Origin of the sequence: Nocardioides panacihumi (assembly GCF_039530925.1) — a bacterium.
Taxonomy (GTDB): domain Bacteria; phylum Actinomycetota; class Actinomycetes; order Propionibacteriales; family Nocardioidaceae; genus Nocardioides; species Nocardioides panacihumi.
The window spans coordinates 1714368-1769353 of the sequence record NZ_BAAAPB010000001.1 but is presented as its reverse complement, the minus strand read 5'-3'; the positions used below and the strand labels follow the sequence as shown (position 1 = coordinate 1769353).

Sequence of the window (54986 nt, the reverse complement as noted above, 5' to 3'; positions counted from 1 at the left end):
ATCAAGGACCTGCTCGAGGGACTGCTCGGCCGCGACGTGACGCTGACCCCGTCGGCGCCGTTCGCGCCCGGGCCGAACGCCCCGGCCAGCATCGCCGTGTACGTCGACGACTCGCTGCGCATCACGAGCCTCGTCGCGTGCGACCTCAAGCTGTCGTCGTACGCCGGCGCCGCGCTCGGCCTGGTGCCGCCCGGCGGTGCCGAGGCGGCCGTCGAGGCGGGCGGGCTGACCGACACGCTCGCGGAGAACCTCTACGAGGTGCTGAACATCGCCGCGTCGATGTTCAACGCTCCCGGCGCCGAGCACCTGCGGCTGCACGAGCTGCACCCGGCGGGCGCCCCGATGCCCCCGATGGTGCGCGCGCAGGCGCTGACCCTCGGCCGACGCGAGGACGTCACCCTCGAGATCGCCGGCTACGGCGCCGGCCGGCTGTCGATCGTGATGGTGGCCTGACCACTCGGCACGTCCCCCCGGCGGGACGTCATACGCCCTGGTCGCCTCGGCAGCCACCGCGTATGACGTCCCGTCGGGCATTTCCCTCAGGTCACATCAGGGGCCGCCGAAGGTCCCTGTGAGCAAGGACCGCTCGACAACTTCAGCCGATGGACCGGCATCCACCCAGCCCCACCCCCGAGGGGAAGGAACCGCCGTGTCTTTCGCCGTGTCCGATGCGGTCAGCCTCGCGCTGCACACCGCGCTCAACGGCCTCTCGCAGCGCCAGCAGGTCATCGCGGACAACATCGCCAACGTCGACACCCCGGGCTTCCGGGCGCAGTCCGTCGGCTTCGAGGACTCGCTGCGTGCCGCGATCGACAGCGGCTCCTTCGACCCCGACAACGGCCGGGTCGCGCGCGTCGTCGCCACCGAGACGCCGACCGACACCCCGGTGGGCGCCAACGGCAACAACGTCGACCTGCGCAAGGAGACGATCGCCGCGATGCAGGCCCAGTACAGCTACCAGATCCTGGGCCGGGCGATGACCGACCACCTGGGTCTGCTCAAGACCGCGGCAGGTGCGTGATGGGCGACGCGTTCGAGATGCTCCGCATCGCCAACACCGGGCTCGGAGCCCACCAGACCTGGCTCGACTCCCTCGGCGGCAACATCGCCAACGTCAACACCGTGCGCTCGACGAGCCAGAGCGCCTTCCAGGCGAGCTTCGTCGTGTTCGCACCTCGCGCCGACGGCGGCGTCGACGTCGCCGGCGTCGCGCACAGCAGCGCGCAGGGTCGGCTCGTCTCGATGCCGGACAGCCCGCTGGCCGACGCCAACGGCTACGTCCGCGCCCCCGACATCGACATGGCGAGCGAGATGAGCCAGCTGATCATGGCTCAGCGCGGCTACCAGTCCTCGGTGCAGGTCACCAAGACCGCCCAGGACACCTACAACTCCGCCCTCAGCATCGGGGAGGGCCGATGAGCTCCATGGGGATCGAGGCGATCGGGGCCGCGACGTCGGGCCTGTCGAGCCTGCAGCTGCCCGGCGCGCCCACCGTCGGCGCCACCGACACGGCGCTGACCGCCGGCCAGGCCCAGGCGCCCACCGGTCCGCAGGGCCCGAGCGGCGACTTCGGCAACCTCCTGATCAAGAGCCTCGACTCGGTCGAGGCGATGGGCGACAAGGCCTCCAACCTGTCCGTCCAGGCCGCGACCGGCGACCTGAACGCGATCCACGACTACACCATCGCCGCGACCGAGGCGCAGGTCGCCACGCAGCTGACGGTCGCCGTACGCAACAAGGCGGTCGACGCCTTCAACGAGATCATGCGGATGAGCGTCTGACATGCGCGACAACCTCTCTCGGACCCTCACCCGCTACACGCGGACCTTCGCCGACTTCACCACCGGCCAGAAGGCTGTCGCCCTCGTCGGCACGGCGGCGCTGCTGCTCGGCGGCTTCCTCGTCTTCCGCTGGGCCGCGGCGCCGACGTACGCCCCGCTCTACTCGAACCTCTCCGGCCAGGACGCCTCGGCCGTCGTCGACGAGCTGAACAAGGAGGGCGTGAAGTACGAGCTGGCCAACGGCGGCAACACCGTGATGGTGCCGCAGGGCCAGGTCTACGCCGCACGGATCGCGCTGTCCGGCAAGGGGCTGCCCTCCGACACCGGGAGCGGCGGCTACTCGATCCTGGACAACACCTCGCTGTCGACCTCGGAGTTCCAGGAGCAGACCGACTTCAAGCGCGCCATGGAGGGCGAGCTCTCCAAGACGATCGAGGCGATCGACGGGGTCGACACCGCCGTCGTCCACCTCGCGCTGCCGCAGAAGCAGGTCTTCTCCGACCAGCAGGACCCGGCCACCGCGTCGGTGCTCGTCAAGACCAAGATCGGCACGACGCTCTCCGACGACCAGGTGCAGGCGATCGTCCACCTCGTCGCCTCCAGCATCGACGGGCTCGACCCCAAGAACGTCACCGTCGCCGACGCCACCGGCAAGGTGCTGACCGTCCAGGACGACACCGTCGCCGGCGCCGCCAGCACGCGGCTGCAGCAAGTCGACGCGTTCCAGAACCAGATGAAGAGCAACATCCAGGCCGTCCTCGACAAGGTCGTCGGTCCGGGCCACTCGACCGTCAACATGACGGCCGACCTCGACTTCGACCAGACGACGACCAAGACGAAGAAGTACAGCTACAACCCGAAGGTCGTGCCGCTCTCCCAGACGGTCCAGACCGAGAAGTACCAGGGCCCCGGCACCTCCGCGGGCAACGCCGCGGGCGGCGTGGTCGGCCCCGACGGGCAGATGGGCAGCTCCTCGACCACGACGAGCGGCCCGTCGACGTACGCGAACGGCAGCAAGACGCAGGACAACGCGGTCGACACGACCGAGGAGGAGCGGATCGCTGCTCCCGGCGGCGTGAAGTCGCTGCACGTCGGCGTCGTGCTCGACGCGGCCACGATCGGCACGATCCAGCCGCAGGACATCCGCAACGTGATCGCCGCCGCCACCGGCATCAACACCACCCGCGGCGACACCATCGACGTCAGCAGCATGCCGTTCGACCACACCGCCGACGCCGCGGCCGCCAAGGAGCTGGCCCAGGCCGACGCGGCCAAGGCCAGCGCGCAACGGATGACGCTCTACCGCAACTTCGGGCTCGGCGCCGTCGTCGCCCTGATGGTGCTGCTCGCCTGGATGCGGGCCCGCCGGCGCAACAAGGCCCGTGAGGAGGCGACGTCGTACGTCGTCGAGCAGCTGCGCGCCGAGGCGGCCGCCCGGGCCGGCGCCCAGGAGCTCGCCGCGGCCCAGCTGCTGAGCGAGCTCGAGCCCCCGGCCGGCCCCAACCCGGCGGACGAGATCCGTGAGGAGCTCAACGCGCTCGTCGAGCGTCAGCCCGACGACGTCGCCGCCCTGCTGCGCGGCTGGCTCGTGGAGCACAAGTCGTGACCGTCATGACCCCCGCGCTCGCCGTCATGGCGGCGAACGGCAACCACGCCCTGGCCAACTCGCTGGGGCTGCGCAAGGCCGCCATCCTGCTGATCCAGCTCGGCCAGGAGCGCGCGTCGGCGGTGCTGCGGCACATGTCCGACGCCGAGGTCGAGGCGATCACCGCGGAGATCTCACGCCTGGACGCGATCTCGTCGATCGAGACCGACCAGGTACTGGGCGAGTTCCGCGAGCTCATGGTGGCGCGCGCCCACATCGCCCAGGGCGGCTTCAGCTTCGCCCAGCAGCTCCTGCAGAGCTCCATCGGCGAGGAGCGCGCGGCGGAGATCATGGACCGGCTGCACGCGGCCGCCGTCCAGATGCCCTTCCAGTTCCTGCACCGGGCCGACCCGGCCCAGCTGCGCGGCTTCATCGCCGAGGAGCACCCGCAGGTGATCGCGCTCGTGCTGGCGCACATGACCCCGGACAAGGCGTCGCTGCTGCTGTCGGGCCTGCCGAACTACCTCCAGGCGGTCGTCGCCCACCGCATCGCGGTGATGGACCGGACCTCGCCCGAGATCATCCGCGCGGTCGAGGCCGTGCTCGAGCGCAAGCTGTCGTCGATGCTGCAGCCGACCGAGGTCTCCCGCGTGGGCGGCGTCGACCCGCTCGTCAACATCATCAACCGCTCCGACCGGCCGACCGAGCGCCTCATCGTGGAGGGCCTCGAGGGGCTCGACCCGGCGCTGGCCGACGAGGTCAAGAGCCGGATGTTCATGTTCGAGGACATCGTCGGGCTCGACGACCGGTCGGTGCAGCAGGTGCTGCGCCAGGTCGACACCGGCGAGCTCGCGCTGGCGCTCAAGGGCGTCAGCTCGCAGGTCAAGAACAAGATCACGGGCAACCTCTCCGAGCGCGCCGCCGAGAACCTCCTCGACGAGGTCGAGCTGCTGGGCGCCGTACGCCTCGTGCAGGTGGAGGAGGCGCAGCAGAGCGTCATCCGCACCATCCGCCAACTGGAGGAGCAGGGCCAGATCACCGTGCGTCGCGGCAACGACGAGGAGTTCGTGGTCTGATGACGGTCACCCCGCTCTCGCTGCCCGACCTCCCGGCGGCTAACTGGACCGACGCCAACGAGCTGGCCCGCACCGTGCTCGGCGAGCTCGCCGAGAGCGCGCGTGCCGACGCGCACGCCCAGGGGTACGCCGTCGGCTGGGCCCGCGGCCGCCGCGACGCCCTGTCGGCCGCCGCCGCCGCGACCGAGCAGGCCGAGCACGCCCGACGCGAGGCCGAGGCCCGCCGTGAGGACGAGCACCGGGCCGCCGTGACGGCCCTGCGCCAGTCGGCGCAGCAGGTGCGCGCGCTCCTGACGGAGCTGTGCAGCAGCATCGAGGAGCAGGGCACCGACCTCGCCTGGGCGATCACCGAGACCCTGCTCGCACGTGAGATGACGGTCGTGACCGACGCCGACGTCGTACGCCGGGTGCTGACCGTCCTCCCCTCGGCGCCGACCGCGACCGTCCGCCTGCACCCGTCCGTCGCGGCCTCCGCGGCCGCCGAGGAGCTCACCGAGGCCGGTCTGGTCGTCGCCGCGGACGCGACGCTCGACCGTGCGGACGCCGTCGTCGAGTGCGACGGCGCGGTGACCGACCTGCGCATCGCGACCGCCATGGACCGGCTCAGGGACGTGCTCCGATGAGCGCTCTCACCACGGCCGTGATGGACCGCGCGGTCGAGGCCGCCCGCCCGCTCGCACTCGGCACCGTCACCGAGCTGGTCGGCCTGCACCTGGTCGTCACGGGGCTGCCCCTGGCTGTCGGGGACCTGGTCGAGGTCGCGACGGGCTCGGGCGACGCCTGCCTGCTCGCCGAGGTGGCCGCGCTGCGTCCGCGGGCGGCCGTCTGCCTCCCGCTCGGCCCGATCACCGGCGTGCGCGTCGGCGACCTGGTGCGTCACACGGGCGGCCCGCTGCGGGTCCGCATCGGAGACGCCCTGCTCGGCCGCGTCCTCGACGGCCTCGGCCGACCCGTCGACGGCGGCCCCACGATCGACCACCTGCCCCAGGTCGGCGTCGACCTGGCGGCCCCGTCGGCGTACACCCGCCCGCGGATCACCGCCCCGCTCCCCCTCGGCGTGCGCGCACTCGACGCGCTGGTGCCCTGCGGGCGCGGCCAGCGGATCGGCATCATGGCGGGCTCCGGCGTCGGCAAGTCGTCGCTGCTGTCGATGATCGCCCGCAGCGGCGACGCCGATGTGAACGTCATCGCGCTCGTGGGCGAGCGTGGCCGCGAGGTGCGCGAGTTCCTCGACAACGACCTCGGCCCCGAAGGTCTGGCCCGCTCCGTCGTCGTCGTGGCGACCTCCGACGCACCCGCGGTCGAGCGGATGCGCGCGGCCTTCGTCGCGACGCGGATCGCGGAGTCGTTCCGCGACTCCGGCCGCGACGTGGTGCTGATGATGGACAGCCTCACCCGGGTCGCCATGGCGCAGCGCGAGATCGGCCTCTCGGCCGGCGAGCCGCCCGCGACCCGCGGCTACCCGCCCTCGGTCTTCGGCCTGCTGCCGCGGCTCCTCGAGCGCGCCGGGACCTCTCCGGAGGGCTCCATCACGGGGCTCTACACGGTGCTCGTCGAGGGCGACGACCTGCAGGACCCGATCGGCGACACCGCCCGGTCGATCCTCGACGGCCACGTCGTCCTGTCGCGCACGCTCGCGACCAGCGGCCACTTCCCCGCGGTCGACGTGCTCGAGTCGATCTCGCGGCTCACCGGCGCCGTCACCACCCCCGACCAGCAGCGCGACGCGACCCGGCTGCGCCGCCTGCTCGCCGCCCACCGCAACGTCAAGGAGCTCGTCGAGATCGGGGCGTACGCCGCCGGGTCCGACGCCGACGCCGACGCCGCCCTGGCGCTGCTCCCCCGCATCGACGGGTTCCTCCGGCAGCGGATGGACGAGCCGTCCGGGGACACCTGGGCACTGCTCGAGGAGCTGGTGTCGTGACCGTCGTCCACGACCCCGGCCTGCACGCCGTCGGCCGCGTCCGCGGCGTCCGCGAGCGGGACAGCCTGCTCGCGCTGCAGCAGGCCCTGGCGACCCAGCGGGAGCGCGAGGAGCGGCTCGCCGAGCTGCGCGCCCAGCTGGCCAGCGCCGCGGCGCTCGAGGCGGACATCCTCGGGAGCGGTACGCCGGGCGCCCTCCTCACCCTTCGCATGACGCTCGGCCACCTGGCCGAGTCGACGCGCCTGGCCCGCGAGGAGCTCGCGGCCGCCGAGGTGCTGGCCGACGCCGCCCGCGACCGCTGGGAGCAGGACAAGAGCCGGCTGGCCGCCGTGGAGCAGCTGCTCGAGCGGCGTACCGCCGAGCGCCGGCACGAAGCCCGCCGCGCCGAGGACCGACAGACCGACGAGACCGCCGCGCAGGGCTGGCTGCGGCGCACCACCGGAGAGCACTGATGAGCATCGCGTCCGTGACGGACCGCATCCAGCAGATCGAGTCGCAGATCTCGCAGCTGCAGAGCACCCAGACCTCCGACGCCGCGACGAGCGCGGCGTTCGCGACCACCCTCGACAAGGTGTCGGCGACCACCGCGGCCACGTCCGCCGACCCCGCCACAGGGGTGAGCTCGGACCTGGGCACGGACCTGGGCACGGCGGCTCCGACGACGTCCCAGAAGGCCGTGGTCGACGAGGCGAAGAAGTATCTCGGCCTCCCCTACGTCTGGGGCGGCACCTCGATCAGCAGCGGCGTCGACTGCTCGGGGCTCGTGCAGTCGGTCTACAAGAGCCTGGGCTACGACCTGCCGCGGCTCTCGGCCGACCAGGCCAGGTCCGGCCGGCCGATCGCCGGCATGGCCGACGCCCAGCCCGGCGACCTGATCGCCTGGAACAACAGCTCCCGCAACAACGGCGCCGACCACATCGCCATCTACGTCGGCAACGGCAAGATGATCGAGGCGCCGCACACCGGCGCCCAGGTGCGGCTCGTCGACGTCCCGTCGACGCCCGACTACATCCGGCGCATCCTGCCCGACTCGGCCAACGGCTCGGCAGCACGCTCCGTCGCGCCCACCAGCAGCGACCTCGCCGCGTCCCGCGCGTCGTTCGACCTGCAGTCGCTCCTGTCCACGACCGGCTTGACGGCCCAGGAGGGCGCAGCATGACCGTGACATCGTTCGTCCCCACGCTCTCGACCGGCCCGGCGCCGACGGGCAAGACACCCGCCGGCAAGGCCGAGGCCGCCGGCAAGCACGCGCCGGACGACGCCGACGCGTCCGCCCCGGGCCTCGACGACTTCCTGGCGACCCTGAGCACGGCGCTGGCCGCCGTCGCCCAGGCCACTCCCGCGACCGACGGCTCCGCCACACCGGCAGGCGCCGGGCCGTCACTCGCGGCGACAGCCACGTCTGCCACCACGGTGTCCGGGGCGGTGCCGAGCGCGGCGCTGCCGAGCGCGGTGCCGCTCAGCGCGGCGCTGCCGGGCGCGGTGCCGACGGGGGCGATGCCGACGGGCGCCGCGCCGACCAGCGCCGCGCCGGCGCTCCCGGTCGGCCAGGCATCGCTGCCCGTCGCCACCGGCCTCGGTGGTGAGCTGCCGACCGGGTCGCCGAGGCCCGCGGACGGCGAGCAGGCGCCCGCGACGGCACTGCCGGCGGTCGGCGCCCCGCTGGCCCGGCCGGCGACCGGTGAAGCGAGCCGCTCGGCCTCCGCCGCCACGCCGGCCACCTCCCCCGACGGTGAGCAGTCGACGGTCCAGGCGGCGCCGACGGTCGACGCCACGTCGCTCCCTGTCACGGCCGTCGACGGGTCGGGGGCCGCGTCGGTCACCGTCACCGGCGGCGCGCCCATCGACCCGAGCGCGGGCTCGTCCGGCGACAGGACCACGGCCGTGCTGCGGCAGGTCTTCCCGGAGGTGACCCGGGTCGCGACCCAGGCCGGCACCGGCACGCACCGGCTCTCGATCACGCTGCACCCCGAGGACCTCGGTGAGGTGAAGGTGACCCTCGTCGTCCGTGCCGGCTCCGTCCACGTCAGCATGACCGCGCAGAGCGGCGCCGCCCACGACGCCCTGCTGCAGGGCGCGCCCGAGCTGCACCGGCTCCTGGAGGTCACCGGCGGCGACGCCCGCGTCGTCGTCCGCGACACCGCCGCGGCCACCACGACCACGACCGACCAGCGGGGCGGGGAGGGCCGCGGTCAGCAGTCGTCGTACGCCGCCCAGGCCGACGGCGGCGGCGACCCGCGCAACCCCGACCGCAACCCCGACCGCGACCCGAGCCGTACGACGTCCGGCGCACCAACCGACGAGCCCGCCAGCCCCCGGGGCACCCGCCCCGGCAGCCCTACCGGTGCCAGCCGGACCGGCACCCCCGTCCACCCCGGTCGCCTCGACCGGCTGATGTGAGGAGGACAGATGTCCGTCTCTGCCACCGAAGGGGCGACCTCGGGCCTGCTGGCCCTGGCCGGCTCCTCGTCCGCCGACTCCGCGAAGGCGACCAGCGACCATGACACGTTCCTGCAGCTGCTGGTCGCGCAGCTGAAGTACCAGGACCCGATGAACCCGACCGACTCCAGCCAGTTCATGGCGCAGAACGCCCAGTTCACCGCGCTGGAGAAGATGCAGAGCGTCGCCGACGGCATGGACAAGCTCCTGTCCGCACAGATGTCCTTCGGCGCCGCCGGCATGATCGGCCGCCAGGTCAGCTGGGTCGACGCCAGCGGTGCGACCCAGACCGGCGTCGCGAGCGGCGTCAGCTTCCCGGCCACCGGGCCGGTCCTGACCGTGGGCGGCGTCAGCGTCCCGGTCACCTCGGTCACCGCCGTGGCCACCCCCTCCAGCTCCCCCTCCGCCTGACCCACCCCCGAACTAGGAGATCCCATGCTTCGCTCGCTCTTCTCCGGCATCAGCGGCCTGCGCGTCAACCAGACGATGCTCGACGTGACCGGCAACAACATCGCCAACGCCAACACGACGGGCTTCAAGAGCAGCAGCACCGTCTTCCAGGACACGCTCAGCCAGATGCTCACCGCCGGCGCCGCCCCGAACGGCGTCCGCGGCGGCACGAACCCGATCCAGATCGGCCTCGGCGTCCAGGTCGCCGGCACCTCGGGCAACTTCACCCAGGGCTCCAACCAGACGACCGGTCGCCCGACCGACATGATGATCAACGGTGACGGCTTCTTCGTCGTGCAGGACGGCAACAACCTCACCTACACGCGCGCCGGCTCGTTCTCCTGGGACCCGCAGGGCAACCTGGTCGCCCCCGACGGCAAGTTCGTGATGGGCTACGCCGCCGACGCGACCACCGGCCTCGTCGACACCACCGTCGCACCGCAACACGTCAACCAGTTCATGAACGGCATCGGCACCGGCACGCCGAAGCTCGTCTCCTACGAGATCAGCAGCGACGGCATGGTCCGCGGCGTCTACGACGACAACTCCCAGCACAACATCGGCCAGATCTCGATCGCCGACTTCGTCAACCCGCAGGGACTGAACAAGGTCGGCGACACGCAGTTCGCCGAGTCGGCCAGCTCCGGCACCCCGACGTACGGCGTCCCCGGCGTCGGCGGCAACGGCACCCTGACTGTCGGCAGCCTGGAGATGTCCAACGTCGACCTCGCCCAGGAGTTCACCAACCTGATCCTCGCCCAGCGCGGCTTCGAGGCCAGCTCGAAGGTCATCACCACCTCCGACCAGGTGCTCGAGGACCTGGTCAACATCAAGCGCTGAAATCTGGGCTTCTCCCAATGTGGGGCGGCCAGACAACCCAACGCCCGGCGATCGCGCTGCGATTGCCGGGCGTTCGGGCGTTCTCTGCACGAGAGGAGCGCAGCGTGCCCAACGGCCCCCGGGCCTTCTCTCCAGAGAGCCGCGTCCTGGTCTCATACACGGCGTGGCCCGGGGGCCGCCGCCCCAAGGCTCCGGCGCCCCAGAAGCGCGTGTCAGGGACCGCTTGGCAACCGGAGGACCTTGCCCGAGTGCTCAGCAACGCCCGGGTCCTCGAACGCGTTGGAGGAGCCCAGGTCTGCGCGACATCGGTCCCAGTCTGACCAGTCAACGACCGCGACCCACTTCCGCGTGAAGTCGAGGACGGACACGAGCGGGGTCACACCGTTGCCGGCGGTCGCACCGGTGAGAGCGGCGAGGTAGTTGTTGCGGTAGCTGGTCGCGATGACGATGCGATGCTGCCCGCGCGCAACGAGCTCGGCGTTCGTCAGAATGCGAGCCACGCGCCCGTTCCCGTCGTCGAACGGATGGCACTCGCTGACGAGGAACATCATCATGACGGCGCGGTGGAATGGGTCGACAAGTCCGTTCAGGAGCTCCCAGCCGGCACGCAGGGTGCCCTCAGTCTGGAGCGGTGCAACGAAAGATGTGGCTCCCGCGTAGTTGGGAAGATCCTTGAACTGGCCGGGCCGCTTCTCCGGTCTGGCCGCCATGAGCACCCGATGGCGGTCCTTCAAGATCTCCACGAGGTCGTCTCCGTCGCGCGGTACCACCTGCATCAACGCGTGGTCGCTGACGATCCGGAACGTCGCAGACACGTCGTGCGCGTCCTTGGGCCGCGCGGCAGGGACCTCGTTGTTGATCGCAATGTCGAACGCTTCCTCGACCGAGAACCGCGTGCCTTCGATGTAGTTCGAGAAGTACGCCTCGAAGAACGGCAGCCACTGGCGAGACTCAGGGCCGGCGTTGTCAGGTCGCACGATCGGCGCGAGACTTTCGAGCTCTGCCACCGCCTTGCGGAACAGCTCGACGCGGGCGGCGTCATACGGGGTGCCACTAACACGAGCGGCGAGACGCTCGGAGGCGATCTCCCCACCGGAGTAGGTTCCGCTCGCAGCGGCCAGGAGGGCTCGAACCCGGGTCACCGTGGCTTGGTTGAAGTAGCCCTGGATCTGGTCGAAGACGTGGAACACGGTCTTGAGTCGGCTGTGATCGCCAGAGGATGCGAGGGCGTCGATCTGGTCACCGACGGCCTTGAGACCAGCTGCCCGCGAAGGGCGGTTCTCGGCGGGCCGGCCGACCTCCTCAGCGTTCTCAAGGAGCGCGCGGGCGGTGCTCGACAGGTACAGGACGTCCATCCACCGGCTATCCCCGGGCAGCGGCCCCGGGCCGATGCGGCACTTCACGGTCACGCCCGGCATCAAGAGGTCTCTGACCCGCGGCGGGTCTGGGTGGCAGATGAAGATCCAGTCAGTTCTGCCGCCGTCGAACGCGGTCCTGTCGCACACGACAGCATCCGGCCAGAAGTGTGCGATGACGTTCCACAGGTGTTCACGAACGACCGTCTCGACGGGAAGGGACGCCCCGACGACGTACACGCCCGTCGTCAGGCGGACAGCCTTGCCTGCACGGCGCATCCGCGACAGGTGCGCCTTGTTGGCCGCGGTCGAGAAGACCAGCTCGCCGGCTGGGTTGCCGCTAGGCGCGGACGGAGTCTCGGACATGACCACCTCATCTCGAACGTCGCGCAAGTCGAGCCTGCGGGCAACCTTCCGTACAAAAGTACCAGTTGCGACAATCCGTTCTGGCAACTTTTTGCAATAAAGTCTGAGGCAGGCAGAACGTCAAGCAACTTTCTTCATTGAACTCTACGAACTTGGGCAACAATTCGTCTCTAAGTCAGGTTGCCTCCGGAGCCAGGGCAATTCTGGGCGGTGCTGAACAGCGGTCCCCGAGAGCCTTGGGCGTGTGTTCAGGCTCGGCGTGACCATGGAGGGCAGCATCGGCCGAGCCCTGGCGACGTCTGCCAGCTCGCTGGCGCCGGTCGAAGTGGCGCTACAGGCCGAAGGTGCATCGTCCCCGGGCCTGGCGAAGGTCATGCTGGCCGAGACCGCGGTCAAGCGCCTCGTCGAGCCCGAGAAGGTGGCCTCCCTGGACGGCCCGATGAGTGACCCCGATCGTCGGTCGCCTCACCGGGCGCGCAGCGCCGTGCTCAGGTCGTGAGCCTCCTGGAGGAGCCGCTCACCCATGGCCTGACGTCGCTCGTCGTCGAACCGCTGCTCGATCCCGGTCAGGCTCAGGGCCCAGCGGGGCTCACCGGCGTGGTCGAACACGGCAGCCCCGAGCCCCCAGCTGCCCTCGACGATGAGGCCGGGGTTGACGGCGTACCCGAGACGCTGGGTCTGGGCGATCCGGGCGCGGATCGCCTCGGGCGTGTGGGCGGCGCCGTAGGCGCCGGTCAGGTCGGTGGACAGCAGGTGCTCGACCTCGCGTGGAGGCAGGAACGACGCGATGGCGAGGCCGGCCGAGGCGACGCCGAGCGGGAAGCGGATCCCCTCGTACAGGACGTGCGAACGGATCGGGAAGCTGCCGTCCTCGCGCAGCAGGCAGACGGTCTCGTCGCCGCGGCGGGTCGAGAAGAACGCGCTCTCACCCGTCGCGACAGCCAGGCGCCGCACGAACGGTTGGGCGACCTGCGTGACGTCGTAGCGAGGTGCCGCCGTCTCGCCCATCAGGTAGAGCTCCGGCCCGAGCAGCCACCCTCCGTTCCGGTCGCGGTCGACGAACCCGATGTCGAGGAGCGAGGTCAGCAGGCGATGGGTCGTCGGCCGCGGCAGACCGGCGAGGTGGGCGACAGCACTCGTCGTCGCCCCCGTCGGCTCGAAGGAGGAGACGGCTCGCAGCACTGTCCCGACGCGGCCGACCACATCCACAGGCGCGTCCACTCAATGAACGCTAACAGGTGCAGGGATCCGCTGCCCGATCGATTCTCGTCCGACCAGTGAGCGACCGTTGACGGCGCCGGCCGTGCTCGGTCGAATGGTCGCCATGGACAAGACGGTGACTTCGGCCGCCCAGGCGGTGGCGGACATTCGCGATGGCGCCCGGTTGGCGGTGGGTGGCTTCGGGCTGTGCGGCATCCCGTCGGTGCTGATCGGGGCCGTGCTGGAGTCCGGTGTCGCCGACCTCGAGGCGGTCTCGAACAACGCCGGGGTGGACGACTGGGGTCTGGGTCTGCTCCTGGCGGCGGGGCGGCTGCGCCGGATGGTGGCCTCCTACGTCGGGGAGAACCGGGAGTTCGCCCGCCAGTACCTCGCCGGCGAGCTGGAGGTCGAGCTGACCCCGCAGGGCACGTTGGCCGAGCGGATGCGGGCCGGCGGGTCGGGGATCGCGGCGTTCTTCACCGCGACCGGCGTCGGCACGCAGGTCGCCGAGGGCGGCCTGCCGTGGAAGTACGACGGGGTCGGGACCGGGCCGGAGAACGTGCAGGTCGCCAGTCCGGCCAAGCAGACCCAGACGTTCGAGACGGCGGAGGGTCCGAAGGAGTTCGTGCTCGAGCACGCGATCGTGGCCGACTTCGCGCTGGTGCGTGCCTGGAAGGGCGACCGGCACGGGAACCTGGTGTTCCGGGAGTCGGCGCGCAACTTCAACCCGCTGGCCGCGATGTGCGGTCGGGTCACGATCGCGGAGGTCGAGGAGCTGGTCGAGCCGGGTGAGCTGGACCCGGACCAGGTCCACACGCCGGGGGTGTTCGTGCAGCGCGTCGTCGCGTTGAGCCCGGAGCAGGCGGCGGAGAAGCGGATCGAGAAGCGCACCGTGCGTGCGCAGGGGGAGTCGGCATGAGCTGGTCGCGGGAGCAGATGGCGGCGAGGGCGGCGGCTGAGCTGGCCGACGGCGACTACGTCAACCTGGGGATCGGGCTGCCGACCCTGGTGCCCAACTACGTGCCCGACGAGGTCGAGCTGGTGCTCCAGTCGGAGAACGGGATCCTGGGGGTGGGCGCGTACCCGAGCGAGGACGCCGTCGACGCGGACCTGATCAACGCGGGCAAGGAGACGGTCACGGTCAGGCGGGGGGCGAGCTTCTTCGACTCCGCGACGAGCTTCGGGATGATCCGGGGCGGCAAGATCGACGCCGCGATCCTGGGCGCGATGCAGGTCAGCGCGAGCGGTGACATCGCGAACTGGATGATCCCCGGCAAGATGGTCAAGGGGATGGGTGGTGCGATGGACCTGGTCCACGGCGCCCGGAAGGTGATCGTGCTGATGGAGCACGTCGCCAAGGACGGCTCCTACAAGATCGTGGACGAGTGCTCGCTGCCCTACACCGGCCGCGGCGTGGTCCAGCGCATCATCACCGACCTGGCCGTCATCGACATCACCCCCGACGGACTGGTGCTGGTCGAGCTCGCCGACGGCGTCACCCTCGACGAGGTCCGAGAGAAGACCGAGCCGGTCCTCATCGACCGTCGCTGAGTCGGGACGGCCAGCCAGACCCGAGCCCTGCTGGCCGAAGTCACCACAGTCCGGCACCAGACCGCTCAGGTGTCGCCGCAACGGGCCGAAGGTTGAGAAGACCCGCCACGGATGGCGCGTCGAGAGCAACGAAGACGGCACAAGGACGGTGCACCCGATGATCACGCTCACCCGACTCTCGGGCTCGGTTTTCCTGCTGAACGCCGACCTGATCGAGCGCGTGGACAGCACGCCCGACACCGTCATCACCCTCGTCGACGGCAAGAAGTACGTCGTCTCGGAGTCGATGGGGCAGGTCATGGACGCGGTCGTCGCCTACCGCGGCGAGATCGTCGCCCTCGGCTCGCTCCTCGACGCGGCGCACGCGGCCCAGCTCGCCGCCCCCGCTCAGCGCCGTGAGCCGCGGACCGGGCCGCACCTGGCCGCCGTCGCACCGCACCCGGCCTCGTACGAGCACGCCCACCACGTCGACCACGGCGTCCCCACCCGAGGAGAAGCCTGATGGATCCGGCACCCGCGATCGGGATCGGCCTCGGCTTCGCCGTCATCGTCGGCTCGAACATCATGGAGGGCGGCAACCCCGCCAGCCTCTTCATCCTGCCCCCGATGATGCTCGTCATCGGCACCACCGTGATGGTGAGCATCGCCGGCGGCACGATGCAGGACGCGAAGAACGTCCTCACCAACCTCAAGCGCGCCTTCACGGCCAAGGTCGAGCCGGCCGGCGCCATGGTGCCGATCGTCGTCTCCCTGGCCGAGCGTGCTCGGCGCGAGGGCCTGCTCGCGCTCGAGGAGGGGCTCAACGACATCGACGAGCCGTTCCTCGTCAAGGGCGTGACGATGGCGATCGACGGCACCGACCCCGAGGAGGTCCGCGACATCCTCGAGGCCGAGGTGCACGCGAAGAAGGCGGAGGACCGCCACGGCGCGAAGTTCTTCTCCGACGCCGGCGCCTACTCCCCGACGATCGGCATCATCGGCACCGTCATGGGCCTGGTGCACGTCCTCGAGCAGCTCGCGGACCCGCAGGCGCTCGGCCCGCTGATCGCGTCGGCGTTCGTGGCCACCCTGTGGGGCGTCATGCTCGCGAACGTCGTGTGGTTCCCGATCGGCAACCGGCTCAAGCGGCTCAGCGCCCTGGAGGCGGCCCGCATGGAGATGGCCATCGAGGGCATTGCCGCGATCCAGGCGGGCTCCAACCCGCGCCTGGTCGCCGAGAAGCTCCGCTCGTTCGTGCCCGCCGACCAGCAGGACCGCGAGGCTGCCTGACATGGCCCGCCGACGCCGGGAGGAGGAAGAGGAGCACGACGAGGGCTCCGAGCGCTGGCTCGTCACGTACGCCGACATGCTGACGCTGCTGATGGTGCTCTTCATCATCCTGTTCTCGATGTCGACGGTCGACTCGAAGAAGTACGAGGAGCTCAAGGCGGGTCTCGCCGACGGCTTCGGCCGCTCCCTGAGCATCCTCGACGGCGCCGACCAGACGATCGAGGACAAGGGCTCGATCGACCAGGCCGCCGCCAGCTACGACCAGCTCGTCGGCGAGATGCCCAAGAACGAGCGCGCCAAGGTGCAGCAGATCGTGGACAAGTCCGCGCAGCAGCGCCTCCAGCGTCAGTACGCCGACGCGAAGAACGAGGTCGACAGCCTGCTCGCGGTCTGGCACCAGATGCAGGCGGCGCTCAAGAAGCAGGGCCTCCAGTCCGACGTCCAGGCCCAGATCGACGAACGCGGCCTCATCGTCAGCCTGGTCTCGCGCCACGTCGTCTTCCAGCCGAACGTCGCCGACCTGACCCGCCGCGGCAAGCGCATCCTCGACACGCTCGCCCCGGTGCTCGCGAAGCTCCCCGAGCCGATCGAGGTCGACGGCCACACCAACCAGGTGAAGGTGCAGCCGAAGTTCTACCCGACCGACTGGGAGCTCTCCTCCGCGCGCGCCGTCACCGCGCTGCGCCACCTCGAGGAGACCGACAAGATCCCGGCCGGGCGTCTCACCGCGTCGGCGTTCGGTCACACGAAGCCGCTCGTCGACCCGCGCACGCCCGGCTCGCAGGCCGTCAACAAGCGCGTCGACATCGTCGTCCTCTCGCAGGCCCCCGCAGAGACGCGGGAGAAGCTCGCCGAGATCGACAACGAGCTGCAGCCGCACACCACCGCCGTCACGACCCAGGGAGGGACCTCATGACCGTCACCGCCATGCCGAAGAGCGACGAGGAGGAGAAGACCAAGAAGCGCAAGCCGGTCAAGCTGATCGCGATCCTGGTCGTCGTGGTCGTGGCCGCGGCCGCCGCCTGGTTCCTGGTGATCGCCCCGAAGCACCACGGGCCGGTCGCACCGAAGCCGGGCGCCGTACTGCCCCTCGACTCCCAGCAGATCAACCTCGCCGCCGGCCACTACCTGCGGCTCGGAATCGCACTGCAGCTCACCGACAAGGCGACCGAGACGGTCGACGGCAGCAAGGCCCTCGACGCCGCGATCGCCGTGTTCAGCGGGCTGTCGGTGGAGCAGGTCACCAAGGCCGGCGCCCGGGACACGCTGAAGAAGCAGCTGCTGACCGATCTCGAGAAGCGCTACAAGGACGAGGTCATGGACGTCTACTTCACGGAGTTCGTCACGCAGTGACCCACTGAGGGGCCACCCCAGGCCCGTTCGGACTACCCAGGACCATCCGTTCGAAGGTCCCGGTTCTGCTCAGGTGCGCCCGCGCAGCGCCGATCTGCGAGGCGTGACAGTCGCCGCCACCCCCGCGCCGCGCCAGCGTCGGCGCAGGGAGCACCCTGAGCCGGTCCCGTACGACTTCCGCCGGCCGATCCAGCTCTCGCGCGAGCACGCCCGCACGCTGCAGCTCGGCTTCGACGGCTTCGCCCGCCAGGCCACGACCGTCTTCACGTCGTCGCTGCGCACGGTCTGCTCGGCGACGCTCACCGACATCGAGCAGCGCACCTACGCCGAGTACGTCGACTCGCTCGGCTCGAGCACGTACATGACCCTGTTCTCCGCCGACCCCATGCCGGGCGTCGGCATGATCGAGATCCCACTCTTCGCGATCTTCTCGTGCGTCGACCACATGCTCGGCGGTCCCGGCTCGGACACCCAGCCCGACCGCCCGCTGACCGAGATCGAGAGCGGCGTCGCCCGTGGCCTCGTCGAGCGGCTCCTCTCGGAGATGCGCTACTACCTCGCGCCGGTCGTGCCGCTGGAGCCGACGATCACGGGCGTCGAGTACAACCCCCAGTTCGCCCAGGTCGCCGGCACCGCCGACGTGATGGTCGTCGTCACCTTCGACCTGCGGATCAACGACCGCGAGCACCGCATGTCCATCTGCCTGCCGTTCAGCGGGCTGGTGCCGCACCTCACCAGCGCCAACCAGGCCGGACCGATGTCGGACCGCGAGCGCGCGCAGCGGGCCATGTCGGCCCAGCTGTTGCAGCAGCAGTTCGCGAAGGTCCCCGTCCAGGTCTCGGTCCGCTTCAAGCCGACCAAGCTCGGACCGGACGCGATCAGCTCGCTCAAGCCGGGCGACGTCGTCCGGCTCTCGCACGGCGCCTCGCTCCCCCTCGACGTGACCGTCGCCGGCGACACGTTCGCCCACGCGACCGCCGGCGCCCGCGGGCAGCGTCTCGCCGCCCTCATCGTGGACACCCCCAAGGAGAACGCATGACCGAGACCGTGTCCGACTTCGCCGCGGCCGCCGCCGAGGCGAACGCGACGGCCGCCGCCGAGGCCGCCGCCCAGGTGCTGCCGGCCGTCGAGCCGCTCACCGCCGGTCCGGCGCAGCCCGGCTCCCCGCACGTCACCGCCGCCTTCGCCGGCGCTGCCGTCGCCGATCTCGAGGCACCGGTGCCCGGCCGGGTCGCGATCCTCGTGGGCCAGGACCTCGTCACCGCGCTCGCGAACAGCCCCCTCGGCGGACTCGACCTGCATGCAGCGATCCACCCGGCTCTCGAGGCCGTCGCCAGCCAGCTGGGCACCCGCGTGCGCGGCGCGCGGACCGTCGAGCTCGAGGCGCTCGTCGGCGAGCTGGCCGGCCCCTTCACCACCGTCCCCCTCATCGGCATCGGCATCGACGCGGCCGTCCTCGTCACCGACGACGCGCTCAGCGGTGCCCGCGAGCCGGTCGCGGAGCCGGGTCTCGACTCCGCTGGTCGTGCAGCGAGCGCCGGCGAGCGTGTCGAGACGACCCAGCCGTTCACGGCGCCGCTGCAGGAGCCGGCCGCCCGCCCGTACGTGATGATCCCGGGCCAGCGCGGCCTGGAGATGCTGCACGGCGTCGACATGGAGGTGACGGTCGAGCTCGGCCGCACCCGGTTGACGGTCCGCGACCTGCTCGCGCTCTCCCCCGGCGCCGTGCTGGAGCTCGACCGCGCCGCCGGCAGCCCGGCGGACCTGCTCGTCAACGGCCGCCTCATCGCCCGCGGCGAGGTCGTCGTGGTGGACGAGGACTTCGGCCTGCGCGTCACCGAGATCCTCGACGACGCAGCAGCGGTCTAGGTCGCGACGATGGACATGCTCGGGCTCGTCGTACGTCTCGTCTGCTCTCTCGCGGTCGTGCTGGGGCTGCTGCTCCTGATCGCCCGGTTCGCCGGCAAGCGCTTCCAGGGCCGCACCGGCGCGCCGGTGCAGATCCTGCACCGGCAGCCGATCAGCCGCGGCAGCTCGGTCGCCGTGGTCTCCGTCGGCACGCGGATCCTCGTGCTCGGCACCACCGAGCAGCAGGTCACCCTCCTCACCGAGCTGGAGCCCGACGAGATCGGCGTCGACGTGACCGAGCCCGTCGCCGTCGAGACGCCGGAGCCCGCACGGCACCGGTCGGGCCCGACCGCCGCCACCACCCCGCTCGCGGGGTCCCTCCTGTCCGGCCAGACCTGGAAGCAGGCGCTCGCCGCCGCGACGCGCGCCCCCGCCCCGAGCGCATCCGTCCCGACGAGCACCATCTCGGAGAAGCAAGCCTCATGACCTCACTGACCCCTCTCGGCCGGCGCCTCTGGCTGGTCGGGGCGACGATCGCTGCCCTGGTGCTCGCGCCGGGGGCGGCGTACGCCGCGCCGAAGGGCCCCAGCGGCCCGGCGAACCCGCACGGCCCGACCGTCTCGGTCAACCTCAACGGGCTGACCGACAAGCCCAGCAACAGCCTGGTCACGATCATCGCGCTGACCCTGCTGTCGGTGGCGCCGGCGATCATCCTGACCTGCACCAGCTTCACCAAGATCATCGTGGTGCTGGGTCTGACCCGCAACGCGCTCGGCCTGCAGCAGAGCCCGCCCAACCAGGTGCTGGCCGGGCTGGCGCTCTTCCTCAGCCTCTTCATCATGGCGCCGGTGCTCTCCCAGGTGAACGACGCCGGGGTGCAGCCCTACCTCAAGGGCGACAAGACCACCGCCCAGGCCTGGGACGCCGGCATCAAGCCGCTGCAGAAGTTCATGCTCGACAACACCGACGACGACGAGCTGACGCTGCTGACCAGCGTCGCGAAGCGCGACCTGCCGAAGAGCCGTGACGACGTGCCGCTCTCGACGCTGGTGCCGGCCTTCGTGCTCTCGGAGCTGAAGGACGCCTTCATCATCGGCTTCATCATCTTCATCCCGTTCCTGGTGATCGACATCGTGGTGAGCGGGGCGCTGATGGCGCTGGGCATGATGATGATGCCGCCGGTGATGGTGTCGCTGCCGTTCAAGCTGCTGCTGTTCGTGCTGGTGGACGGCTGGGCGCTCGTGATCAGAGCGCTGGTCGGGAGCTACGGATGATCCCCGTGCATCTCACCGTGCATCTCACCGGGCTCGAGCTCACCGACACAGCGATCATCGGGCTCGCGCTCAAGACGATGCTGGTCGCCTTCAAGCTCTCGGCGCCGATCCTGGCGACCTCGCTCGTGGTCGGCTTCACGATCTCCCTGTTCCAGTCGATGACCCAGATCCAGGAGGTCACGCTCTCGTTCGTGCCGAAGGTCATCGGCGTCGGGATCGCGCTGCTGATCTGCGGCAACTGGATGCTGCACACGATGGTCTCGTTCACGCAGCACCTGTTCGAGAGCATCCCGTCACTGCTGTCATGACGATCACCGTCCAGGGCGCGCCCCTCATGGCCTACCTGCTCGCCTCGGTCCGGATCGTGGCGTGGCTGGCCGTCGTACCTCCCTTCTCGTCGCGGTCGATCCCGTCGATGGCGAAGGTCGTGCTCGCGCTCGGGCTGTCGTTCGTCGTCGCGCCGTCGCTGGCGCAGGGCCGGCTGCCGTCCTCGACTCCCGAGCTGCTGTTCGTGGTGCTGACGCAGGTGGTGGTCGGCCTCGGGATGGGCTTCGTGACCATGCTGCTCTTCAGCGCGGTCTCGACGGCGGGCACGCTCGTCGACCTGTTCGGCGGCTTCGCGCTGGCGGCGGCGTTCGACCCGCTGTCGATGAACCAGAACACCATCTTCGGCAAGTGGCACCAGTGGCTCGCGACGGCGCTCCTGCTGGTCAGCGGCGGCCACCTGATCGTGATCGCCGGGCTGCTCAAGACGTTCTCCTTCCTGCCGCTGTCCGGGACGCCCGACATCGCCGGCTGGGAGCCGGTGGTCGTGACCGCGTTCGGGATGTTCTTCACCGTCGCCGTGCAGATCGCACTGCCGCTGATCGCCGTGCTCTTCCTCGCCGACCTCGCACTCGCGCTGCTCACCAAGGTGGCGCCGCAGCTGAGCGCGATCAACATCATGTATCCCGCCAAGATCGGGCTCACCCTGTTGCTGGTCGGCCTGTCCTTCCCCGTGCTGCCGCAGGCCGTCGACAAGCTCGTCGGCTACTCGCTGCAGGCGATGTCGACCATGTCCGGAGCGGGGTGACCCATGGCCTCCGGTGAGGAGAGGACGGAGAAGCCCACCGCCAAGCGGCGGCGCGAGGCCCGCAAGGAGGGTCAGATCGCGCGTACGCCGGACCTCGGCGGCTGGCTCTCCCTGCTCGTGCTCGGCCTCGCCGTCGGGCCGCTCCTCGGCCACGAGGTCGACGCGTGGCGCCAGCTCATCACCGCGAGCCTGACCGCGGCCGACCACCCGAGCGTGCCGCTCGCCCTGCAGCTGCTCCGCAACGGCGCGAAGCACACCCTCCTCGCGATCCTGGTGGTCGCCGGGATCGTGCTGCTCGTCTCCGTCGCCGCGGCCGTCGCGCAGGGCGGCATGATCGTCTCCCCCAAGCTGGTCAAGCCGTCGCTGAAGAAGCTCAACCCGGTGCAGGGCTTCAAGAAGATCTTCGGGCCCAGGGCGCTGTGGGAGGGCGCCAAGATGCTCCTCAAGAGCTCTGTCGTCGCGCTGCTCGGCCTCGTCGCGGTCCGGTCCCTGATCCCGCTCGTCGGCGGCCTGGTCCCGATCACCACGACGATCGACATCGTCCACGACAAGGCGCTCGGGCTGATGCGCAACGTGGCGCTCGCGTCGCTGGTGATGGCCGCAGCGGACTACGCCGTCCAGCGCCGGCGGGTCGACAAGCAGATGCGGATGAGCCGCTCCGACATCAAGCAGGAGCACAAGCAGTCGGAGGGCGACCCGCTCGTCAAGAGCGCCATCCGGTCGCGCCAGCTCGCCGCCGCCCGCAACCGGATGATGGCCGACATCCCGCTGGCCGACGTGGTGCTGACGAACCCGACCCACGTCGCGGTCGCGATCCGCTACAGCGGCCAGTCGGCGCCGAGGGTCGTCGCACGGGGCGCGGGCGCGATCGCCGCGAAGATCCGCGCGACGGCGTCCGACGCACGCGTCCCGCTGGTCCAGGACGTCCCGCTCGCCCGGGCGCTCTACCGCTCGTGCGAGGTCGGTCAGGAGATCCCGCCGGAGCTGTGGACCGCCGTCGCGCAGGTGCTCGCGTTCGTGATCAGCCGCCGCCGCTCGGGTCAGTACGGCGGCGACCACCGCAGCCCGCGCGCGGACCAGCCGCTGCCCGTCGTGCCCACGTCCGTCCGGCGGCGCCGCCCGACCCCGGCCGCCGAGACCTCCTGACCCGCGGTCGCCCAGACTCGTCCGCCGATTGCCTCAGGTCGCCCGGGTCGCCTGCCGACGAGACACCTGAGGGACCGCCAGGACGGCGGGCCGTTTTTCGCCCAGCGCCACGGACGGCTCTGACCCAGGAGAGTCGCCCGTCATGAAGTCGCTGACCAAGCTCGGCGTGCCCGTGGGCATCGTGATGATCGTCGTGATGCTCGTCGTGCCGCTGCCGGCGATGCTGCTCGACCTGCTGATCGCGCTCAACATCTCGGGCGCCCTGCTGATCCTGCTGACCGCGATGTTCGTCCCGCGGCCGTTGGACTTCGCGGCGTTCCCGTCCGTGCTGCTGGTGATGACGCTGTTCCGGCTCGCGCTCAACGTCAGCGCCACCCGGCTGGTCCTGCTGCACGGCTTCGCGGGCAAGGTGATCGACACCTTCGGCCACTTCGTGGTCGGCGGCTCGCTGATCGTCGGGCTGATCGTCTTCGCGATCCTGCTGGTCATCCAGTTCGTCGTCATCACGAACGGCGCGGGGCGCGTCGCCGAGGTCGGCGCCCGCTTCACGCTCGACGCGATGCCCGGCAAGCAGATGGCCATCGACGCCGACCTCAACTCCGGCCTCATCGACGAGGACGAGGCCCGTCGTCGCCGCGCCGAGGTGCATGCCGAGGCCGACTTCTACGGCGCGATGGACGGTGCCTCGAAGTTCGTGAAGGGCGACGCCATCGCGGCCATCGTCATCACGCTCGTCAACCTGCTGGGCGGCTTCGCGATCGGCGTCGCGCAGAGCGGGATGAGCTTCTCGGAGGCCGTCAACACCTACTCGCTCCTCAGCGTCGGCGACGGCCTCGTCTCGCAGATCCCCGCGCTGCTCCTGAGCGTCGCGACCGGCCTCGTCGTCACCCGCTCGGTGAGCGACGGCGACATGGGCTCGGACATCCTCGGCCAGCTGCTGCGCCGCAAGATGCCGCTGCGGATCGCCGGCTTCGCCGGGCTGGCGCTCTGCCTCATCCCGGGCCTGCCCAAGATCCCGTTCATCGTCGCCGGCGGCCTGATGCTGCTCGCCTCGAGCCGTGTCGACGAGAGCCAGCCGGCACCCGCCGCCTCGCTCCCCGGCGCCGAGCTGGTGCCGTCCCCCGACTCCCCCGAGATGCTCGCGCAGGAGATCCTGGTCGACCCGCTCGGCCTCGAGCTCGCCGCCGACATCATCGACCTGGTCGACGCGTCCTCCGGCGGCGACCTGCTCGACCGCGTGAAGGCGCTGCGCCGCAAGGTGGCCGGCGACCTCGGCATCGTCATCCCGCCGGTGCGCACCCGCGACAACCTCGAGCTGCCGATGAACACCTACGCGATCACGCTCTTCGGCATCGAGGTCGCCCGCGGCGAGGCGCCGCGCGGCACCGTCCTCGCGATCAGCGACCACCTCGGCGCGCTGCCGGGGACGCCGACCCGCGAGCCGGTCTTCGGCCTCGACGCGAAGTGGATCCCCGCCGAGCTGCGTCACCAGGCGGAGATCTCCGGCGCCACCGTCGTCGACCGGGCGAGCGTCATCACGACCCACCTCGCCGAGGTCGTCAACACGCATGCCGGCCGCCTGCTCGGCCGCGAGGACGTCCGGCTGCTCACCGACGTCGTCAAGCGCAGCCACCCGGTCGTCATCGAGGAGCTCACCCCCGTGCTGCTCTCGCTCGGCGAGATCCAGCGGGTCCTCCGCGGCCTCCTCGACGAGCAGGTCTCGGTCCGCGACCTGGTCCGCATCTTCGAGGCGCTGTCGCTGCGCGCAGCCGTCACGAAGGACACCGACCAGCTCGTCGAGGCCGCCCGCGCCGCGCTCGGCCAGGCGGTCGTGGCGCCGTACCTCACCGACGGCGTCGTCTCGGCGATCAGCTTCGACCCGCGCCTGGAGCAGTCGATGCTCGAGGCGCTGCGCTCCAGCGACAACGGCGCGGTGCTGGCGCTCAACCCCGAGCTCGCGCAGAACATCCTGTTCTCGCTGCACACCCTGGCGACCGACGGCGAGAACACCGGCGCGCGGCCCGTCCTCGTCTGCGCGCCACAGCTGCGGGCCGCCGTACGACGGCTGGTGGCTCCGGCGCTCGACCGGCTGCCGGTCCTGTCCTACAGCGAGATCGCCGGCGCACTCTCCGTGCGCTCACTCGGCACGGTCACCGGCGAGCGGGCCGACGTGCCCGGTGCGGCACTGGCGGTCTCGGCATGACGACGCTGAGCCTCTTCGACGAGCCGTCGCTGCCCCTCGACGCCGGCGACCAGGACCCGCACACCGCCCGCGCCGGAGGTCTCACCCTGCCGGTGCTCGCCTTCGCGGCCCTGGTCGCGTCGCCGGCCATCTGGCAGTGCCTCGTCCGTCACACGGTGCCGATGCACGTCATGCTCGAGCGGTACGTCGTCATCGCGCTCGGCTGCCTGCTCGTCTCCGAGGCCGCCCGGCGACTGCTGCGAGCCGACCCGGAGGAGACCACCGCGGAGGTGTCCGAGGTCACCGCGGAGCCCGTCCCGGAATGACGGTCGGCCCCGCAGGGGGCCGTACCATGCCCTAGTGGCAAGCATCCCTGGCGACGAGCCGACGGCGGTCGTCGACCTCGACCGGCGCGAGCCCGTCGGTGGCGCCGACGAGCCGCAGCGCCACACCTACCTCATCGGGGTGTGGCTGACGGTCCTTGCCTTCGCGATGGTCGCGTTCTTCTGGTCGCACCACGTCGGCGTCGGGTTCAAGGACCCGGGCGGCCGGATGTTCAGCGGCAAGCTGGAGTACTCGCTGAGCGGCCTGGTCATCGCGCTCGTCGCCGACGCCGCCTGGCGGTGGCTGCGGACGCCCGGCGGGCAGCGCAGCGTGCGCCGGACGCTCGGCGCGCGCTGGACGCCGGAGCGGCTGGTGCTCCTGGTGACCGGCCTGACGGCGTACCACCTCGTCTACTTCTGCTACCGCAACCTCAAGAGCTGGGACGCGTTCAACACCCCGCGCGACAGCTGGCTGCTCGACGCCGACCGGCGGATCTTCGGCGACAGCCCGGCGGTGATGCTCCACGACCTGCTCGGGCAGCACACGGCGGCGTACGTGCTGATGGCCGTCTACAAGTCGTTCACCTACCTGACCGCGGCGTCCGTCGTCATCGCGCTCGTCTTCAGCCGCACGATCCAGCGCGGCTACGTCTTCCTGGTCGCCGCGATGTGGACGTGGATCCTCGGCACCGCCAGCTACTACCTCGTCCCGAGCCTGGGGCCGTTCGCCAGCGCGCCGCAGGAGTTCGCCGGGCTGCCGCACACGTCGATCACGAGCACCTGGGCGGAATACCTCAGCCAGCGCCAGGAGTTCCTCGCCGACCCGACCTCGCCGACGACGTTCGTCAGCATCTCGGCGTTCGCGAGTCTGCACACGGGCTTCACGGCGCTGGTCTGCTTCATGGCGTTCTACTACGGCCACAAGTGGCTCGGTGCCGCGATGGCGGTCTACCTCGTCGCGATCATGGTCTCGACCATCTACTGGGGCTGGCACTTCACGCTCGACGACCTGGCCGGCCTCGTCATCGCGGCGGTCGCGGTCGCGATCGGCCATGTGCTCGTGCGGCCACCGCGCACATGAGCTGCGATGAGCACCCGTGAGGGAGCGCGCATGACGGCGCTGGCCGAGCCGGCCCGCCCGACGGTCGAGCTCCGCGGGCCGGCCGCGCACCCGGTCGCCACCTCGTTCGTCGTCGGGGTCGTGCTGCACCTGCTGTGGTGGCTGCTGCTGGCCAACAGCGGCGGCGACATCGCGGCGCAGGACGCGTGGGCCGAGTTCGCGCGGGCGCACCCGGGCAGCGCCTACAACCTCGCCTGGTACGGCGGCATGCACGCCGCGTCGTACAGCCTGATCAGCCCCTTCGTGATGGCCGCGCTCGGCGTGCGCACGACCATGGTGATCGCGGGTGGCGTCTCGTCGGCGCTGCTCGCGCTGCTCATCGTGCGCAGCGGGGTGGTGCGGCGTCCGCTCGTGCCCGCGCTCGTCGGGACCGTGGCGCTCGTCGGCAACGCCGTGTCCGGGCGGGTCACGTTCGGGCTGGGCATGATGTTCGGCCTGGGTGCCCTGGTCCTCGCCCAGGAGATGGGCGCCCGGCCGATCGGCTGGCGCACCGACGGCTGGCGCCGTCAGGTGGCACGTGCCGGGCTGGCGGCGCTCCTGTCGGGCCTGGCCACGGCCGGGTCACCGGTCGCGGGGCTCTTCGTCGGCGTGGCCGCGGCCGGTCTCTGGCTCGCTCGGCGGCGCGCGGCGGCGTACGCGATCGGCATCCCGCCCGTCCTGGTCGTCGGCGCCAGCACCCTCGCCTTCCCGTTCTCCGGACGACAGCCGATGTCCTGGGGGTCGATCATCCTGCCGGTCGCGATGGGCGTCGCGGTGTTCGTCCTCGTGCCCCGCGACTGGCGGGTCGTCCGGCTCGGCACCGCCGTCTACACGCTCGGCGTCCTGCTGTGCTGGGTCATCCCCTCGCCGGTCGGCTCGAACGTCACACGGCTGGCGCTCCTCTTCGGCGGGGTGCTCCTCGCCGTCGCGGCGATGGCGGGCGGCTTCCGGCGGCGGACGGCCGGCCTCCTCGCCGCCGCGCTGCTCACCTCGGGCATCTGGCAGGTCGCCGTCGCCGCGACGGATGTCGTGACCACCGCGCCCGACGCCGCGTGGGCGGCCGACATCCACGCGCTCGTGCGCCAGCTGAACCAGACCGACGCCCACCTCGGCCGGGTCGAGGTCGTGCCGCCGAAGTCGCACCGTGACGCGGCCGCCCTGGCGCCGTACTTCAACCTCGCGCGCGGCTGGAACCGCCAGGCCGACGCCGAGCGCAACCCCCTGTTCTACGACCGCGACGTGCCGCTCACCGCGGCCGCTTACCGCTCGTGGCTCGACCGCTGGGCGGTCCGCTACGTGGTGCTGACACCGGGTCGGGCCGACAACGCCGCCGTGCAGGAGGCGAGTCTCGTCGAGGGCGGGCTGCCCTACCTGCGGCCGGTCTGGTCCAACGCCTCCTGGCGCCTGTACGCCGTCGAGGACCCCCGACCGCTCGTGGACGCGCCCGGTCGGCTGGTCTCGTTCGACCAGGCGGAGGTGACCGTCCGGGTCGCCTACCCCGCCAAGGTGTGGGTGCGCATCCCGACCTCGCCGTGGCTGACCCTCGTGGACGCGTCGGGCCACGTGCTGGCGCCGCCGCGGACGCCTGAGGAGAACGTCGACGGCTGCCTGTCGGTGCTCCGGATCCCCGGCACGCCCGAGGACGACTGGGTCGTCCTCGACGCCCCTCACCGCGGGCTCTACCGGATCACGGCGCCGTACTCGCTGCGCCGGGGCACGGCCTGCCCGACGCCGAAGGAGTAGCGCCGACCGCAGCGATGCCTGGCGGCGCCGGAGAGACGCTTGTAGCGTCGGCTCATGCCGAACCGTCCGCGCTCGCCGATCCTCGTCATGCGCCTGGTGACGTTCGTCGGCCTGATGCTGGTGTTCCTCGTGGTCCTGGGCGGCCTCGGCGTGGGGATGGCCGAGCTGGTCGTCTGGCTCATCGCCGTCGTGGTTGGGTCGCTGGTGATCCTCGCGCGGGAGCCGCGCGGACCTGGTCCGTCCTAGTGCCCGCCATGTCCAGCTTCACGCTGAACGTCGCCGCACCCCCGCAGCGGGTGTTCGACTACCTCTCCGAGCCTCGTCACCGGCCGGAGTGGCAGTCCAGCCTGCGGGCCGTCGAGCTCGACGACGACGGGCCGACCGGGGTCGGCACGCGCTGGATCGACCGCACGGCCGTCGGCGCCCGCCCAAGGATGGAGATCGTGGAGATGCACGCGGCGGGACCGTCCGGAGCGCCGGGCGTCTGGAGCGAGGTCGGCCGGTGGCGCGGCCTGTGCGCCGAGCTCACGCTGCACTTCCACCCGCACCCGAGGGGGACGCGCGTCGAGGGCACCGTCGAGGTCAGCGGCTCGCCCTGGCCGGCCCGACTGGTCCTGCAGGCCCTCGCGCCACCCGCGGTCCGCGCCGACCTGCGCCGCGCGGCGCGCATCCTCGAGCAGCGGTGACTACTCGCCCGCTGCCAGCCGGAGCGCCTCGCCGAGGGACGAGAGCAGATCGGCGGGGTCGGCGTAGACCGCCACGGCGCCGGCGGCCCTGAGCTCTCCCTCGCCGAACCCGCCCGAGAGCAGCCCGATCGTCGGGATGTCGGCCTCGGCCGCCGCGTAGACGTCCCACGTGGCATCGCCGATCATCACCGCGCGCGATCCCTCGACCCGCTCGAGCGCCTTCTCCAGCAGCTCGGGATCGGGCTTGGACTCCGAGGCGTCCTCGCTGGTGGTCCAGGCGTCGGTGCGGTCGCCCGCGTCGAGCAGGTCGAGCGCGTGCTCGGCGTGCTGCGGCTGCGACGAGCTCGCGAGCACGACCCGCAGGCCGGCGGCGCGGAGCCCGTCGAGCAGCTCCCGGGCGCCGGGCAGCAGCCCGGTCTCGCCGATCAGCTCGTCGTACGCCCGGGTGTGCCGCTCGGTCAGCTCGTCCCCGAACCGCTCCGCGATCTCGGCGGAGGAGACCGCAGGGATGAGCCGGTCTCCGCCCATGCCGATGTGGCGGTGCAGCGTCCACACCGGCACCGGGTGCCCGACGCCGGAGAAGGCGCGTGCCCACGCCACGGCGTGGTGGTAGGTCGAGTCCAGCAGCGTCCCGTCGATGTCGAGCAGTGCGACGTCGAACCCCTCGGTCATGTCGCCTCGATACCCGACCCCAGCCCCTCCCATGCCGAGACGTCAATCCCCGCGGCCCGAGACGTCAATCCCGGTGGCCCGAGACGTCAATCCCTGCCGCTCCCCCCGTAGATTGGCGGTCGTGGAGGTCGTCGCCGTCGCCAGTGAGGACCTCGACGACGAGGATCGCCGCTCCTTGCGTGCGCTCTGGGATCGCGCCTTCGGCGACCGCTTCAGCGACGACGACGCCGACCACGCGTACGGCGGCGTGCACGTCCTGGCCCGCGACGGCGGCCGCCTCGTCGGACACGCCAGCGCTGTGCCGAGGCTGATCCGGTTCGGGGACCAGCCCTGGCGGACCGTCGGCTACGTCGAGGCCGTCGCCACCGATCCCGACCGGCAGGGGGAAGGCATCGGCCGGCAGGTGATGGGCATGCTGCGCGACGAGATCTCCTCCCGCTGGCCGGCCGCGCTCCTCTCGACGGGGCGCGCGAGGGGGTTCTACGAGCTCCTCGGCTGGGACCGGTGGCGCGGCCTGTCCTACACACGGACGGCCGAGGGCGTCCTCCCGGACGGCGAGCACGGCGGGCTGATGGTGCTGCGCCTCGACCGCTCGGTCGTCCCTGACCTGGCCGTGCCGGTCACGTGCGAGGACCGGCCGGGTGATGCGTGGTGAGGCGTCGCGTCCTGACGGGTCCACCGGCAGACGAAGAAGTCTGTGCCCAACCTCTTGTGGATCGAATGCGTGTTCGATAATATGGCGACGTGACGATCGCTCCCTCGGACTACACGCCGGCCGACGTGCTGACGCGTGCCGAGTGGGCCGTGGCCGACCGGCGACAGGCGTTCCTCGCCGAGTACGACCTCGTGCTGGCCTGGGCCGACCTGCACTCCGCCGACTTACATCCCGCCGGCCCCGAGGCCGACGTCGAGGGCGGCGAGCGGCTGGTCCGGCTCGGCGGTGAGGGCACCCCGCTGGTGCGTGACCTGTGCCTGGCCGAGCTCGCGGTCGCGCGCTCCGAGCACGTCTACGCGACCCGCGCCCTGGTCGCCGACCTGCTCGACCTGCGCCACCGGCTCCCCCTCGTCTGGGTCCAGGTCCAGCAGCTGCGGCTCGAGGCCTGGGTCGCTCGCAAGGTCGCCCACACGTCGCGCCAGCTCTCCCGTGAAGGCGCCGCACTCCTCGACGCCGCCGTGGCCGAGGCGGTCGGCCTCTCCCCCGGCCGATTGCTCGCCCTGGCCGAGGCCAAGGTCATCGAGGCTGACACCGAGGCCCGTCGTGCCGAGCTCGAGGCCGCCCGCCAGGCCAAGGGGGTCTGGCTCACGTCGAGCCGCGAGGACGACGTGCCCGGGCTCCGATCCGTGTTCGCCCGGGTCGACGCCGCCGACGCAGTCTGGGTCGACGCCACCGTCCAGCTCGTCGCCGACCGGCTCGCCGCCAACCCCGACCTCCGCGCCCAGCACCACCCCGAGCTCGGCGAGGCCCCGACGCCCGACGAGCTGCGCGCCGCCGCGTTCGGCTGGCTCGCCCGACCACACGACCTGGCCGAGCTGCTCGGCGTGCTCGACGCCGCCGGATCCTCGGAGGAGCAGCGCCGGGCGCGCCGCCCCCGAGCAGTGGTCTACGTACACCTCCACCAGGCCGCCCTCGAGGGCACGACCGCGGTGGCCCGGACCGGGTTGGGTCCGCTCCTGGTCGAGCAGCTCGCCTCCGTGGTCGGGCACGCTCACATCACCCTCGCCCCGGTCATCGACCTCAACAGCGGTGCCAGCGTCAACGGCTACGAGCACCCGCAGAGCGTCAAGGCACGCACGATGCTCCGCACCGTCACCTCCGTCTTCCCCCACGCCAGCGGGACCACGACGCGCGTCGACCACGACCACGTCGTCCCCTACGACCCGCTCGGACCACCGGGCCAGACCGGCGACCACAACGACGCGCCTCTGGATCGACACTCGCACCGCGCGAAGACCCACCTCGGCTATCACGTCGAGCAGCTCGGCCTGGGCACCTACCTGTGGACCACACCCCACGGACTCCTCCGCGTCGTCAACAGCACCGGCACCCATCACGTCTCCGTCGACGACGCCGACCTCCTCCGCCGCCTCCACGCGGCGTGACTCGGTCGGCCCTCACCTCGTCGTTCGTACGCCCGCTGACGACCGACCTCGGGTGGTCCTCGGGGTCCCAGCCGTCGACGGCGTGCTCGTCGTGCTTGTGCAGGAGCAACCAGTTCTTCTCGTCGCCGTCGCGTCGGACGAGCACGAGCCGGCCGCGCAGCTTCTCCCCGTACATCTCCGCATGCAGCTCGCCGTCGCGAACGGCGGCCGCCGGATCGTCGGTGTGGATCGGCTCCCACGTGCCGGTGTCCCACACGATCACGTCCCCGTCGCCGTACTTCCCGCGCGGGATGACCCCTTCGAAGGTCAGGTGCTCGATCTGATGGTCGTCGACGTGCACGGCCAGTCGCCGGGCGGCCGGGTCGAGTGTCGGGCCGCGCGGGACCGCCCAGCTGACGAGGACACCGTCGATCTCGAAGCGCAGGTCGTAGTGCAGCCGCCTCGCCCGGTGCCGCTGCACGACGAAGCGGCGCTGGCCATCCAGCGGGTCGGCTGTCATACCCGACAAGTTCCCATGCCTCAGCGCACAGAACCACCCTGGTCAGGCGTTGGGAACGGCCGCGATCGGGGCACTGGGCAACCACCGAGCACTGGGCAATCACAGAGCACTGGGCAACCACCGAGCCAGGACCGACCGGAGGGCAGAGCCATGGCGCACATGCGGGAGAGCGGACCGGCGGCGCGCGGCCCGCTGGTGCGGCTGGCCGAGCAGGTCGAGGGCGCTGCCGCGCTGGACTCGTTCTCGGAGCTGGTGCGTCCCCTCGCGGAGGCGCTGGTCGCCGACCCCAGACGCCGTGACCTGCTGCAGGGGACGTGGCTCGGGCACGCGCTGCACCCGTTGCTGACGGACCTGCCGATCGGGTTCTGGACGTCGGCCAACGTGCTGGACCTCATCGGCGGCCCGTCGGCGCGCCCGGTCGCTCGGCAGCTGGTCGGGCTCGGCATCGCGAGCGCGGTGCCGACGGTCCTCACCGGCTGGGCCGAGTGGGCGGCGCTCGGCACGGCGCGCGACCGGCGTACGGCGGACGTGCACGCCGTCGGCAACGTGATCGCCGTGACCTGCTTCACCGGGTCGTGGCTGGCGCGCCGCCGTGAGCGCTGGACCGCCGGCGTGCTCCTCGGCCTCGCCGGAGCGACGGCGGCGACCGCCGCCGGCTTCCTCGGTGGCCACCTGGCCGCCGGCCGACGGGTCACGACGAGGCACCCCGCCTTCCAGGAGGGGTGAACGCGGCGCGGCTCAGATCCGGGCGCCGTGGGCCGATGCACAGGGCACCACTCCCTGACCGGATGCGAGATCTGCCATGCTCACGCGCGCCCTCCGCCTGCGCAACCACTCCATCGGCGTACGCCTCGGTGCGGTGTTCACACTCTGCGGCGTGCTCCTCGGCTCCGCCATCGCCGTCGACGCCATCGCCCAGCACGACGCCACCGTGAAGAGCCACGAGATCGAGCGCGTCCAGAAGGCCCAGCAGATCTCCGACGACCTGCTCATCCGCATCAATGACATCACCGGGTGGCAGGGTCTCTACATCGCCGACGCCGCCGCCTACGGCGTGGACCGCGGGCTCGCGGACCAGGACTACAACATCAAGGGCTTCGCGACGTCGCGTGCCGGCATCGAGAAGATGTACGCCGACATGGACCGCAGCGTCCTGACGAGCGACGAGCGCACGATCATCGCTCAGACCGAGGCGAACTTCCAGCAGTTCTTCGACGCCGACGCCGTGCTCCGCACCCAGCTGCACCGCGACGGCCTGAAGGCCCTGCCGGGCGTCATGGACAGCATCAACGGCGGACCTGCGGGCGCGGCCTGGTCGGCGGTCTACGACGCCGCCTCCCACTACCGCAAGCTCGTCGACAAGCGTGTCGCCGACCTCAAGGCCCAGCAGAGCGCCGACCTGAGCACCGGCCGCCGCATCGTCGTGCTGACGTTGTTGCTCGCGGCCGCGCTCACGATCGGCCTGCTGGTGCTGGTCACCCGCTCGATCACCGGGCCGGTACGCCGGCTCGTGGACGTGCTCCACGTCGCCGCCACCGGCCGACTCGACACCCGCGCCGAGGCCGACGGCCGCGACGAGCTGTCCCAGATGGGCACGGCGCTCAACGACGTGCTCGGTGGCCTCGCGACCTCGATGTCCGAGCTCGACGCCGAGGCACGCTCGCTGACGTCCGCCTCCGAGCGCCTCACCGGCGTCTCCGGCCAGATGTCGGACTCCGCGGCCGCGTCGGCCGGTCAGGCCAAGCTGGTCGTCGACTCCGCCGACATCGTCTCGAGCAACGTGCAGACCGTCGCTCGCGGCACCGAGGAGATGGCGGCCTCGATCCAGGAGATCGCCCGCAGCGCGGCCGACGCGGCGGGGATCGCCAACCGCGCGGTCGGCGCCGCCCAGGCCACCAGCGAGACGATCGCCCGGCTCGGGTCCTCGTCGGCGCAGATCGGTGACGTCGTCAAGCTCATCACCTCCATCGCGGAGCAGACGAACCTCCTGGCGCTCAACGCCACCATCGAGGCGGCGCGCGCGGGCGAGACCGGCAAGGGCTTCGCGGTCGTCGCCAACGAGGTCAAGGAGCTGGCGTCCAAGACAGCCCAGGCCACGGGCGACATCAGCCGTCAGGTCGAGGCCATCCAGGCGGACACCAGCCAGGCCGTGGCGGCGATCGGGGAGATCAGCCACATCGTCGGCCAGATCAGCGAGAGCCAGACCACGATCGCCTCGGCCGTCGAGCAGCAGACCGCCACGACCAACGAGATGAGCCGCAACGTGGGTCAGGCCGCCGCAGGCTCCAGCAGCATCGCCGAGGCGGTGACCGGGGTCGCCGAGGCGGCCAACGAGAGCCACGCCGCTGCCGGCAGCACGAGCCAGGCCGCCGAGGACCTGGCTCGCACGGCCGGCGTCATGCAGCAGCTGGTCGGGCGCTTCAGCTACTGAGCGGTCGGGACCGTCAGAAGGTGATCCCGCGCGCGGCGAACGCGTCGCGGACCACCTTCGCGGCGGCCTGGCCGTCCCGGCGCAGCGCCGTGGCGTACGTCGTCGCGGCGGCCGCGGAGAAGGACGTGTCCGGCGCGTACCCGAACTGCGACTCGATCAGGGTCGTGTCCCACGCCCGGGCGCCCAGCCCCAGCCGCTGGTAGCCCAGCCGGCTCTCCCACAGCGCCTGGCTCCAGATCTGGCCGTCGAAGTGGACCTCGCCGATCCGGTCGGCGACGGTCAGGTTCTCGTGCAGGGTGCGCAGGCAGTGCGGCGCGCTCGTGTAGGACACCGAGTCCCAGTCGGCCACGCAGGCGGGGTCGGTGCGCACCGGCCAGTTGTGCTGCGCCGCCGCGTCGAGCCCCACGCTGACACCCAGGTAGTCGCCGAACGCCTCGCCGATCGACCCGGCGTCCAGGCTGGAGCCGAAGCCGGGCACCTGGCTCTCGTGCACGGCGTGCCCGTACTCGTGGACGATCACCTCGGCGTCCTCGGCGTCGTCCACGCCGCCCTTGCCCAGCCGGATCCGGTACGGCTTGTCGGTCATGTAGGAGTTGTCGCCGCCGTACTGGTCGATCTTGACGGGGAACGGCTGGTTCACAACCCCCCGGAGCGACTCCCCGAAGCCCAGCTGGTGCAGGTAGGTCTGCGCCTGGGTCACCCAGAAGTAGGCCATCGTCTGCTCGAACTGGTCGTCCTGGCGGTTGTAGAGGAACTGGTTGGTCTTCGAGAACGCCGGCGTGCCGGTGCTGGACTCGACCACGGCGTAGTCACCGCGCAGGTAGCCCGAGCCGTCGAGGTGGGTCAGCGGGACGGTGACGTACTGGCTCGCCGGCACCGCCGTCGCGGAGTCCTTGGCGTCCACGAGCGACTGGTCCCCGCTGGACTGCACCGGGTTCACCATGAAGATCCGCGCGGTCCCGGTGGCGGAGCCGCTCCCTGGCTTGGTGGCGCCGGCAGGGCCGGCCGGGCCCGTGATCCCCGCGGCGGCGACCGCCGCGGCCGCCAGTCCGATCGTCCAGATCCGTGCTCGTGCCATGGCCACGTGTCCTCTCGCGACGCCGGGCCCGGGTCGGCCGGCTCGGCATTGTTACCCCGGATCCGGTCCCGGCACCAGCACCGTGTGCTCGGACGCGCGCGTCGCGCGGGTCGCGCTGCGGCGTTTTACCTTGTTTGGGTGAGAGCGCGGGCGCGACCGCGGGCGCACAGTGGGCGGTGGGACGAAGCGCTTCTGCTCGGAGATGGCGGACGAATCATGGGGTACGACGACAACCAACAGCTCGACGAGGACGTGGCTGAGAGCATGGGCGACCGCCCGGGGATCCTGTTCGCCGGCGGAGTCGCCGTCGGCGCGGCCGTCCTCGCTCTCGTGTGGGTGATGGTGTCGCTGATGAGCGGCGGCGGCGCGCAGCAGGCACCCGACAGCTCGGCCGCGGCGCGCCTCCAGAACCAGCTGGCGGCCGTGGCGTCGGTCCCGCCCTCACCGAGCCGGCTCGAACGATGTGCCACGGCGGCGTACTCCCTGACCACACCGCTGCAGGCCGCGGCCCCGGCGATGGACCAGTGGGAGGTCCACATCGGCGCGATGAACAAGCTCGTCGTCGGCGCGATCACGCTGCCGCAGGCGACCGCGTTCTGGAACCAGACGCGAGTGGGCGCGCAGCACCGGATCGACCACTTCCACGCCGCCTTGCGGACGCTGCGGGGATCGGGTGTGGACTGTCCCGCCCCCGGGCTGCTGGACAAGGCCGCCCCGGCCGACCTCCGCAGCTGCGCCGCACACGTCGACGCCGAGGTGCGGGCGCTGGACGCGGCGCGGACCGCGGTCAACACGTGGGACATGCACGTGCGCGACATGGAGCGGCTGCGCACCGGGAAGCTGTCGCCCACGGCGGCCACCCAGATGTGGCTGTCGATGTGGCAGCGCGGCCAGGACCAGCTCAAGGCCTACCGTGCCGCCACCCGGGACGTCGGCACGCCGGGCCCCTGCCTGATCGTACGGAACGGCCTGCTCCCGCAGTCGTCGTCGGCGCCCTGGTCGCCATCACCGTCACCGTCGCGGTCGCCGTCCCCCGGGATGGAGAGCATGCACTGAGGCATCGTGCACCGTGTCGTCACAGGTAGTCCTCCCGGCGCAGCCAGCGCAGCGAGTACGACCCGAAGACCGGCGGCAGGTACGACGTCGCGATCCGCTGCGTCACCGCGATCGCGAACGCCGGCGCCGCCGGCACGCCGACGAGGCCGAGCGCGGCCGTGATCGCCGCCTCGCCGACCCCGATGTTGCTCGGCACCGGGATGACCGCGGAGATGAGGCTGGAGACGCCGGTCACCGCCACCGTCTCGGCGAGGGAGAGCCCGGGATGGATGGCTTCCACCATGCAGAGCAGGGCGATCGCCGTGACGACGAGCGAGGCCAGGTTGCTGCCCAGCAGGAGCGCGGCCCGCGCCGGGCTGTCGCGCACCACGACGAGCGCCTCCCACAGCTGCCGGGCGACCCCCAGGACCGAGCGACGCAGCCGCGGCACGGACGCGACGACCGCCACCGACACGACGGCCGCGAGAAGAAGCACCCCGACCAGCCGCGCGATGTTGTCGGTCTCCAGCGAGACCGACGAGACCAGGTCGTCGTCGACCAGCAGGAAGACCAGCGTCACCCCGACGTTGACCACTGTCCCGGCCGCGGAGTCGAGTGCCGTGACGGTCACACCGACGGCGGGACGCTCGCCGAACTTCGTGAGGAACGTCGCGGTGAGCGCCGCGCGGCCGGCCGTCGCGGACACCGCGAGGCCGACGAGCTTGATCGCATACTGCAGGTGGACGAGCGGCACCAGCGGCAGCCGGGTGCGGACGCACGACATCGTGGTCACCGAGTCGCACACGGTCGTGGCCTGCGCGATGAGCAGACCGAGGATGATCCAGGCCCAGGTCGCGTTCCTCCAGGAGTCCACGACCACTGCCCAGTCCAGCTGCACGAGCGCCGCCAGCAGGGCGTACGCCGCGAGCAGGATGATCGCCGTGCGCAGCAGGTCCTGCCACTTGATCCGCACGATCGGGGCCGGCGGTGACGGCGGCACCCCCGTCCGCTCGCCGATGACCCGGCGCAGGTCGTCGAGCACGGTCTTGGGGTGCACGCTGCCCCGGAGACTGCGCGGGAGGGCCGCGCGCTGGAGGTAGGGCTGCGACCCGGCGACCGCCTCGGGGCCGAGCTCGGCGACGGCCGCGTCGACCGCGCGGTCAGGTCCGACGCGCAGCGCGAGGCTGGTCAGCAGGGTGGCCACGTCCTGCTGCAACCGGGCCGACGGCGCCGCGACGGAGCCGTCCGCGAGGTCGGTCACGACGACGGACCCGCCGAGGTCGACAGAGCCACCGGCGCCGCCGGCGAACGCGAGGTGCTCCAAGGTGAGCTGTCCGTGGCAGAGCCCGGCCCCGTGCAGGAGTCCGACGACACGCCAGATCTCGGCGAGCCTGGCGTCGGTCAGCGCTGCCTCGTCCGCGTCGACGGCGACGACCACGGCCGGCGGAGGAGCCAGCACCAGCAGCGCGTCGCCGCCGGTCTCGGCGGCCGCGACCACGGGCGCCACGGGTACGCCGGCCTGCTCGGCGAGGAGGGTCAGCAGCGCCTCGTGCTCGACCAGCTGCAGCCTCGTGGCCTCGGGGATGACCTGGTCGCGGTAGATGATGGTCCGCCACCACCGCGAGGCCCGGTAGGCGTCGACCGCGTCCCGGCCGTAGACCTTCACCCGCAGCGGCGTGCCGTCCGCCGAGGTGCCGTCCACGACCCGGGCCCCGACCGGCTGCCGGTCGGCGAAACCGAGGTCGTGCGCCTCGACGCCCAGGGCGCTCAGCGAGGCGGCGACGTCGGCGAGGTCGGGATGGCCGCCCGGGGACCCGGCCGCGAGCAGCCCGACACCCGCCCCGGCCAGGCCCCAGGCGAGCGCGCTCACGATGAACGACGGCTCCGCGGTCCCGCTGACCCAGGCGCCCACGGCCAGCAGTCCGACGAGCGCGGTGTCGTAGCGCCGGAGCGGCTCGACCATCCAGGCGCGCAGCACCAGGAGGACCGCCGTGAGCGCGGTCACCGGCAGGATCGGCTCACCCCATTGGCCATGGGCGGTCGACCCGGCGATCAGCCCGGGCAGTCGGCCGTCCGCGAGGAGCGACGTGACCGCCGACAGGATCACGGCGACCGGCACAGCGACGAGGAGCGTGAGGGCCAGCGGCGTATGACGCCACGGGGACACGACCGCGACCAGCACGACGACGACGGCGTACGCCGCCACGACGGCGTACGCCGCCCGCCCGGACGTGACCGCCCAGTCCGGCAGCGAGGCGGCCAGCCGAGCGACGGCGTCCTGGACCGGGCCGCGGTCGAGCGCGGCGTGTGTGCCGATGATCCCGACCAGCACTCCGCCCACCGTGACGGTGACGTCCAGCGGTCGCCGTGCGCGAGGGCTCTCGGGGTCGACGAACCAATGGGAGAGCGGACGGCGACGGGTCTGCGTGCTCACCGGCTCCCGACCGCCTTACCGGGACAGCTTCGTTGTCAGGCTCGTGCGGTGGCCCAGCTGCTCGAGCCAGCCGACGAACACGCGGTGCAGCTCGTGGGCGCCCACGACCATGCCGTCGGGCAGGTCACCGGGCAGGGGCAGGTCGACCGGGTGCACCACCATGGCGCGGTCCTGCCAGCCTCCGAGCCCGCCGTGGCAGCCGACGAGGTCCTCGAAGGCGGCGACCTCGCCGAGGTCGTCGAGCAGGCTGTTGACGTACAGGTCGGGCGCCTCCTCCATCGCCTCGACGCGCCGCACGAACGCCGCCGCGTGCGGGCCGAACCGCGCGAGCGGGTCCGTGTCGACGATCGTCCCGTCGCGGAGCCGATGCTCCCCGCCCGCGCCGAGCACGACGGGGCCGTGCTCGGCGGAGCGTCCCACCACGAAGCCGATGCCGGGATGGGCGGCGAGGCCGGGCACGAGGCCCGGGAAGCGCTCCGACAGCTCCTCCAGGGTCAGCCGACGTGGCTCGCCGGCCACATAGACCAGTCCGAGGTTGCCCGAGCCGAAGACCATGAACCGGTTCGCCGGCGCCGCCTCCTGCGTGTCCTCCTGCGTGGTCGCCTGCGCGGTCGGCCGCGGCTCGGCGACGGCGCCGGAGGTGTCGTCGGTCAGGTGGTCCGAGACGCGGTCGAGCGCGCGGCCCATCACGGAGTCGCGACCGCCGGCCGAGGCGACCATCGAGTTCAGCGAGCCGCTGCCCTCCGCGTTGCGGACCGCATCGAGGGCGGTCGAGTCCGCCAGCCGGGCGACGAGGGCGGCCAGCTCCTCGCCGTACCTGTCGGCGAAGATCTCCCCCTGCGACTGGCCGTGGTCGGAGAGCACGACCAGGTGGTAGCGGCGCGGCGCCACGGCGGCGACCTTCTCGAGCTGGGCCAGCACCACGTCGATGCCCTCCAGCGCCGAGAGCGACTCGGGCTGGAGCACACCTGCGTGGTGCGCGACGGCGTCGTAGTCCACGTAGTCCACGTAGATCGCCCGACGCCCGCGCAGCATCGCGTCGGCGACCAGCGTGGTGTTGAGGTCGCGCAGCACGCCGACGAGGGCGGCCCGCTCCCCCGCGAAGCCCCAGCCGCGCCGGATGCGGGGTCGTACGTCGCGACGGCGGGCGCGCGCGGCCTGGAACCGCTCGCGGACGACCTCGCTCAGGGTCCGGTTGAAGCTGCGCGCGAAGCCCGCCGGTCGGCCCAGGAAGTCCGAGATCGCCTCACGCGCCTGCCTCGTCTCGCGGGACCTCTGGACGGCGCTCATGGTGGCGATGGCGGTCGGCGCGTCGCCGGTGAAGAGGTTGCTGATCGAGACCCCGTCGTCGGCGAGCAACCCGTGCCCGTCGGAGTGCCGGGCCTCGATCTCGGCGGCGTCACGCGGCCGGTTGGCGACCAGCACCCGCTGGGTGGAGCGCTCGACCCACCGGAAGGCCGGGATGCCGTCGATCGTGCCGTGCAGGATGCCCATCTGGCTCGCCGGCGTGGTCGCGGGCAACATCGGACGCCACTCCGCCATCTGGTGGCTGCCGCTGCGCAGCCAGCGCGACAGCGTCGGGACGGTGCCGGCGCGGACGGCGACCTCGAGGACCGGGAACGGCACGCCGTCGGCCTGCACGAAGACGACGCCGGGGACGTCCGGGTCCTCCAGGGTCACGCTCGACCGGCGGGCGCGGCGCAGCAGCGAGGCCGTCACGGCGTCGTCGGTGCCGGCCGTGACCAACCAGACGAGCACGGTCGAGACGGCGGCGACCAGCCAAGCGGTCACGAGGGACCACCAGAACTCCTCCCAGCCGCGCTCGGTCGCCGGGAAGATGACCAGCCAGACCGCGAGCCACTGACCGCCGAGGCCGAGCAGGATCGCGCCGACCCAGCCGAGCCGCACCGCGAGGGGCGTCAGGACCAGGCGCAGGACCAGGCCGCAGAGTGCGACCAGCACGCCGCCGATCACCACCTGCCACTTGCTGTGCAGAGGGTTCCCGGGCGCGAGCCAGGCTCCCAGCAGGAGTCCCAGGGAGGCGCCGACCACGCCCAGGAGGGCGGCGCCGAGATCGCGCCAGCCGAGCGAGCGGAGCACCGATGTCGGCTGGCGTCCCATGGCACCACTCCTCACCGGTCCGGCGTGGCTCGCGGAGTCCCGGATCGAATCATCCCGAGGGGCGCTGACCGCTCACTCCCCTGAACCGGGTGAACGCCGCGGCCCGAACGTCAGCACCATCCGCTCTCCGTGCGCGAGCACGAGGGCCTCGGCGTCGCGGCCCGCCATCGCCTCGGCGAACCTCTCGCCGGGCGTCACGAAGAAGTGCTGGTGCGTACGCCGCGCCACGTGCCGCAGCCCCCGCGGGAAGAACGTCCCCCAGTGCACGGGGACCGCCCAGCGCGCCCCGACCCGGGTGACCGCCTCGGCCGCCTCGACCGGATCCAGGTGCTCGTCGCCCAGCGAGTGTCCCCACCCCCCGATGGGGACGAGCGCCAGGTCGACGGCCCCCACGGCGTCGAAGTCGACCTGCGACCCCGTGTCGCCCGGGAACCAGAACGAGTGCTCGCCGTCCTCCACCCTGAAGCCGAGCGCAGGGCCGCGGTAGTGCGAGCCGGGCAGTCGCCGGCCGTCGTGGTGGGCGGGCAGCACGGTCACGCGTACGCCGGCCACGTCGAGCCGGTCGCCGGGCTGCACGGGGCGTACGTCGGCACGGTCACGCAGCAGCCGCTCGCCCCCGCGCGGCAGCAGCACGGTCGCCCCGGGCGAGACCCGCCGCAGTGACGGCCGGTGGCAGTGGTCGTGATGCAGGTGCGAGACCAGCACGAGGTCGGCCTCGGCCGCGCGCTCGACCGGCTGGTCGGCGTACCGCCGCAGGTGGAGGAGCCGGCTGCTCAGCACCGGGTCCGTGACGATCCGACGACCCCCGATCTCCACGGTGGCCGTCGCGTGGCCCCACCAGGTGACGGCGAGTTCCTCCGCGCTCATGCGGCTCCCGCGAGCAGGATGACCACGTCCATGCCCGTCCTCCTCGCGCGGAGCTCTGCCGTCATGGTTGACCCGGCGTCTCAGGGTGCGACGATCCGGGACGGCGATGCTCACCCGTTCCTGGTGAGCCACCCCGGGCGCGCCGCGCGTGCGCTCAGCCGCGCTGCTCCCCGACGAGTCGGTTGGACCACACCATCGCGGCGAGGTGAGCCTCGGCGAGGCCGTTGGAGCGGCCGGCGAAGTAGGGCGTCGCACTCCAGTCCTCGTACGCCCGGACGCTCTGCAGGGCCTGGCCGAGCACCCCGTCGTGCTCGACGACGGCCGCCGCGATCGACATGTCGAGCGGGAGGCGCCGGACGACGTCGTGGACGTCCTCCTCCATCAGGTCGGCGATACCCGCGACGAGCCCGACCATGAAGCCCGAGTCGCCGGGTCCGCCCAGCCACTCCGTGACCGTGTGGCAGAGCCGGGCACGGGTGACCAGCCCGGTGAGGGTCTCCTGGTCGACGCCGGTGACGTCGGTGAGGACCATCAGCGAGGCCCACTGCCGGATCCGGTTCACCCCGAGCAGGGTGACGGCCTCGTGCAGGGACGACACCCGTCGCTTGAGGCCCGCCTGCGCCGAGTTGGTGGCCTGCAGCACGCGCAGCGCCAATGCGGGGTCGGCCGAGATCAGCGAGACCACGCGCGGCAGGTCGAGGTCGGTGGCGCTGAGGGCGCCGAAGAGCTCCAGGCGCGCGGTCTGCGAGACCCCGAGCGTCCGCATCGACAGCGTCTGGGGCCGACCGAGGGCGTAGCCCTGCATCAGGTGGAAGCCCAGGTCGCGCGCGTAGGCGATGTCCTCGTCGGTCTCGACCCGCTCGGCGACGAGGGTCAGGCCGCGCTCGCGCAGGCGTGCGACCTCGGGTCGCAGGACGGACTCCTCAGCGGAAGCCAGGTCGATCTTCACGTACGACGCGACGTCGAGCAGGCGCTCGTGGTCGCTGCCCACCACGAAGTCGTCGAGGGCGATGTCGTAGCCGGCCTCGACCAGCCTCACCACGGAGGCGGCGACCTCGTCGTCGACGTCGACGGTCTCGAGCACCTCGAGGACGACCTGACCCGGGTCGAAGGGCAGCGGCAGCTGGCCGGTGAGGTATTCGCGGGTGACGTTGATGAAGCAGCGCCGATCGCCGACCAGGCTCGTGAGGCCGAACTCCGTGAAGGCGTTGTGGATGATCGTGCCGGTGGCGGAGGCGCCACGGGCGGTCGCGATCCGGGCGTCGGCGTCCGAGCGGAAGAGGAGCTCGTACGCGTGGATGCGGTCGCCGTCCCAGATGGGCTGGCGACCGATGTGCACGTGCGAGGCCGCACCGTGGTCGTCGACTGCTGCAGCGGTCACGTCGAGTCCTTCGGCAGCGCAGCACCTGACCTGAGGAACGCCGCGTGCTCGATGTTGCGACGGGCGCAGGCCCGGCACGTGCTCCGCAGGACTGAGCGATGATGGAGGTGTGAGCGAGGACGGCGATCGGGCGGCATCGGAGTCGGTGTGGGACTACCCCCGGCCGCCGGTGGTGGTCCCCTCGCTCGAGCGAGTGGTCATCGAGCTCGATGGCGAGATCGTGGTGGACACCCGGCGGTCGCTTCGGGTTCTGGAGACCAGCCATCCTCCGGTCTACTACGTCCCTCGCGACGCCATGGCGCCAGACCTCCTCAGGCCCGACTCCCGGAGGACGTGGTGTGAGTTCAAGGGGTCCGCGTCGTACTTCGATGTGGCCTGCCCGAGCGGTCGACTGGTTCCCCGGGCCGCGTGGCACTACCCGGACCCCAGCGCGGGCTACGAGGCGCTCGTCGGCCACGTCGCCTTCTATCCCGGCCGGATGGATCGATGCACGGTCGACGGCGAGACGGTCGTCGCCCAAGACGGCGACTTCTACGGCGGCTGGATCACCAGCAAGGTGACCGGTCCCTTCAAGGGAGCACCTGGAACCGCCGGCTGGTAGGAACATCGCGCACTCGCACGGATAACGTCCCGCCCGGCTCCTCGACCAGGTCGCCGTCAGTCGACGGGCGTGTCACCGTCAGGGTCGGGAGTCGCGCTCCGCGGCGGTTGTGGGCGTTGGTGGCCGAGCTCGCCGCCGATGCGTCCGCCGTACGGACGGCCGTGGTCGGCGTACTCCTCGCGCCGGAACACCAGGGTGTAGCCGCCGAGGTCCACCCGCGCACCTGTGCGCAAGCGTTGCCGCTGGACGCGTGCGCCGTGCACCTGGACGGCGCCGTCGACCGGGACAACCACGTACTCGTCCTCCTCGTCGTGGACGACCTTCGCGTGCCGGGGCGCCAAGCCCTCCAGCCGCACCTCGCACGCCGGATCCGAGCCGATCCAGGTGACCTCCTCCAGCCAGTGGACGGTCGGCCGTGCCTCGGTCCACACCGCCGACCTCACCTCCACCAGTCGAGGCGCACCGCCGCGGGCGGGATCGTGCGTCGTCGCGACCTGGCCTCGCGGACGTCGGTGCAGCGTGGGCGCCAAGGGGAACAGGGTCGACGGCGGTGCCAGTGCCGACTCCGGGATCACCGACGGGCGTCCGTCGATGCGTGCCCGCGCCGACGTCCAGGCGCCGCGAGCACTGCCGAGCCGGATGTGCCGGCTCCTCGTGATGCGACGTTGCCACCACGGGGCCGTGACTGCGCCGAGGGTGATCAGCCGCCGCCCCCGGCTCACCACCTCCAGCACGAGGCTTCGTCCGGCGAGCATGTCCGCAGCTGCTCGGACCGCGGCCGCATCGCCGGAGCCGGCGAACATGACGGGATCGTCCACGTCGAGGACGAGGCGGCCGCGCTGGTTGCGCAGTGACCCGTGGGCGGTCCGGTCGCCGACCTGGACGCTGAACTCCAGGTCTGCGGCTACCGTCGGCATCGGTCTCGCCTCACGCAGAGTGGGACGGACCGGCCGGCGACGTGTCGCTGGTGGTCACGGTCAGGGTGCCGTTCACCTTCCAGGTCGCCCGCGGCGCCCTGCTCCCGGTGTCGCGAGGAACCTCCACCGTCATGTCCTCGAAGCGGTAGTGGATCGCGGCGTTGCGACCCGTGAGGAACTCCCACATCCGCTGGCCGAGGTCGGTCCAGTCGAGAACCTCGCCACCCGTGCTGCCGTCAGTCTCATGTGTGCTCGTCACCATGACCAACACTTCCCTTCATCGCTGTGTCGAAGTTTGACCTTCCTATAGTGAACACGTCGTTGAAGTATTGGCAAGGGCGTGGTCACCGGGAGCTGGTCGGTGAGGCGAAGCGGTCGACGTAGACGAGCATCCGGTCGAAGAGGGACGTGGCGTCCAGTGCCTGCCGCGACGGCTGAGGCTCTCCCCGAAGCTCCTCGAGCAACGCGGCACCCGCTTCGGACCCGGATCCCGCCGCCACCGCCGCAGCCACGGTCGTCGCGTCACGGACGCCGACCGGGTCGACCGTCCAGATGGTCTCGAAGATCCGGTCGCCGTCGCGCACGTCCGCCTGGCCCGGGAGCTCCCACGCCGAGAGGCAGGCGCTCATTCCCGGCCCGTCGCTGATGACGACCCACTCGCGCGCCATCGGGGAGTCCGGCTCGAGCCGGACCAGCACGGGCCCTTCCTCGGCGGCCTCGGCGCCGTCGGGACGTGAGCGGATCTCGGGGAAGTCCCGCGTGAAGGCCAGGGCGCGGTGTGCGATCCGGGCCAGCTCGTTCCAGCGCGCCTCGGACCTGCGGTAGAACTCCTCGCGCTGGAACGCGCCGATCACGATCGGACGATCGGCGCGTGCGCAGCATTCGTCCTCGATCGCCCGCGACATCGCGACCAGGGTCGACTTCCGCAGTCGGTGCACGGCCAGGTGGGGATGCCGCCGGCGCAGCTCGGCGAAGATCGAGGGGGGCGCCGGCGGTGCCATGTCCGCGGCCTCGGCGATCGCCACATCCAGCCGGATTCCGGCATCACGGCGGCGGAGGACCCGCTGCACGAGCTCGACGTCCGAGGCCCGATACCTGCGGTGCCCGCTGGCGAGCCGCGTCGGCACCGGGAACCCGTGCCGGGACTCCCAGGCTCGCAGCACCGCCGGGGTGAGGCCGGTCTGCTCCGCGAGGTCGCCGATGGTGAGCTCGGCAGCCTGGTCCGGCACGACCGCTCCGATGTCGTTCATGATCGGTACCTTAACCTCGACAGGGCGTCGAAGTTCTGGTGCCGTACGGCAATCCGCGGTGACCGTCCGTGACGAAGACAGGACGTGGACGACGGCCAGGCTCTCGGCGCGCGGCTCGCGCGTCACGACGAGTGCGCGCTGGAGGCCGTGTACGAGGCCTACGGGGCAGCGCTCCTCGCCTACCTGACGCGTCTTGTCGGGGCCGACGAGGCCGAGGACGTGCTGCAGCGGACCTTGCTCGATGCCTGGCGACATGCCAACCGCTACGAGCTCGGCCAGCGGTTCAACAGCTGGCTGTTCACGATCGCCCACCATCGCGCGGTCGACGCGATCCGCCGCCGGCGTGCTCCGGTCGTGGACGTCGACTCGATCCGGGACCTGGTCGGCGAGGACGGTCGCGACACCGCCGAGCGCTACGCCCGGGCGGCCGAGGTCCACGCTGCCCTGCGACAGCTTCCCGAGCACGAGCGAAGCGTCCTCGCGATGGCCTACTTCGCCGACCTGACCCAACGCGACATCGCGGCGCGCCTCCACGTTCCTCTCGGCACCGTCAAGGCACGCGCGTCGCGCGGGATGCACCACCTGGCCGCCATCCTCGACGCCGAGCACGATGCGACCCGCGGAGCCCGGCGGATCTGACGGGGGCACCGATGTCCTGCGGATGCATCCCTACCGCCCTTCCAGCCCGAAGTACCACCAGCGGCCGGACCAGCCGGCCTCGTTCGGGAGGAATGTCATGATCCCCTTCGCTCCTCGGCAGAGCCGACAGGCACGACGCATGCACCACACCGCACGAGTCACCGGCCGAGTCACCGGCCTGGCCGTCGCGCTCCTCGCTGCCGTGGGACTCGCCGTCAGCGCAGCACCGTCAGCGAGCGCCCACGTCGGTGGTGCTACCCATCACCGGGCACATCACCAGGTCGCCGACCACTCCGCTGCCCGCTACGGCCGTGTGCAGCTCGGGTACACGCAGGTGGTGGTCGCTCCGGCGGTCTACTCGCTGATCGTCTCGGCCGGGATCACGCCGGCACCGGTCGGTGGTGCGAAGGCCTTCGCCTTCCAGGACACCCTCGCCGCCCGGTTCCCGATCACCGGATACGAGCTGGGCTCGCTGCGGATCAAGCACTCGGGTGGCATCAGCCTCTCCGCCGGGTCCTCGACGATCACCCTGTCCGACTTCAACATCGACCTCGCGCGGCTTCGGGTCAGCGGCCGTGTGTCGGGCAGCATCGGTGACGTCGGCCGGGTCGATCTCTTCAAGATCACCGGCTCTGACCGCCTGGACCTCGGGCTCGTGCGACTGACGCTGACCGACACCGCCGCAGGGGCCCTCAACGCCACCTTCGGGGTGAGTGCCTTCGCCGAGGACGCCACTTTCGGCTACGCCACACCGCGCCCCTTCGCCAGGTTCTGACCCCTGGGCGGACCGCGGGACGGTCACGACGTCACGGTCGATGCTCCCGCGACACTTGCGGCCCCGGTGTGGTGCCGCGACGCTAGCCGCGTGCCCCGGATCGTGCGCTTCGCGACCTCCTGCCTCGGCACGATGCTCCTGCTCCTCGGTGCAGTGGCCGGAGTCATCAACCACGAGGTGCTCGACGCCGACCGGTTCTCGGCTCACGTCGACGCCATCCGCACCGATCCCGACGTCGCGCGGCAGCTGGGCGCGCTCATCACACGCCGCCTCGTCGAGGAGCAGCCCGACCTGGTCGCGCTCCGACCGCTGATCGAGGCGACGGCGACCCGGGTGGTCGCGAGCCGACCACTCGGGCCCGTCGTCCGCGGCAGCCTCGCTCCGCTCTACGACGCGCTCGTGCTCGGTGAGAACGACCCCGTGGTGCTCCAGCTGGCCGACGTCGCCGCGGTGGTGGTGGCCGCGATCTCGGTGCTCTCACCGCAGACCGCCGTTGCGCTGCCGGCCGACCTCGATGTGCGGCTCTCCGACATCGGTGCCGGAGAGCTCGTGCCAGGTGCCGTCGAGCCGGTCCGTGCCATCCGTCTGCTCACCTGGCTGGCGCCGCTGTTGGGCCTGACCGTGCTGGCCGCGCCGGCGGCGTTCGCCGAGAGCGGCGTCCGACGGCGCCGCGCGCTCGCCGGCGTCGGCCATGGTCTGGTCGGTGCCGGCGGGTTGATGGCCGCGCTCCTCGTCCTGGCCGTCGCCCTTGTCGGGCGCAGCGACCCGGACACGCTCGCGGGCGCGGTCCGGATCGCCGTACGCGACCAGCTGGCCGGTCCCTTCTGGATCGTGTCCGCGGGCCTGGCCGCCGTCGGACTCGTCGTGACCCTTGTCGCGGATCGCCCCACGGACCGGTCGCGTCGCCTCCTGCTCTCGGTGCTGGCGGCTGCGGTCGGGGTGGCTCTCCTCACCGATCCGACCGGCGTCGCCGCGGCGCTGCTGTGGCTGGTCGGTGCGTTGCTGCTGATCGGGGGCGTCGTGACCGCCCTGGTGACATTGACGCGCGTGCCGGCCGGGCGGACCGCGCTGGCCTCCGCGGCCGGCGTGCTCCTGGCGGGCATCGTCGTCGCCGCGTGGCCCGACGATCATCATCTCGACACCCGCAGGGCAGTGGCGGGCGGGAGCGGCTGCAACGGTCACGTCGAGCTCTGCCACCGGCGGTACGACGAGGTGGCGTACCCGGCGACCCACAATTCGATGGCGGCGGCGAGCGAGCCGGGTTGGTTCTTCCCGGAGCAGCCGGACGGGCTCGTCGACCAGCTCGACGCCGGTGTCCGAGTCCTTCTCATCGACAGCTGGTACGGCCGCGAGACCAACCGTCCCGGCGTCGTCACGACCGTCGGAGAGGCGCGTGCGAGGGCGGTTGCCGAGGCGACCGAGTCGTTCGGGAGATCCGCGGTCGACAGTGCGCTCCGCCTCGGAGGAGCTGTCGGGCTGACCCCGCGGGGACCCCAGGAGGCGTACCTGTGCCACGGCCTGTGCGAGATCGGCTCCACCCGCTGGCTGGACAGTCTGGAGGCGGTCCGGGACTGGCTCGATGTCCACCCGCGGGAGGTGGTGACGCTCTTCGTGCAGGATCAGGTGAGTCCTTCGGACACCGCTGCTCTGATCGAGCGTGCAGGGTTGCTGCCCGACGTCTATCGTCCGGCGGACGACGCGACCACCTGGCCGACCCTCGGTCAGATGGTCGAGTCGGGCAGGCGACTGGTGGTGCTGATGGAGAACCGAGCCGGGGCGGGGGAACGGGAGCGATGGCTGCTACCGGGATTCGAGGAGGTGCAGGACACCCCGTTCCTCTTCCGTAGCCCTGCGGCGCTCATCGACGGCAGCGACACCTGCGCGCACAACCGCGGTGAGGCCGACGCCCCGCTTCTGCTCGTCAACCACTGGGTGACCGACAAGTCGGCCGAGGTGACCAATGCGGCACGGGTCAACGCGCACGACGTACTCGCCGCACGGGTGGCCTCCTGCCGCGAGCAGCGCGGGATGCTGCCCAACTTCGTGGCCGTCGACTTCTACGACCGCGGAGACCTGTTCGGGGTGGTCGACGACCTCAACGGCCTGCGCTGACCTCGTCGATCTGTCTGACTGCGATTCTGGGCTCGCATGCGGCGGCCCGCGACACGCTCGGACGGCTCGTCAGGGGAGGTCGGTGAAGCGCAAGGTCGGTCTGCGCGACATGGACTCCCAACCGCGCACACTGATGCTCCAGGCCGAGCTGACCGTTCCTCAGAACTGGTCGGGGTCGCCCTGACAGAGATCGACGATCAGCGCTGCCAGGAGCAGGAGGCGGTCGGGGGCGGATACCAGGTCGAGCCACTCATCGGCGGAGTGGTCGCCACCGCCGACGGGCCCGAGACCGTCCAGCACGGGCAGTCCCAGATCGGCCAGCAGGTTCGCGTCGGCGGAGCCACCGGTGTCGGCGGTCTGGATGTCGATCCCGAGCGACTTGGCGACGAGGACCGCGCGGTCGGCCACCGCCTGCGCGCGGCGGTCGGCGCGCCACGGCGGCGCCGGGTTCTCGACCCTCACCGTCACCTGAACCCCGACCGGCACGTCGGAGGCCACCTCGCGGATCGCCGTGATGGCCGCGTCGAAGGAGTCTGCCGAGGTCCCGCGGACGTCGACGACCAGGCGGCCATGCTCGGGCACCACGTTCGCGCGCTCTCCGCTGCTGAGCACGCCCACGTTGACCTTGACGTCCTCCCACCGGCCGTTGAGCGCGGCGATGGCGACGGCGAGCCGCGCGGTATCGACTGCCGCATTGAGTCCGCGCTCCGGCTCGATGCCCGCGTGGGCAGCTCGCCCCCTGACCTCGACGACGACGTCGGCCACGCCCGCGCGACCGGTGACCAGCGAGCCGTCATCCCGCGCGCCCTCCAGGCAGAGTCCGACGTCGTGGACTGCGGCGAGCTCGGCCATGACAGCGCGCGCCGCGTTCGATCCGGTCTCCTCGTCGGTAGTGGCGAGCAGCGTGAGCGTGTCGAAGTCGTCGAACCCGGTGGCGAGCAGGGCCTCCATCGCGAAGACGCCGGCAAGCAGGCCGCCCTTGTCGTCGCAGACCCCGGGGCCGGTCGCGATCCCGTCGCGCACCGAGAATGGCCGACGTTCCGCGCTGCCGGTCGCGAAGACCGTGTCGAGGTGCCCGCACAGCAGCAGCCTCTTGCTCCCCCGCCCCCGCATCGTCGCCACCACGGGCGGCACACCCGACGCCACGGGCGGGCGGGTGACGTCCATCCCGCGTGCCCGCAGGAGCTCGACGAGCCTGCCCGCCGCTCGTGCCACACCGGCCCGGTCGTCGGTCCCGGAGTCGATCGACACCAGCGCGGCCAGCTCTGTCACGAACGCGTCGAAGCTGCGCTCCGTCGCCGCCCGGAGCGCGTCCGTCCACCCCTCCATCAGAGGACTTTGGACAGGAAGGCGCGCGTGCGCTCGTGCTGGGGCGCTCCGATGACCTGCGCGGCGGAGCCGGTCTCCACGACCGTGCCGTCGTCCATGAAGACGACCGAGGTGGCGACCTCCCGTGCGAATCCCATCTCGTGGGTGACGACGATCATGGTCATGCCGTCCCTCGCGAGCGACTTCATGGCGTCCAGAACCTCTCCGACAAGCTCGGGGTCGAGGGCCGACGTCGGCTCGTCGAACAGCATCAGCGGCGGGCGCATCGCCAGCGCCCGCGCGATGGCCACGCGCTGCTGCTGGCCGCCGGAGAGCTGGGCCGGGTAACGGTCCTCCTTGTCGCCCAGGCCGACGCGCTCAAGGAGCTCACGCGCATGGGCTCGAGCCGCGGCCCTCGACTCCTTGCGCACCAGGACAGGCGCGTGGCAGACGTTCTGCAGGACCGTAAGATGCGGGAAGAGGTTGAACCGCTGGAACACCATGCCGATGTCCTCACGCTGCCTGGCCGCCTCGCGAGGTCGCAACTCGTGGATCCTGGCGTCCTTGCGGCGATACCCGACCAGCTCGCCGTTCGCCTCGATCCAGCCGCCGTCGATGGACTCGAGGTGGTTGATGCACCGGAGGAAGGTGGACTTCCCGGAGCCAGACGGGCCGAGGATGCAGGTGACATCGCCCGGGTGTACGTCGAGGTCGATCCCCTTGAGCACCTCGGTGCCGCCGTACGACTTGCGGACCCCCCGCGCGCGGACCAAGGGCCCGGTCGTGGCTTGCTCCATGACCTGTGCGCTCATCGCGCGACTCCTTCCGCTGCACTGACCTTGAACCAGCGCGAGATGACCCCCGGTCCGGCCGAACCGCGCCGGCCACGACCGAAACGGCGCTCGAGGAAGTACTGGCCAAGACTGAGCACGCTCGTCAGCGCGAGGTACCACATCGCAGCCACCACCAGGAGCGGGATCACCTTGAAGTTCTGGGCATAGACGCTCTGCACCGCTGTCAGGAGGTCGCGCCCGCCGATGACGGAGACCAGAGCGGTGGACTTCAGCATCGTGATCGTCTCGTTGCCCATGGGCGGCACGATCACCCGCATCGCCTGCGGGAGCACGATGGTCCGCATCGTCTGGGCGCGGGTCAGCCCGAGGGCGGTCGCCGCGTCGTCCTGTCCGTCCTCGACGGAGAGGATCCCGCCTCGGACGATCTCGGCGGCATAGGCCATCTCGTTCAGGCCCAGCGCGAGGACAGCGGCGACGATCGGGGTCACCACGGCATTGGTGTCGAGGTCGACGAGGTGCCAGCCGGTGAAGGGCACGCCGATCTGGATCCGCTCGTAGAGGGCGGCGAGGAAGCCCCAGAAGATGATCTGGACGAGCAGCGGCGTACCGCGGAAGAACCACACGAACAGCCATGCCGACCAGCTGAGCACCGGGTTCGCCGACAGGCGCATGACAGCCACGAGCACGCCGCCCACGGTGCCGATCACCATGGCGAGCGCGGTGAGCAGCAGCGTGATGCCGACGCCGCGGATCACGAAGTCCTTGGTGAGGTACGTGCCGACCGTCGTCCAGTCGAGGTTCGGGTTGCGGGCGAGCGACAACAGGAAGGATGCCGCGACGAGGCCGACCAGCAACGCCGCGACCCACCGCCCCCAGTGTCGCAGCGGCACGACGTCGAGGTCGTCGGATGCGGTGCGGGCGGGGGCGGCTCTGTCAGCCTGGGGGGCTGTCACGGCACTCATCTCCTCTGCTCCTGTGTCGGTCGGGGTTGGCGGGCGGGGCGAGGGGCGGCGGTGGCCACGTCCACGAGCGGTCAGTCGATCGCCGCGTCGATCGTCGCCTTATCGATACCGATCGGCTCCTGCTTCCACTTGGCCAGGATCTTCCCGTAGGTGCCGTCGTCGATGAGGGACTGCAGTGCGGCCTGGAAGGCCTCGGCCAGAGCCGCATCACCCTTGTCGAAGCCGATGCCGTTGGGGCTCGCGTGGTAGCCGTTGGGCGCTGACGGATCGTCGACGACCTCGACCTTGCCGTCGAGCTTGGCTGCGGCATCCACCAGATTCACCTTGGTGGCCACCATCGCGGCCGCCTTCTTGGCCATCAGCGCCTGCACGGCATCGGTGTTCTGCGGGTACTCGGTCAGCTCGATGGGAGATGAGCCGCAGTCCGACTTGTTGAACCGGGTCATCAGCTCGACCTGCTTGGACGCCTTCTGCACCGCGACCTTCTTGCCGCACAGGTCGGCGAGGGTGGCGATGCCGTCGGGGTTCCCATCCGGCACGAGGACGCCGGTGCCGGACGCGGTGTAGTCGACGAAGGTGGCTGTTGCCTGCCGCTCGAAGTTGTCGGTGATGCCACCCACGATCGCGTCGTACTTCCCGGCCTGCAGACCCGGCACGAGCCCGTCGAACGGCTGCTGCTGGAACTGAGCCTCGATCCCCAGGCGCGCCGCGATCGCCTGCACGAGGTCGTAGTCGAGGCCCTTGAAGTGGCTCGTGTCGCCCTCTGCACTGAAGTCGATGAACGGTGCGTAGGGGGCGTTCGTCGCCATCTTGACCACCTTGTCGGCGGCCACGTCCGAAGGCAGCTTGCCCGACAGGTCGGCCGAGGGCTCGACGGTCCCGACGCCCGTGATCGACACCTGGTGGCCGGAGCCGCCCCCGGACGCCTTGTCAGCGTTGCCGTCGCCGGCGCTGTCGCCACAGGAGGCGAGGGCGGGAGCAAGAAGGGTCAGCGCGGCGGCGGCGAGGGCGCCGGTCCGGCGCCGTCCCGTGGAGGAGCGGGGGCGGACGATCATCGGAGCTTCCTTCCGAACGGGGGGTGACAGGCGTCACCCATGTCTGAAACAGACGTTACATTCTGCGCACTGATGAGGGAATACGTAACGTCTGATTCTTTACAGAACCCCGTACCTCTGGCTCACTTCCTCGAACTGACGCAGACGCTCGACCGCCCGTTCGCCACATGCCTCCAACACGCCCGCCACCAGCACCTCCGCAACGGCGAATGCGGGAACCAGGCTGTCGTAGATCGAGAGGGGCTCAACCCGCACAGGCAGCACCACGTCCGCGACCGACGCGATCGGGGAGAGCCAGCGATCCGTGACGAGGATGACCTTGGCCCCGGCTTCCGCGCAACGGTCCGCCAGCTCCTTGGAAGCGGCCTCGTAGCGCCTGAAGTCGAAGACGACGAGGACGTCGCGCCTGCCCAGCCCGACGAGCAGGTCGGCCCGTTCAACCGGGTGCAGCGGTAGCACGTGGGCACCGCCGCGGACCTGCACGAGGTGACGTACCAGGTATTCGGCGATGAGTCGGGTGAAGCGCCCTCCCTCCGCCAGGATCCTGCGTCGCCGGTCCGCCATGAGCTCGATGGCCGCCGAGAGCTCGTCGCCCGGTAGCTGCTCCAGTGTCTGCACCGTCGCGGTCGGGACGGTCGCCAGTGCGCGCGCGAGCACGTCGACGCGGGGCCGGCCACCCGTGTCGGAGCCGGCGGTCACGTCAGCTGACGAGAGCATCGCCAACGGCGAGGCCTCCCGCTCGGCGAGCTCGGCGCGCAGGGTGTGCTGGAACTCGGGGAAGCCGGCGAAGCCCAGGCGGGCGAGGAAGCGGAGGACCGTGGGACCACTGGTCTCGGCGCGCGCCGCCAGACTGGCGACGGTCTCCAGCCCTGCAACCGGATAGTCCGCGAGGAGCGCCCGGCCCACTCGTCGTTCGGCAGGACTGCACCGGCCCAACCCCTCGCGCAGCCGTTCGGCCACCGTCATCTGATCGCCCTTCCTCTCCTGGCGCAGCGATGACCCTGAGGGTAACGGCCGACGAGGCCGGCGAGGTGCGTGACGCTCGACCGACATCGGCAACGGATCCGAACGGGTGCGCTGGCCGGGAAGCTCTTGTCACGGATTGTGACATACGTTACACAATATCCATGACAAGCCACAGTTGGAACGAACATACCGAACCCGGAGCCAGGTCGTCCGTACGCGCGGCTGTCGCGGCCACGGCACTCCTCGCCGCCGTGGGCGTCACGACCGCCGCCCCCTCCTTCGCCGCCCCTGCCCACACTCGGGCAGCCGCACAGCCTGCGGCCGCCGCGACGGAGCGAGGCGCCCTGGTGCTGATCGGGGGCGCCCTGAAGGAGGACCCGGAGATCCTCGAGCGGATCGTCGCCCTCGCCGACCCCGACGGCGCGGG

The 54986-nt window shown here is 71.5% G+C and carries 59 protein-coding genes (1 of these 59 only partly in view); 42 read left to right on the top strand and 17 right to left on the bottom strand.

What is annotated here, in order from left to right; all coding sequences use genetic code 11:
• From ABD205_RS08310 to ABD205_RS08250, 13 genes are all read left to right on the top strand, one after another.
• On the top strand, nucleotides 1–453 hold the 3' portion of the coding sequence (locus ABD205_RS08310) for a hypothetical protein (RefSeq protein ID WP_344044272.1). The gene continues 30 nt to the left of window position 1, outside the view; only the last 453 of its 483 coding nucleotides appear in the window; the start codon falls outside the window, past its left edge; it ends in the stop codon at nucleotides 451–453.
• 196 nt (nucleotides 454–649) lie between these two features.
• Nucleotides 650–1021 carry a flagellar basal body rod protein FlgB gene (gene flgB / locus ABD205_RS08305; protein WP_344044271.1) on the top strand — a complete coding sequence of 124 codons (372 nt, stop codon included), beginning with the start codon at nucleotides 650–652 and terminating at the stop codon, nucleotides 1019–1021.
• Complete coding sequence (locus ABD205_RS08300; protein WP_344044270.1) at nucleotides 1021–1419, top strand: flagellar basal body rod protein FlgC; 399 nt, start codon at nucleotides 1021–1023, stop codon at nucleotides 1417–1419. Before flgB ends, ABD205_RS08300 begins: the two co-directional genes overlap by 1 nt.
• Nucleotides 1416–1781: a flagellar hook-basal body complex protein FliE gene (gene fliE, locus ABD205_RS08295; protein ID WP_344044269.1), complete on the top strand. Its 366-nt coding sequence runs from the start codon at nucleotides 1416–1418 to the stop codon at nucleotides 1779–1781. Before ABD205_RS08300 ends, fliE begins: the two co-directional genes overlap by 4 nt.
• A 1-nt stretch (nucleotide 1782) precedes the next feature.
• On the top strand, nucleotides 1783–3387 hold the full coding sequence (fliF, locus tag ABD205_RS08290) for a flagellar basal-body MS-ring/collar protein FliF (RefSeq protein WP_344044268.1): 1605 nt from the start codon (nucleotides 1783–1785) through the stop codon (nucleotides 3385–3387).
• A gap of 5 nt (nucleotides 3388–3392) precedes the next feature.
• A complete protein-coding gene (gene fliG / locus ABD205_RS08285; protein ID WP_344044475.1) occupies nucleotides 3393–4442 on the top strand; it encodes a flagellar motor switch protein FliG in 1050 nt (349 codons plus the stop codon).
• A complete protein-coding gene (locus ABD205_RS08280; protein WP_344044267.1) occupies nucleotides 4442–5065 on the top strand; it encodes a FliH/SctL family protein in 624 nt (207 codons plus the stop codon). Before fliG ends, ABD205_RS08280 begins: the two co-directional genes overlap by 1 nt.
• Nucleotides 5062–6366, top strand: coding sequence for a FliI/YscN family ATPase (locus tag ABD205_RS08275; RefSeq protein WP_344044266.1), 1305 nt, complete (start codon nucleotides 5062–5064; stop codon nucleotides 6364–6366). The genes ABD205_RS08280 and ABD205_RS08275 overlap by 4 nt, the downstream gene beginning before the upstream one ends.
• Nucleotides 6363–6818: a flagellar export protein FliJ gene (locus ABD205_RS08270; RefSeq protein WP_344044265.1), complete on the top strand. Its 456-nt coding sequence runs from the start codon at nucleotides 6363–6365 to the stop codon at nucleotides 6816–6818. Before ABD205_RS08275 ends, ABD205_RS08270 begins: the two co-directional genes overlap by 4 nt.
• Entirely contained in the window at nucleotides 6818–7525 is a 708-nt protein-coding gene (locus ABD205_RS08265) for a C40 family peptidase (protein WP_344044264.1), read from the top strand. The genes ABD205_RS08270 and ABD205_RS08265 overlap by 1 nt, the downstream gene beginning before the upstream one ends.
• Complete coding sequence (locus tag ABD205_RS08260; protein ID WP_344044263.1) at nucleotides 7522–8766, top strand: flagellar hook-length control protein FliK; 1245 nt, start codon at nucleotides 7522–7524, stop codon at nucleotides 8764–8766. The genes ABD205_RS08265 and ABD205_RS08260 overlap by 4 nt, the downstream gene beginning before the upstream one ends.
• Nucleotides 8767–8775: 9 nt before the next feature.
• The gene (locus ABD205_RS08255; protein WP_344044262.1) at nucleotides 8776–9216 is read left to right on the top strand and encodes a flagellar hook assembly protein FlgD; all 441 of its coding nucleotides are present in this window, start codon (nucleotides 8776–8778) and stop codon (nucleotides 9214–9216) included.
• Between the two features lie 24 nt (nucleotides 9217–9240).
• Nucleotides 9241–10095 (top strand): flagellar hook-basal body complex protein, encoded by an 855-nt coding sequence (locus tag ABD205_RS08250; protein WP_344044261.1) that lies wholly within the window; start codon nucleotides 9241–9243, stop codon nucleotides 10093–10095.
• A 212-nt stretch (nucleotides 10096–10307) separates the two neighbouring features.
• On the opposite strand, the gene ABD205_RS08245 is transcribed toward ABD205_RS08250, so the two are convergent.
• Both ABD205_RS08245 and ABD205_RS08240 read right to left on the bottom strand, forming a co-directional pair.
• Entirely contained in the window at nucleotides 10308–11903 is a 1596-nt protein-coding gene (locus ABD205_RS08245; protein ID WP_344044260.1) for a Fic family protein, read from the bottom strand.
• 378 nt (nucleotides 11904–12281) lie between these two features.
• On the bottom strand, nucleotides 12282–13037 hold the full coding sequence (locus tag ABD205_RS08240; RefSeq protein WP_344044259.1) for an IclR family transcriptional regulator: 756 nt from the start codon (nucleotides 13035–13037) through the stop codon (nucleotides 12282–12284).
• Between the two features lie 103 nt (nucleotides 13038–13140).
• Between ABD205_RS08240 and ABD205_RS08235 the strand changes: the two genes are divergently transcribed.
• The 19 genes from ABD205_RS08235 to ABD205_RS08145 all read left to right on the top strand — a co-directional run bounded on the left by ABD205_RS08235 (nucleotide 13141) and on the right by ABD205_RS08145 (nucleotide 28562).
• Nucleotides 13141–13935 (top strand): CoA transferase subunit A, encoded by a 795-nt coding sequence (locus ABD205_RS08235; RefSeq protein ID WP_344044258.1) that lies wholly within the window; start codon nucleotides 13141–13143, stop codon nucleotides 13933–13935.
• Entirely contained in the window at nucleotides 13932–14567 is a 636-nt protein-coding gene (locus tag ABD205_RS08230) for a 3-oxoacid CoA-transferase subunit B (RefSeq protein WP_344044257.1), read from the top strand. The genes ABD205_RS08235 and ABD205_RS08230 overlap by 4 nt, the downstream gene beginning before the upstream one ends.
• A gap of 157 nt (nucleotides 14568–14724) precedes the next feature.
• Nucleotides 14725–15069 (top strand): flagellar FlbD family protein, encoded by a 345-nt coding sequence (locus ABD205_RS08225; protein WP_344044256.1) that lies wholly within the window; start codon nucleotides 14725–14727, stop codon nucleotides 15067–15069.
• Nucleotides 15069–15836 carry a motility protein A gene (locus tag ABD205_RS08220; RefSeq protein WP_344044255.1) on the top strand — a complete coding sequence of 256 codons (768 nt, stop codon included), beginning with the start codon at nucleotides 15069–15071 and terminating at the stop codon, nucleotides 15834–15836. The genes ABD205_RS08225 and ABD205_RS08220 overlap by 1 nt, the downstream gene beginning before the upstream one ends.
• Before the next feature lies 1 nt (nucleotide 15837).
• A complete protein-coding gene (locus ABD205_RS08215; RefSeq protein WP_344044254.1) occupies nucleotides 15838–16752 on the top strand; it encodes an OmpA/MotB family protein in 915 nt (304 codons plus the stop codon).
• Nucleotides 16749–17189: a flagellar basal body-associated FliL family protein gene (locus ABD205_RS08210; protein ID WP_344044253.1), complete on the top strand. Its 441-nt coding sequence runs from the start codon at nucleotides 16749–16751 to the stop codon at nucleotides 17187–17189. Before ABD205_RS08215 ends, ABD205_RS08210 begins: the two co-directional genes overlap by 4 nt.
• A gap of 103 nt (nucleotides 17190–17292) precedes the next feature.
• A complete protein-coding gene (locus tag ABD205_RS08205) occupies nucleotides 17293–18228 on the top strand; it encodes a flagellar motor switch protein FliM (protein WP_344044252.1) in 936 nt (311 codons plus the stop codon).
• Nucleotides 18225–19058 (top strand): flagellar motor switch protein FliN, encoded by an 834-nt coding sequence (gene fliN, locus ABD205_RS08200; RefSeq protein ID WP_344044251.1) that lies wholly within the window; start codon nucleotides 18225–18227, stop codon nucleotides 19056–19058. Before ABD205_RS08205 ends, fliN begins: the two co-directional genes overlap by 4 nt.
• Nucleotides 19059–19067: 9 nt before the next feature.
• A complete protein-coding gene (locus ABD205_RS08195) occupies nucleotides 19068–19523 on the top strand; it encodes a flagellar biosynthetic protein FliO (protein WP_344044250.1) in 456 nt (151 codons plus the stop codon).
• Nucleotides 19520–20311, top strand: coding sequence for a flagellar type III secretion system pore protein FliP (gene fliP / locus ABD205_RS08190; RefSeq protein ID WP_344044249.1), 792 nt, complete (start codon nucleotides 19520–19522; stop codon nucleotides 20309–20311). The genes ABD205_RS08195 and fliP overlap by 4 nt, the downstream gene beginning before the upstream one ends.
• 5 nt (nucleotides 20312–20316) lie before the next feature.
• Complete coding sequence (gene fliQ, locus ABD205_RS08185) at nucleotides 20317–20619, top strand: flagellar biosynthesis protein FliQ (RefSeq protein WP_344044248.1); 303 nt, start codon at nucleotides 20317–20319, stop codon at nucleotides 20617–20619.
• Entirely contained in the window at nucleotides 20616–21383 is a 768-nt protein-coding gene (locus tag ABD205_RS08180; RefSeq protein ID WP_344044245.1) for a flagellar biosynthetic protein FliR, read from the top strand. Before fliQ ends, ABD205_RS08180 begins: the two co-directional genes overlap by 4 nt.
• Before the next feature lie 3 nt (nucleotides 21384–21386).
• Nucleotides 21387–22529, top strand: coding sequence for an EscU/YscU/HrcU family type III secretion system export apparatus switch protein (locus ABD205_RS08175; protein WP_344044243.1), 1143 nt, complete (start codon nucleotides 21387–21389; stop codon nucleotides 22527–22529).
• Between the two features lie 142 nt (nucleotides 22530–22671).
• On the top strand, nucleotides 22672–24732 hold the full coding sequence (gene flhA / locus ABD205_RS08170; protein ID WP_344044241.1) for a flagellar biosynthesis protein FlhA: 2061 nt from the start codon (nucleotides 22672–22674) through the stop codon (nucleotides 24730–24732).
• Entirely contained in the window at nucleotides 24729–25037 is a 309-nt protein-coding gene (locus ABD205_RS08165; protein ID WP_344044239.1) for a hypothetical protein, read from the top strand. Before flhA ends, ABD205_RS08165 begins: the two co-directional genes overlap by 4 nt.
• Before the next feature lie 34 nt (nucleotides 25038–25071).
• A complete protein-coding gene (locus ABD205_RS08160; RefSeq protein ID WP_344044237.1) occupies nucleotides 25072–26115 on the top strand; it encodes a phosphatase PAP2 family protein in 1044 nt (347 codons plus the stop codon).
• Between the two features lie 6 nt (nucleotides 26116–26121).
• On the top strand, nucleotides 26122–27876 hold the full coding sequence (locus ABD205_RS08155; RefSeq protein WP_344044235.1) for an MFS transporter: 1755 nt from the start codon (nucleotides 26122–26124) through the stop codon (nucleotides 27874–27876).
• A 54-nt stretch (nucleotides 27877–27930) separates the two neighbouring features.
• Nucleotides 27931–28122: a hypothetical protein gene (locus tag ABD205_RS08150; protein ID WP_344044233.1), complete on the top strand. Its 192-nt coding sequence runs from the start codon at nucleotides 27931–27933 to the stop codon at nucleotides 28120–28122.
• Between the two features lie 8 nt (nucleotides 28123–28130).
• The gene (locus ABD205_RS08145) at nucleotides 28131–28562 is read left to right on the top strand and encodes an SRPBCC family protein (protein ID WP_344044231.1); all 432 of its coding nucleotides are present in this window, start codon (nucleotides 28131–28133) and stop codon (nucleotides 28560–28562) included.
• On the opposite strand, the gene ABD205_RS08140 is transcribed toward ABD205_RS08145, so the two are convergent.
• Nucleotides 28563–29234 (bottom strand): HAD family hydrolase, encoded by a 672-nt coding sequence (locus tag ABD205_RS08140; RefSeq protein ID WP_344044229.1) that lies wholly within the window; start codon nucleotides 29232–29234, stop codon nucleotides 28563–28565.
• 121 nt (nucleotides 29235–29355) lie between these two features.
• Between ABD205_RS08140 and ABD205_RS08135 the strand changes: the two genes are divergently transcribed.
• Both ABD205_RS08135 and ABD205_RS08130 read left to right on the top strand, forming a co-directional pair.
• A complete protein-coding gene (locus tag ABD205_RS08135; RefSeq protein WP_344044227.1) occupies nucleotides 29356–29889 on the top strand; it encodes a GNAT family N-acetyltransferase in 534 nt (177 codons plus the stop codon).
• 89 nt (nucleotides 29890–29978) lie between these two features.
• On the top strand, nucleotides 29979–31334 hold the full coding sequence (locus ABD205_RS08130) for a hypothetical protein (protein WP_344044225.1): 1356 nt from the start codon (nucleotides 29979–29981) through the stop codon (nucleotides 31332–31334).
• Here the strand turns inward: ABD205_RS08130 and ABD205_RS08125 are convergent.
• Nucleotides 31264–31833, bottom strand: coding sequence for a DNA polymerase ligase N-terminal domain-containing protein (locus tag ABD205_RS08125; protein WP_344044223.1), 570 nt, complete (start codon nucleotides 31831–31833; stop codon nucleotides 31264–31266). The genes ABD205_RS08130 and ABD205_RS08125 overlap by 71 nt on opposite strands.
• Before the next feature lie 150 nt (nucleotides 31834–31983).
• Between ABD205_RS08125 and ABD205_RS08120 the strand changes: the two genes are divergently transcribed.
• Nucleotides 31984–32559, top strand: coding sequence for a DUF2231 domain-containing protein (locus tag ABD205_RS08120; RefSeq protein WP_344044221.1), 576 nt, complete (start codon nucleotides 31984–31986; stop codon nucleotides 32557–32559).
• A 76-nt stretch (nucleotides 32560–32635) separates the two neighbouring features.
• Nucleotides 32636–34264 (top strand): methyl-accepting chemotaxis protein, encoded by a 1629-nt coding sequence (locus ABD205_RS08115; protein WP_344044219.1) that lies wholly within the window; start codon nucleotides 32636–32638, stop codon nucleotides 34262–34264.
• A gap of 13 nt (nucleotides 34265–34277) precedes the next feature.
• Here ABD205_RS08115 and ABD205_RS08110 read toward each other — a convergent pair whose 3' ends face one another.
• Nucleotides 34278–35342, bottom strand: a complete 1065-nt coding sequence (locus ABD205_RS08110; RefSeq protein WP_344044217.1) for a M36 family metallopeptidase — start codon at nucleotides 35340–35342, stop codon at nucleotides 34278–34280.
• Nucleotides 35343–35558: 216 nt separating this feature from the next.
• On the opposite strand from ABD205_RS08110, the gene ABD205_RS08105 reads away from it, so the two are divergent.
• Nucleotides 35559–36398, top strand: coding sequence for a hypothetical protein (locus ABD205_RS08105; protein ID WP_344044215.1), 840 nt, complete (start codon nucleotides 35559–35561; stop codon nucleotides 36396–36398).
• 19 nt (nucleotides 36399–36417) lie between these two features.
• On the opposite strand, the gene ABD205_RS08100 is transcribed toward ABD205_RS08105, so the two are convergent.
• The 4 genes from ABD205_RS08100 to ABD205_RS08085 all read right to left on the bottom strand — a co-directional run bounded on the left by ABD205_RS08100 (nucleotide 36418) and on the right by ABD205_RS08085 (nucleotide 43180).
• Complete coding sequence (locus ABD205_RS08100; protein ID WP_344044213.1) at nucleotides 36418–38811, bottom strand: lysylphosphatidylglycerol synthase domain-containing protein; 2394 nt, start codon at nucleotides 38809–38811, stop codon at nucleotides 36418–36420.
• A gap of 15 nt (nucleotides 38812–38826) precedes the next feature.
• Nucleotides 38827–40932 (bottom strand): alkaline phosphatase family protein, encoded by a 2106-nt coding sequence (locus ABD205_RS08095; RefSeq protein WP_344044211.1) that lies wholly within the window; start codon nucleotides 40930–40932, stop codon nucleotides 38827–38829.
• A gap of 72 nt (nucleotides 40933–41004) precedes the next feature.
• Nucleotides 41005–41799: an MBL fold metallo-hydrolase gene (locus ABD205_RS08090; protein WP_344044209.1), complete on the bottom strand. Its 795-nt coding sequence runs from the start codon at nucleotides 41797–41799 to the stop codon at nucleotides 41005–41007.
• Nucleotides 41800–41953: 154 nt separating this feature from the next.
• Nucleotides 41954–43180 carry an EAL and HDOD domain-containing protein gene (locus tag ABD205_RS08085; protein ID WP_344044207.1) on the bottom strand — a complete coding sequence of 409 codons (1227 nt, stop codon included), beginning with the start codon at nucleotides 43178–43180 and terminating at the stop codon, nucleotides 41954–41956.
• A gap of 109 nt (nucleotides 43181–43289) precedes the next feature.
• Between ABD205_RS08085 and ABD205_RS08080 the strand changes: the two genes are divergently transcribed.
• Nucleotides 43290–43781 carry a DUF427 domain-containing protein gene (locus ABD205_RS08080; RefSeq protein ID WP_344044205.1) on the top strand — a complete coding sequence of 164 codons (492 nt, stop codon included), beginning with the start codon at nucleotides 43290–43292 and terminating at the stop codon, nucleotides 43779–43781.
• Nucleotides 43782–43837: 56 nt separating this feature from the next.
• Here ABD205_RS08080 and ABD205_RS08075 read toward each other — a convergent pair whose 3' ends face one another.
• From ABD205_RS08075 to ABD205_RS08065, 3 genes are all read right to left on the bottom strand, one after another.
• Complete coding sequence (locus ABD205_RS08075; RefSeq protein WP_344044203.1) at nucleotides 43838–44698, bottom strand: FHA domain-containing protein; 861 nt, start codon at nucleotides 44696–44698, stop codon at nucleotides 43838–43840.
• A gap of 10 nt (nucleotides 44699–44708) precedes the next feature.
• Complete coding sequence (locus ABD205_RS08070; protein WP_344044201.1) at nucleotides 44709–44957, bottom strand: hypothetical protein; 249 nt, start codon at nucleotides 44955–44957, stop codon at nucleotides 44709–44711.
• A gap of 85 nt (nucleotides 44958–45042) precedes the next feature.
• The gene (locus ABD205_RS08065; protein WP_344044199.1) at nucleotides 45043–45948 is read right to left on the bottom strand and encodes a DICT sensory domain-containing protein; all 906 of its coding nucleotides are present in this window, start codon (nucleotides 45946–45948) and stop codon (nucleotides 45043–45045) included.
• 84 nt (nucleotides 45949–46032) lie between these two features.
• On the opposite strand from ABD205_RS08065, the gene ABD205_RS08060 reads away from it, so the two are divergent.
• The 3 genes from ABD205_RS08060 (at nucleotide 46033) to ABD205_RS08050 (ending at nucleotide 49474) form a co-directional block, all read left to right on the top strand.
• Nucleotides 46033–46587: an RNA polymerase sigma factor gene (locus ABD205_RS08060; RefSeq protein WP_344044197.1), complete on the top strand. Its 555-nt coding sequence runs from the start codon at nucleotides 46033–46035 to the stop codon at nucleotides 46585–46587.
• A gap of 139 nt (nucleotides 46588–46726) precedes the next feature.
• Nucleotides 46727–47362: a hypothetical protein gene (locus tag ABD205_RS08055; protein ID WP_344044195.1), complete on the top strand. Its 636-nt coding sequence runs from the start codon at nucleotides 46727–46729 to the stop codon at nucleotides 47360–47362.
• Nucleotides 47363–47452: 90 nt separating this feature from the next.
• On the top strand, nucleotides 47453–49474 hold the full coding sequence (locus tag ABD205_RS08050) for a phosphoinositide-specific phospholipase C-related protein (protein WP_344044193.1): 2022 nt from the start codon (nucleotides 47453–47455) through the stop codon (nucleotides 49472–49474).
• Nucleotides 49475–49633: 159 nt separating this feature from the next.
• Here ABD205_RS08050 and ABD205_RS08045 read toward each other — a convergent pair whose 3' ends face one another.
• The 5 genes from ABD205_RS08045 to ABD205_RS08025 all read right to left on the bottom strand — a co-directional run bounded on the left by ABD205_RS08045 (nucleotide 49634) and on the right by ABD205_RS08025 (nucleotide 54559).
• Nucleotides 49634–50803: a M20 family metallopeptidase gene (locus ABD205_RS08045; RefSeq protein WP_344044191.1), complete on the bottom strand. Its 1170-nt coding sequence runs from the start codon at nucleotides 50801–50803 to the stop codon at nucleotides 49634–49636.
• Nucleotides 50803–51594: an amino acid ABC transporter ATP-binding protein gene (locus ABD205_RS08040; protein ID WP_344044189.1), complete on the bottom strand. Its 792-nt coding sequence runs from the start codon at nucleotides 51592–51594 to the stop codon at nucleotides 50803–50805. The genes ABD205_RS08045 and ABD205_RS08040 overlap by 1 nt, the downstream gene beginning before the upstream one ends.
• Nucleotides 51591–52529: an amino acid ABC transporter permease gene (locus ABD205_RS08035; RefSeq protein ID WP_344044187.1), complete on the bottom strand. Its 939-nt coding sequence runs from the start codon at nucleotides 52527–52529 to the stop codon at nucleotides 51591–51593. Before ABD205_RS08035 ends, ABD205_RS08040 begins: the two co-directional genes overlap by 4 nt.
• Before the next feature lie 80 nt (nucleotides 52530–52609).
• The gene (locus tag ABD205_RS08030; protein WP_344044185.1) at nucleotides 52610–53593 is read right to left on the bottom strand and encodes a transporter substrate-binding domain-containing protein; all 984 of its coding nucleotides are present in this window, start codon (nucleotides 53591–53593) and stop codon (nucleotides 52610–52612) included.
• A 99-nt stretch (nucleotides 53594–53692) separates the two neighbouring features.
• On the bottom strand, nucleotides 53693–54559 hold the full coding sequence (locus tag ABD205_RS08025; RefSeq protein WP_344044183.1) for a MurR/RpiR family transcriptional regulator: 867 nt from the start codon (nucleotides 54557–54559) through the stop codon (nucleotides 53693–53695).
• Nucleotides 54560–54720: 161 nt separating this feature from the next.
• Here ABD205_RS08025 and ABD205_RS08020 point away from each other — a divergent pair.
• On the top strand, nucleotides 54721–54986 hold a 266-nt coding region (locus ABD205_RS08020; RefSeq protein ID WP_344044181.1), incomplete at its 3' end, for a hypothetical protein.

Coding starts and splice junctions, on each gene's coding strand:
- ABD205_RS08300 (WP_344044270.1), top strand. CDS start 1,021: ATGGGCGACGCGTTCGAGATGCTCCGCATCGCCAACACCGGGCTCGGA.
- fliE (WP_344044269.1), top strand. CDS start 1,416: ATGAGCTCCATGGGGATCGAGGCGATCGGGGCCGCGACGTCGGGCCTG.
- fliF (WP_344044268.1), top strand. CDS start 1,783: ATGCGCGACAACCTCTCTCGGACCCTCACCCGCTACACGCGGACCTTC.
- fliG (WP_344044475.1), top strand. CDS start 3,393: ATGACCCCCGCGCTCGCCGTCATGGCGGCGAACGGCAACCACGCCCTG.
- ABD205_RS08280 (WP_344044267.1), top strand. CDS start 4,442: ATGACGGTCACCCCGCTCTCGCTGCCCGACCTCCCGGCGGCTAACTGG.
- ABD205_RS08275 (WP_344044266.1), top strand. CDS start 5,062: ATGAGCGCTCTCACCACGGCCGTGATGGACCGCGCGGTCGAGGCCGCC.
- ABD205_RS08265 (WP_344044264.1), top strand. CDS start 6,818: ATGAGCATCGCGTCCGTGACGGACCGCATCCAGCAGATCGAGTCGCAG.
- ABD205_RS08260 (WP_344044263.1), top strand. CDS start 7,522: ATGACCGTGACATCGTTCGTCCCCACGCTCTCGACCGGCCCGGCGCCG.
- ABD205_RS08255 (WP_344044262.1), top strand. CDS start 8,776: ATGTCCGTCTCTGCCACCGAAGGGGCGACCTCGGGCCTGCTGGCCCTG.
- ABD205_RS08250 (WP_344044261.1), top strand. CDS start 9,241: ATGCTTCGCTCGCTCTTCTCCGGCATCAGCGGCCTGCGCGTCAACCAG.
- ABD205_RS08235 (WP_344044258.1), top strand. CDS start 13,141: ATGGACAAGACGGTGACTTCGGCCGCCCAGGCGGTGGCGGACATTCGC.
- ABD205_RS08230 (WP_344044257.1), top strand. CDS start 13,932: ATGAGCTGGTCGCGGGAGCAGATGGCGGCGAGGGCGGCGGCTGAGCTG.
- ABD205_RS08225 (WP_344044256.1), top strand. CDS start 14,725: ATGATCACGCTCACCCGACTCTCGGGCTCGGTTTTCCTGCTGAACGCC.
- ABD205_RS08220 (WP_344044255.1), top strand. CDS start 15,069: ATGGATCCGGCACCCGCGATCGGGATCGGCCTCGGCTTCGCCGTCATC.
- ABD205_RS08215 (WP_344044254.1), top strand. CDS start 15,838: ATGGCCCGCCGACGCCGGGAGGAGGAAGAGGAGCACGACGAGGGCTCC.
- ABD205_RS08210 (WP_344044253.1), top strand. CDS start 16,749: ATGACCGTCACCGCCATGCCGAAGAGCGACGAGGAGGAGAAGACCAAG.
- fliN (WP_344044251.1), top strand. CDS start 18,225: ATGACCGAGACCGTGTCCGACTTCGCCGCGGCCGCCGCCGAGGCGAAC.
- ABD205_RS08195 (WP_344044250.1), top strand. CDS start 19,068: ATGGACATGCTCGGGCTCGTCGTACGTCTCGTCTGCTCTCTCGCGGTC.
- fliP (WP_344044249.1), top strand. CDS start 19,520: ATGACCTCACTGACCCCTCTCGGCCGGCGCCTCTGGCTGGTCGGGGCG.
- ABD205_RS08180 (WP_344044245.1), top strand. CDS start 20,616: ATGACGATCACCGTCCAGGGCGCGCCCCTCATGGCCTACCTGCTCGCC.
- ABD205_RS08175 (WP_344044243.1), top strand. CDS start 21,387: ATGGCCTCCGGTGAGGAGAGGACGGAGAAGCCCACCGCCAAGCGGCGG.
- flhA (WP_344044241.1), top strand. CDS start 22,672: ATGAAGTCGCTGACCAAGCTCGGCGTGCCCGTGGGCATCGTGATGATC.
- ABD205_RS08165 (WP_344044239.1), top strand. CDS start 24,729: ATGACGACGCTGAGCCTCTTCGACGAGCCGTCGCTGCCCCTCGACGCC.
- ABD205_RS08155 (WP_344044235.1), top strand. CDS start 26,122: ATGAGCACCCGTGAGGGAGCGCGCATGACGGCGCTGGCCGAGCCGGCC.
- ABD205_RS08150 (WP_344044233.1), top strand. CDS start 27,931: ATGCCGAACCGTCCGCGCTCGCCGATCCTCGTCATGCGCCTGGTGACG.
- ABD205_RS08145 (WP_344044231.1), top strand. CDS start 28,131: ATGTCCAGCTTCACGCTGAACGTCGCCGCACCCCCGCAGCGGGTGTTC.
- ABD205_RS08140 (WP_344044229.1), bottom strand. CDS start 29,234: ATGACCGAGGGGTTCGACGTCGCACTGCTCGACATCGACGGGACGCTG.
- ABD205_RS08125 (WP_344044223.1), bottom strand. CDS start 31,833: ATGACAGCCGACCCGCTGGATGGCCAGCGCCGCTTCGTCGTGCAGCGG.
- ABD205_RS08120 (WP_344044221.1), top strand. CDS start 31,984: ATGGCGCACATGCGGGAGAGCGGACCGGCGGCGCGCGGCCCGCTGGTG.
- ABD205_RS08115 (WP_344044219.1), top strand. CDS start 32,636: ATGCTCACGCGCGCCCTCCGCCTGCGCAACCACTCCATCGGCGTACGC.
- ABD205_RS08110 (WP_344044217.1), bottom strand. CDS start 35,342: ATGGCACGAGCACGGATCTGGACGATCGGACTGGCGGCCGCGGCGGTC.
- ABD205_RS08105 (WP_344044215.1), top strand. CDS start 35,559: ATGGGGTACGACGACAACCAACAGCTCGACGAGGACGTGGCTGAGAGC.
- ABD205_RS08095 (WP_344044211.1), bottom strand. CDS start 40,932: ATGGGACGCCAGCCGACATCGGTGCTCCGCTCGCTCGGCTGGCGCGAT.
- ABD205_RS08090 (WP_344044209.1), bottom strand. CDS start 41,799: ATGAGCGCGGAGGAACTCGCCGTCACCTGGTGGGGCCACGCGACGGCC.
- ABD205_RS08075 (WP_344044203.1), bottom strand. CDS start 44,698: ATGCCGACGGTAGCCGCAGACCTGGAGTTCAGCGTCCAGGTCGGCGAC.
- ABD205_RS08065 (WP_344044199.1), bottom strand. CDS start 45,948: ATGAACGACATCGGAGCGGTCGTGCCGGACCAGGCTGCCGAGCTCACC.
- ABD205_RS08055 (WP_344044195.1), top strand. CDS start 46,727: ATGCACCACACCGCACGAGTCACCGGCCGAGTCACCGGCCTGGCCGTC.
- ABD205_RS08045 (WP_344044191.1), bottom strand. CDS start 50,803: ATGGAGGGGTGGACGGACGCGCTCCGGGCGGCGACGGAGCGCAGCTTC.
- ABD205_RS08040 (WP_344044189.1), bottom strand. CDS start 51,594: ATGAGCGCACAGGTCATGGAGCAAGCCACGACCGGGCCCTTGGTCCGC.
- ABD205_RS08030 (WP_344044185.1), bottom strand. CDS start 53,593: ATGATCGTCCGCCCCCGCTCCTCCACGGGACGGCGCCGGACCGGCGCC.
- ABD205_RS08025 (WP_344044183.1), bottom strand. CDS start 54,559: ATGACGGTGGCCGAACGGCTGCGCGAGGGGTTGGGCCGGTGCAGTCCT.